The organism is Rhodococcus sp. IEGM1428 (assembly GCF_050321865.1).
Classification (GTDB): Bacteria; Actinomycetota; Actinomycetes; order Mycobacteriales; family Mycobacteriaceae; genus Rhodococcoides.
The window spans coordinates 1,383,372-1,440,720 of record NZ_JBNQFW010000001.1 but is presented as its reverse complement, the minus strand read 5'-3'; the positions used below and the strand labels follow the sequence as shown (position 1 = coordinate 1,440,720).

Genomic DNA, 57,349 nt, shown 5'->3' with positions numbered 1-57,349 from the left:
CGTGACCGCCCCGAACACACCGACCCTCGAACCCATTCTGCGCCTGGGACTCACGCTGGGACCGGCCATCGAGATCGGTTCGGTACCCGAAGGCGACCGAGTCGTCACCACCGTCCTCGGCGGGGCCGCCCCGGGCCCGGACATCGAGGGCACTCTGGCTGCTCGATCCACCGTCGTCAGCGTCACACGACCCGACGGATGCACCGAGTTCAGCAGTGATCTCGTCCTCGAATTGGCAACCGGCGGTTACCTTTCACTCGACTATCGCGGGGTTCAGTTCGGCCCGGCCGAGGTCATCGACGCTCTCGACGATCCCGACCGAGAAGTCGACCCTGCTACCTACTACTTCCGTGGCACGTTGCGAGTGTCGACGGCTGTTCCGACGTTCACCTATCTCAACCGTGCACTGGTGGTCACCTCCGGCTCACGATCGGCCGAGGCCGTGGTCCTCGACGCGTTCCTGGTGACCTGATACCTGCTCGTTCACCGGAGCAACTGGGCGACCTCGCGGTCGGTCAGCGTCGCATGCGGAGTACGACCCTTGCTGCGAACCAGTTCGATCGCTCGGTAGAGGGGCCGTTCGTCGAGTCCGGCGTCACGTGCCTCGGCCCGTAGCTGGTCCACCAGGACCGACGCGATGGCCGCCGCCGGGACGAGCTCGGTGGTCCACAGCGAATCGGCGAGGGTGCGTAGGGCGAGGATCGGCAGTTCACGACCCCCACCGTTGGTGTACAGCGCCAGTGGTAGGACTACGCGAGTGCGACCGTCGTAGAGCCGCAACGAGATCTGATCGATCCCGGCCGTGCGAATCGTCAGCTCGGCCGTCACCACCTCCGGCATCTGCAGCCGGCGAGTGCGCAACCCTCGCGCGCAGAGTTGCGGACCATCGAGCCACACCCGCCGACGCAGGCCCAGCCAGCCCGACAGTACTGCGGGGCCACCGATGATCACCCCGACGAGAACGGCAACCCACACCGGCACGAACAGCGCCAGGACGACGGCGAGAACGATCCCGATCGCCGCCGACCCGACAATGATTTTCCGCAGGCGCGGGGCCAGGAACTCCACCGAGACCAGGTCCAAGGCTATCGGCCCGGCAGCGGGCCGAGGGTCATCGGCCAAGGCGGACCCCGAGGGCGTCGACCACGTCGGCCAACGCGACAGTGTCCTGCTCCCCGTTCGAGAGGTCTTTCACCACAACCGATTCCGCCGACAGTTCTTGCTCGCCCAGCACCAGCGCGTATCGGGCACCCGATCGATCGGCTGCTTTCATCGCTCCTTTGATGCCGCGATTTCCGTACGCCATGTCCACTGCGATACCCCGTTCGCGTAGCTGAGCGGCGATATCGACGATCGCCAGTTTGGCTGCGGCACCCATCGGGATGCCGAACACCTGACACCGCGACGTGGCCCCCGCAGTCTTTCCCTCGGCGGCCAGGGCGAGGACGGTGCGGTCGACGCCGAGCCCGAATCCGATACCCGACAACGCTTGCCCGCCCAGCTGTTCCATCAGCCCGTCGTAGCGGCCGCCGCCGCCGATGCCCGATTGCGCCCCCAGCCCGTCGTGCACGAACTCGAACGTGGTCTTGGTGTAGTAGTCCAGGCCGCGCACCATCCGTGGGTTCACCAGATAAGGGACGTTCATCACGTCCAGATACGCCAGGACCTCGTCGAAGTGTTCTTTGGCCGAATCGGAGAGGTGATCGAGCATCAACGGCGCGTCCGCGGTCATCTCGCGCACCTCCGGCCGCTTGTCGTCGAGCACCCGCAGCGGGTTGATCTCGGCGCGCCGACGCGTGTCCTCGTCCAACGGAAGCGCAAAGAGGAACTGCTGCAACAACTCTCGATACTGAGGGCGGCAGGTGTCGTCACCGAGCGAGGTGATCTCCAGGCGGAAACCGGTGAGCCCGAGAGCGCGAAAACCGGCGTCGGCCACGGCTATGACCTCGGCGTCCAACGCCGGGTCGTCGATGCCGATCGCTTCGACACCCACCTGTTGCAGCTGCCGGTACCGCCCGGCCTGCGGGCGCTCGTAACGGAAGAACGGCCCGGAGTAGGCCAACTTCACCGGGAGCGCGCCCCGATCCAATCCGTGCTCGATCACCGCACGCATGACCCCCGCGGTGCCCTCGGGACGCAGCGTCACCGACCGATCTCCGCGATCGGCGAACGTGTACATCTCCTTGCTCACCACATCGGTCGACTCCCCGACCCCACGGGCGAACAGCCCGGTGTCCTCGAAAATCGGCAGTTCGATGTGTCCGTAGCCGGCGTTGCGGGCGGCGTCGAGCAGCCCCTCTCGCACGGCGACGAACTCGGCCGAGTTGGGGGGAAAGTAGTCGGGAATGCCCTTGGGCGCAGAAAAGGTGGTCGGCTTGCTCACGCTCACAGCTTCCCTTGCTCGGGGTCGCCGAGTCCAACGAGGAACGGATTGGACGCACGTTCCTGACCGATCGAACTCTGGCCGCCGTGTCCGGGCAATACCACGGTGTCGTCACCGAGCGGCAGCAATCGGGTCGCGATGGACCGCAGTAGCTGGTCGTGATCGCCGCCGGGTAGATCCGTCCTACCGATCGACCCCGCGAAGAGGGTGTCTCCGGTCAGCGCCAACGGGACCGCACCGTCCGGCCCGTCGGCCCGAGTGAGAAACACCACCGAACCCTGGGTGTGCCCGGGCGTGTGCACCACCGAGAACTCGATTCCGGCGAGATCCAGCTGCTCGCCGTCGGCGAGTTCGATCACCTCGGCCGGTTCGCGGAACTCGATGTCACCCAGCACGGCAGCCAACGCTGGACCCGTTCCCTTGATCGGGTCCGAGAGCATGTATCGATCTTCGGGTGCGATGTACGCAGCAATGCCGTACTTTTCGCAGATCGGCTCGACCGACCACGTGTGGTCGAGGTGGCCGTGCGTGAGCAGCACTGCGGTGGGAGTGAGCGAAGATCGCGTCAGAAAATCGATCAGCGGATCGGCGGCGTCCTGGCCGGGATCGACGACGACGCACTCGGACGCGTCGTCCTGGGCCAGGATGTAACAATTCGTCTGAAACATGCCTGCGGGGAATCCGGTGACGAGCAAACCAATCGCTCCTAAAGGCTGAGGCCGAAGTACCGAACAAGCTTAGTGGGGCCGTTCGGATCGGGTCCCCCCAGCATGCTCTCAGGCATTGATGGCACACTCGCGTTGGCCGATTTCGGCCTGTTACCACACGATCGGTCCGTGCAGCGAGCGGGCGAGGTCGATTTTCGGACAAGCGGGAGGAACACGAATTGCCCAGCAACGAGCAACGGCGCGAGGCTGCCAAACGAAAGCTCGAACGCCAACTCGTACGCCGTGCGGAGCGCGCACGGCGTCGTAAGCAATTGACGATTGCAGGTTCGATTCTCGGTGTCGTCGCAGTCGTGGCCGTCGTCTCGGTCGTGTACGTGGTGACCCGCGGTGACGACGATGCCAGTACCGCCCAGGAATCGACGACGTCCGCACCCGCCGACTCCCTCATCGCGGCGGGACGTTCCGAGCCCCTGCCCGAGACGGTGAACTGCTCCTATCCCGCTGCGGCACAGCCTGCGGCCAAGGAGAACACTCCCCCGCGCACCGACAACGTCCCCACCAGCGACGAGCCGCTGAGCTACAGCATGACCACGAACCAGGGCAATATCGGTTTGACTCTGAACAACCCCGAGTCGCCGTGCACGGTGAACAGTTTCGTCTCGCTCGCCAACCAGGGCTACTTCGACGGCACCACCTGTCATCGACTCACCACCGGTGCCGGTCTTCAGGTGCTGCAATGCGGCGATCCCACGGGCACCGGAAGCGGTGGACCGGGCTACCAGTTCGCCGACGAATTCCCCACCGACACGTTCGCCGAGGGCGACCCCGCTGCGCAGACACCGATCGCGTACCCGCGCGGCACGTTGGCGATGGCCAATGCCGGTCCGGGAACCAACGGCAGCCAGTTCTTCCTGGTCTACGGGGATTCGGAACTGCCGCCTGCCTACACCGCGTTCGGCACGATCGACGAGACCGGCCTCGCCACCCTCGACGCCATCGCGGCCAAGGGAGTGCAGGGCGGCGCATCCGACGGAGCACCCGCCGAGCCGGTCGACATCACGAACATGCTGAGCGACCTGTGAACCGCACCTCTGTCCTACTGACCGGGCTCTCGGCTACCGCTCTGGTGCTGGCCGGCTGCTCCAGTTCGGCCGAACCCGCTGCCCAGCCTGCTGCAGCAACCTCGTCGACGACGTCGTCCGCTCAGGCGGCAACGACAACACAGCGGCCGGCGTTGGACCTGTCTCGGTTCGGTGCGCTGCCAGCCGTGCCACAGCCGACGACCGACACTGTGTCCTGCGCCTATCCGGCGGAGACGCCGGCCGCGAAGGAGGTCAATCCACCTCCCGTCGACAATGTCGACGTGTACGGAACCGTCGACGTCGCACTGGCCACCAGCCAGGGGCCGATCGACATCACGCTGGACCGGACGCAGGCACCGTGCACGGTCAACAGCGTCGTCAGCCTCGTCCAGCAGGGATACTTCGACGGCTCTCCCTGCCACCGGTTGACCACGTCACCGGGCCTCGAGGTGCTCCAGTGCGGCGATCCGTCCGGATCCGGTCGAGGCGGACCCGGATACAGCTTCGCCAACGAGTACCCCACGACGACATACACCAGCGATCCCGCACAGGCCGAGAATCCGGTGGTCTACCCCCGCGGGACGCTCGCGATGGCCAATGCCGGTCCCGACACCAACGGCAGCCAGTTCTTCCTGGTGTACGCCGATTCTGTGCTGCCGCCGCAGTACACGGTGTTCGGCACCATCTCCGAGAGCGGACTGGCCACCCTCGACGCCATCGCGGCGGGAGGGGTGACCGGAGGCTCCGAGGACGGCGCGCCTGCGAACCCGGTGATCCTGGAATCGGCAACGGCGTAGATTGATTCGAAATACGAGAGGGTGAGCAGAAAATCTCTGCTCACCCTCTCGTCGTTGTCGGGACCGCTCAGGCGGCCGATGTCAGCCGGTAGACGTCGTAGACGCCCTCGACATTGCGGACCACGTTCAGCACGTGACCGAGATGCTTGGGATCACCCATCTCGAACGTGAATTTGCTGATCGCAACCCTGTCTCCCGACGTGGCGACGGATGCCGAGAGGATGTTGACCTTCTCGTCGGCCAGCGCCTTGGTCACATCGGAGAGCAGTCGGTGGCGGTCGAGTGCCTCGATCTGAATGGCCACCAGGAACACCGAGGACGCCGACGGTGCCCACTGAACCTCGATGAACCGCTCGGACTGCTCCTCGAGTGAGCGAGCGTTGGTGCAGTCGGTGCGATGCACGCTGACCGAACCGCCGCGGGTGACGAATCCGAGGATCTCGTCTCCTGGCACGGGAGTACAGCACTTCGCGAGTTTCGCGACGACGCCGTCCGCACCGGTGACCAACACCCCGGCATCGCCGACCTGGCGAGGACGGGTAGGAATTGTCGACGGAGTCGACCGCTCGGCGAGCTCTTCCTCGACATCGCCGACACCCCCGAGATGAGCGACCAAACGCTGCACCACGTGGCGAGCGGACACGTGATTCTCGCCGACCGCGGTGTAGAGCGCCGAGACATCGACGTACCGCAATTCGTGCGCGATGGCCGACATCGATTCGGCATTCATCAACCGCTGCAACGGTAGTCCGCCTCGGCGCACCTCCTTCGCGATGGCGTCCTTGCCGGCCTCGAGTGCTTCCTCGCGGCGCTCCTTGGCGAACCACTGACGAATCTTGGTCTTCGCTCGCGGCGATGCCACGAATCCCTGCCAGTCCCGGCTCGGTCCGGCGGTGGCGGCCTTGGAGGTGAACACCTCGACCACTTCACCGTTGTCCAGGGTGCGCTCGAGTGCGACAAGTCGACCATTGACGCGTGCGCCGATACAGCGATGGCCCACCTCGGTGTGTACCGCGTAGGCGAAGTCGACCGGACACGAACCGGCAGGCAGGGTGACAACGTCGCCCTTGGGCGTGAAGACGAAGATCTCCTTGACCGCGAGGTCGTAGCGCAGCGACTCGAGGAACTCTCCTGGATCGGCTGCTTCACGTTGCCAGTCGAGCAGTTGGCGCATCCACGCCATGTCGTCGACCTCGGCGTTGTCCTGAGAGTGCTTGCCCTTGGTCTCCTTGTACCGCCAGTGCGCAGCAATTCCGAACTCTGCCGTCCGGTGCATGTCCCGCGTGCGGATCTGCACCTCGAGAGGCTTGCCTTCGGGTCCGATCACCGTGGTGTGCAAAGACTGGTAGACGCCGTAGCGCGGCTGGGCGATGTAGTCCTTGAAGCGGCCCGCCATCGGCTGCCACAGCGAGTGCACGACCCCCACAGCGGCGTAGCAGTCACGGATCTCGTCGCACAGGATCCGTACACCCACGAGATCGTGGATGTCGTCGAAATCGCGGCCCTTGACGATCATCTTCTGGTAGATCGACCAATAGTGCTTCGGCCGTCCCTCGACCACGGCGCTGATTCTCGACGCGGCCAAGGTCGCGTTGATCTCGGCCCGCACCTTCTCGAGGTAGGTGTCGCGTGACGGTGCCCGATCGGCGACGAGACGAACGATCTCGTCGTACTTCTTGGGGTGCAGGATAGCGAACGCCAGGTCTTCGAGCTCCCACTTGACCGTGGCCATTCCCAGCCGATGCGCAAGCGGCGCAATGACTTCCAGCGTTTCCTTCGCCTTGCGGGCCTGCTTCTCCGGCGGCAGGAACCGCATGGTGCGCATGTTGTGCAGTCGGTCTGCTACCTTGATGACGAGCACCCGCGGATCTCGCGCCATCGCAATGATCATCTTGCGAATGGTCTCGCCTTCGGCCGCGGTTCCGAGAACCACCTTGTCGAGTTTGGTCACCCCGTCGACCAGATGGGAAACCTCCTCGCCGAATTCCTCGGTCAACTTGGCGAGCGAATACCCGGTGTCCTCGACCGTGTCGTGCAGCAACGCCGCGACCAGCGTCGTGGTGTCCATTCCCAGCTCGGCGAGGATGTTCGCCACGGCGAGCGGATGGGTGATGTACGGATCGCCGGACTTACGCATCTGCGATGCATGCAACTCGTCCGCGACGTCGTAGGCCCGCTGCAACAACGCGAGATCGGCCTTGGGGTAGAGCTCGCGGTGCAGGCTGACGAGAGGTTCGAGCACCGGCTTGACGGCGGCGCTGCGTCCGGCGGTGATGCGTCGCGCCAGACGGGCCCGCACCCGCCGTGACGCCGACGTCGGTACCGGTGCCGAATTGCGCGTTCCGGACGGAGCCTGCGCGTCGTTCGGCACAGAATCGGGGGAAGCAGAATCACGGGACACTGGGGGCTCGACTGCGGGACCGGTGTCACCGGAGCCGGTCTCGCCCTCGGTCACGACGTCGACTCCGGCCTGATCGGAAACGTCAGGCCTTTCGGGGACGGCGGGCCCATCCGGCAAGGGCTGATCGATGTAACGGGTCACTCTCATCACCTCCTGCCACGGGCTCCACGCTGTCGCCGGACGCATCCGGAGAACGCATTATGTAGAGACTTTAGTCCTCATACTCGAACCAGGCAGGCGAGCGGGTAGTCACTGCACCTCTCACGCCCTCCCAGGGCCGTGATCTCGAGAACGACGGCGGCACCGACTATCACCGCACCCTGATCGGCCAACAACCGTGCGGTCGCGTCGACGGTACCGCCCGTCGCCAGCACGTCGTCGATCACCAACACCCGCCGTCCAGCCAGCTCGATCGCCGTCGGGATCTGCAACTCGGCGGTCCCGTATTCGAGGTCGTAGGAGCGCGAATGCACCGGAGGTGGCAGCTTGCCCGCCTTGCGCACTGCCAGCACACCGCAGCCCAGCTGCAGGGCCACACCGGCACCCAGCAGAAAGCCACGCGCGTCGATTCCCGCAACCAGATCGACATCGTGGTGGCCCTGCGCCAACTCCGACACGACGCTGCGCAAGGCGCTGCCGTCTGCGAACACCGGCGTCAGATCGCCGAAACGCACTCCGGGAACGGGGAAGTCGTCGACCCACCGCGTCAGCCGAGCCACGGCAGCGACTGAGTCTGCCCGATCACCTGCGTCGTTCATCGAAGAAGAACCCACCGATCCATGTTCCATCCGGCACCAGCGGCCGTCGGGTTGGGCACCACATCCTGCATTCCGTCGCTGACGACGGTGGTGCGCGGCTCGTTGTACAGGGGAAGCGACGGCATGTCGTTCCACAGGATGTTCTCGCCCTCCGTGGCGAGAGCCAGCACTCGCTCGGGGTCATCGGTCACCGCCAGCTGATCGACGATGGAATCGATCCTGCCGTTGCTGTAGCCGCCGACGTTCAGTCCGATTCCCGTCCTCAGCGAATACCGCGCGACAGCTCCGCCTGCCGACCCCGATGGCCCGGGCAGCGAACCACTGCTGCCCAGCACCGCGTCGACGGCACCGCCGCGCAGGGCCGACGGCGTGAACTCCGGCGAGCTCGCATCGACGACGGTGATTCCGGCTGCAGCGCAGTCGGCAGCCATGCGGCCGACTTCCTGTGCGCGACGAGCATCCGGTCCCCGGTAGCCGACGCGAACGGTGAGGGCACTCTCGCCTGCCGCAGCAAGTTCCTTGCCCGCCTGATCCAGGTCCGAGCGCCGATACCGATCGCCGACGACGGTTGCGACCGCCGGATACTCGAGGGTGTCCAGTTGCACCAGCCGAGCGTCGACGATTCCCGAGCCGAGCCCGGCCGCTGGAGCGTCCGATCCCGGGTGCCCGAGCGTGTCGAACAGATCCGATCTCGGAATGCACGCGGCCACCGCTCGTCGCGCGCTCGCGTCGGCCAGCACCCCTTGTGTGGCGAAGGTCAACTGTTCGAGGCCTCGTGACGGTTCCTCGCTGGTCACGAATCCCTCGGTCGTGCCGAGATCGATGGCACCCGCACCGTGGTCGAGCACGTCGAGCGAGCCGTCCGCCACCTTGGCAGCCACGTCGGTGCCCTTGGGCCAGACGACGACCTGCTCGGTTTCGGGCGGAATTCCCCACCAGGCCTCGTTCGCGACGAGAACAAGACCTCCGTCGGCGGTGTACGACTCGACGCGGTACGGCCCGGCCGAGGGCAGCAACGAAGTGTCGATCGCGCCGGGCGTCAGTGTCCACCCGGTGTTCCAGAATTCGGCGATGCGGCCCACGACATCGTTGTCGTCAGCCAGGATGGGATCGACGACATTCGGCACTCCTGCCGCCCGGGCCGCAACGTGCGCGGGCAACAGATCGGTGGCACCGAACAGGGCACGCCAGTTCTGGTAACTGCGCCCTGGAGCGAACACGACCGTGGCCTCCTTGGCCCCGGGGACGCAGTCGATGCGTTGGATGTCCGAGTACCCGGCCGACGACGCCGCGTCGAACAAGGGACCGTCGGCGGCGAATCGGCCGCTGTTCGCAGCCCAGGCCAACACGAGGTCATCGCAGGCCATCGGTGCACCGTCGGAGTACTTCGCCGCTGGGGCAATGGAGTACTGCACGGTCAACGTGTCACCGGGAACCACTTCCGTGGTCCCGATATCGTTGTCCGACAACGCATCCCCCTCGGGCCCGAGGTAGCTGAAGCCCACCTGCACCCGGGTGAACGCCTGCCGAGCTCCCGACGCCGCGCCGTCGACCGTTCTCGCGTTGTACGTGTCGACGACGTTGTCGAACGAGTAGCCGATCGAGGGAACCTTGTCCTCGGGCGACGAACACGCGGTGATGGACACCGCAGCGACACCCGCCGCCACCAGTGCCGCGCTCCACCTGCGTTTCACGTGCACTCTCCGTCCCAGTCGAGGGTGGATATCTACCGTCGCTTCTTGTTTCGCTTTCCGGTGGGCCGGTTACCCGGCTGCGGAGTGGACGCCTTGGTGGTGGACACTCCGACGGCCACCGGTTCGGGAGCGAGACCGGCCGCGCGGGCAGCCGCATCGGCCCGCTTGGAGTGGACCTTGCGTGTGTGCGCAGCGACCGGGCCCCACTTCTCCTTGAGCGTCACCAGCAGCGGAGTAGCGAAGAAGATGGACGAGTAGGCACCGACGATCATGCCGACGAGCTGCACCAGCGCCAGGTCCTTGAGTGTGCCGACTCCGAGCAGCCAGACCGCGACGATCATGAGCGCGATCACCGGCAGAACACCGATGACGGTCGTGTTGATCGAGCGCATCAGGGTCTGGTTGACGGCGAGGTTGGCCTGCTCTGCGTACGTCTTGCGGTGCAGGTTCAAGATCCCGCGAGTGTTTTCCTCGACCTTGTCGAACACCACCACCGAGTCGTACAACGAGAAACCGAGGATCGTCAGCAGTCCGATGACCGTTGCAGGAGTCACCTCGAACCCGACGATCGAATACACGCCTGCAGTGACGACGAGGTCGAATCCCAGAGCAGCCAGAGCGGCGAACGCCATATCCCGTTCGTATCGGACAGCGATGTAGATGCTGACGATGACCAGGAACACCGCGAGCGCGATCAACGCCTTCTGGGTGATCTGGCCACCCCAGGTCTCACTGACGTCGGACACGCTGATCGCATTGGGAGTAGCGGTGCCGCTGTTGTCCTGCGGCTCGAAGGCCTGGAACAACGCCTGACGCAAGCTGTCCACTTCACCGGGGTCGAGAGCCTCGGAGCGAATCTGCACGGTTGCTGCCGCGCCCGAGCCGACCGTCTGCACCGACACCGGGGGCATACCCAGCGAGTCGTTGTACACGGTTTCGACCTGCTCGGTGGAGATGTTGTCGGCGGCCGGAAGGGCAATACGAGTCCCGCCCTCGAAATCGATGCCGAGCGTGAATCCGCGCACGAGGAAGCTCAGCAGGCACACCAACACGATGACACCGGTGAGGATGTAGTAGAAGCGGCGACGACCGACGATGTCGAAGGCACCGGTTCCGGTGTAGAGCCTGGACAGCCAGCTGTGCTTGGGCTGGGTGGACTGGTCGACACTCGAGTCGTCGAGGGGCGACGGGGTCGACGTGGTCGTATCCGACATGTCATGCCTCCTTCGACGGCGTGGTGCCGGTCTTGACGGCGAGCGCCTTGTTGGCTGCACGCTTTCGTTCGAGTGCGATCTGCTGGACGGCACCGAGACCGTTGACGGACGGCTTGGACCAGAATTTCGACTTCGACGCCAGGTACACCAGTGGCCAGGTCACCAGCACCACGACGATGATGTCGAGGATCGTCGTCAGACCGAGGGTGAAGGCGAAGCCGCGGACCTGCCCCACAGCGAGTACGTACAGCACCGCGGCCGCGATGAAGCTGACCGCGTTGCCGGACAGGATGGTTTTGCGTGCGCGTGCCCAACCGCGTGGCACTGCAGACCGGAAGCTGCGACCCTCACGAATTTCGTCCTTGATGCGCTCGAAGAACACCACGAAGGAGTCCGCGGTCATACCGATGCCGATGATGAGTCCCGCAATTCCTGCGAGGTCCAAGGTGAAGCTGATCCACCTGCCCAACAGAACGATGATTCCGTAGACGACGAGACCCGCCAGCGCCAACGACAGCGCCGTGAGCAGACCCAGGGCGCGGTAATAGAGCAGGCAGTAGACCAGCACGAGCGCCAGTCCGATGGCTCCGGCGATGAGGCCGGCTTCCAGCGAAGCCAATCCCAGTGTGGCCGAGACAGTTTCGGCCTCGGAGGATACGAAGGACAGCGGTAGAGAGCCGTACTTGAGGGTGTTGGCCAGCTCCGATGCACTCTGGGCGTTGAAGTTTCCAGTGATCGAGGTGGCGCTGCCCGCGGGGGTGGCACCCTGGATGACCGGCGCACTGATCACCTTCGAGTCCAGCACGAATGCGGCCTGCTTCTGCAGGTTGGCGGCGGTGAACTGAGCCCACGTGTTGGAACCGTCCGAGTCGAACGTCAGGCTCACCTGGAACTGGGCCTGTTGGCTGTCGAATCCGGAGGTCGCGTCGGCGATCTGCTGCCCGTCGATGATCGTCGGGCCGAGCAGGTAGACGGCCGTCCCGTCGGTCGAGCACGCAACGAGGGGAAGAGCCGGATCGTCGTTGCCTGCGAGGGGGTCGGCCGCGTTGCAGTCGAGGGACTGCATCGCCAACTGCTGAATCTGCTGATCCTCGCTCTGGCGCAGCGTCTTGGCGTCGGCGATCTCCTGAGCAGCACGATCTGCGTCCGACAGCGAAGCATCCGCGGCGGGATCGTCGGTCGCGGGTGCATCGGTCGCGGGCGCGTCGGTCGCAGGCGCAGGCGTCGGATCCACCGCAGACGGATCCTGCGCCGGGAAGACGCGACTCTGAGGAGCGGCAGGTGCGGCGGGATCTGCAGCAGGAGCGGCGGGATCTGTAGGAGCGGCCGGATCGACCGGCGCGGCCGGATCGACCGGCGTTTGCTGCGACCCTGCACCCTGGCCCGCCGACGGGGCAACCGATCCCACCACGGGTCGGATGAACAGTCGTGCAGTCTGGCCCAGAGTGCGCGCTTGAGAACTGTCGTCACCGGGCACCGTGATGACGAGGTTGTCACCGTCGACGACCACCTCGGAGCCCGTGACACCGAGACCGTTGACGCGAGTCTCGATGATCTGCTGTGCCTGCTTCAGGCTGTCCTGCGTCGGCGCATTGCCATCGGGGGTTCGCGCGGTGAGTGTCACGCGCGTGCCGCCCTGCAGGTCGATTCCCAGCTTCGGTGAGGGGTCTTTGTCTCCGGTGAAGAAGACCAGGGCATACACCGCTGCTATCAGCACCGCAAAAACGGCGAGATAGCGGGCGGGACGCACCGGTCCGCTGGTAGGTGCCACGGTGAGTGTTTCTCCTCTAAGGCGATGGAAAGTGTCGGTTCCTGCGGGGACTGTCGGCCCGATATGTCAGCGGTGAGCGCTGCGATTGTGCACCACATCGGTCACCGCAGACGAAACCGCTGCCGGATCGAAGTCTCCGACAGCGGTTCGGATCAACGGCTGCTCACTCTTTTTCGAGCCGCTTCGCCGTCTGTTCCACGGTCTCGTCGGGCCCGCAGACGTCGGTCTTGTGCAACGACGGCCCTGCGCTGGTGCTCGAGTCGAGGGACGCGATGTCGGCGTCGGTGGTGGTCTCGAACTCGGTGTCGTCGAATTCGGAGCCATCGGGCAGCACCTCGCGTACTACGGCGCGAGACCAGGTGGTGATGACGCCGTCCGCGATCTCGAGGTCGATCGTGTCGTCCTCGACCAGAACCACGCGGGCGTACAGGCCTGCTGTGGTGACGACCTCGTCGCCCACCTTCAGCGAGTCCTGCATCTCCGTGGTTTTGGCCAGCACCTTCTTCTGTCGACGCGCATTGAGAAACAGCGGTACCAGAAGGGCCACGATCAGCAGCGGAAACAGCAAATCCATCGGAAGGTCAGTCCTCGAAGTTCGGGTCGAAAATCGTCATTGTCTCGTGCGAGAACGCCGTGGGTGTGGGCCTCGCAGCTACCCAGTGTGCCATCACCGGGAACCGATCCGGTCCGTTCGTCTCGTGTTCTGCCCGATTCAGTCGAATAATCCCTGCGCAGCCTCCGAGGATCGGACCGAAATTCCCCCTACCGCGAGGTCCGGCGGCGGGGTCAGACCGAGATGTTGCCACGCGGTGGCAGTGGCAACGCGGCCTCGCGGTGTTCGGGCGATCATGCCTGCGCGCACCAGGAAGGGTTCACACACTTCCTCGACCGTCGAGGGTTCCTCACCGACGGCTACGGCCAGCGTCGATACGCCGACCGGTCCCCCGCCGAAGCTGCGGATGAGTGCGCTGAGGACGGCACGGTCGAGTCGGTCGAGGCCGAGCTTGTCGACGTCGTACACCACCAGAGCCGCTTTGGCCGTGTCCCGGGTGACGGTGCCGTCGCCCCGCACATCCGCGTAGTCGCGCACTCGCCGGAGCAATCGGTTCGCGATACGTGGAGTGCCACGCGAACGGCCGGCGATCTCGGCGCAGCCGTCTCGGTCGATCGGCACCCCGAGTATTCCGGCCGACCGCATGAGGATGCGCTCGAGCTCGCTCGGCTCGTAGAAATCCATGTGCGCCACGAATCCGAATCGGTCACGCAGCGGCCCGGTGAGAGCACCCGACCTGGTGGTCGCTCCGACCAGCGTGAACGGAGCCACCTCGAGCGGTATCGACGTCGCACCCGGCCCCTTACCGACGATGACGTCGACGCGGAAGTCCTCCATCGCCAGATACAGCATCTCCTCGGCCGGACGGGCGATGCGATGGATCTCGTCGATGAACAGCACGTCTCCCTCGACCAGGTTGCTGAGCATCGCTGCCAGGTCACCGGCGCGCTCGAGCGCCGGCCCGGACGTGAGCCGCAGCGACGTTCCCAACTCGGCGGCGATGATCATCGCCATACTGGTCTTACCGAGCCCCGGAGGCCCGGACATCAGGATGTGATCGGGAGTGCCGCCGCGCATCTTGGCACCGGACAGTACGAGCTGGAGCTGCTCACGTACCCGGGGCTGACCGATGAAATCGGTGAGGTTCTTCGGACGCAGGCTCGTCTCGACATCCAGGTCGTCGGACATGGCGTCCGCGCCCACCTGCGATTCGGCGAACTGGTCGTCCTCGTCCACGCCGGCCTACCTGGACTTTCCGAGGTACGCCAGGGCCGACCTCAGTGCAATCGACGTCGTGGCCTCCGGCTGCTGGGCGAGTACCGCGTCGGTGGACTCCTCGGCCTGCTTCGCCGGGAACCCGAGCCCGATCAGCGCCTCGACTATCTGATCGCGCACCGAATTTCCGGCACCGGATCCTGGCAGAACCGAATTACCAGCGCGGCCGACCACTGCGTCCACCTTGTCGCGCAATTCGACGACCATTCTCTCCGCGCCACGTTTGCCGATTCCGGGAACCCTCGTCAGTGCTCCGATGTCACTGTCCGCCAACGCCGTTCGCAGCGCATCCGGTTCGTGCACGGCGAGCGTGGCCATCGCGATTCGCGGTCCGACGCCCGACACGGTGAGGAGCAACTCGAACAGCTCGCGTGACTCCTCGTCCGGAAACCCGTACAGCGTCTGCGAGTCCTCGCGCACGATCATGGTTGTCAGGAGCGTCGATTCGCTCCCCCGGTGCAGCGTGGCCAGCGTCGCCGGAGTGGCGCTGATGCGGTATCCGACGCCGGCAGCCTCGAGCACGGCGTGATCGAGCGCGATGTCGATCACCGAGCCTCTGATCGATGCGATCATCGTGCGCCCGCCTCTTTCTTGGCCATCTTCTCGATTCGGCGGGCAACGACGGCGCGAGCTTTACGCTCCTCGGCCAGGCGCGCGTCGTACTTGCGCTTCTGTTCTGCCGCCATGGCTTCTGCTTTCGCCATCCGGGCGATCATCGGAGCTCTCCAGCAATGACAGATGCCGAGCGCAAGGGCGTCGGCGGCATCCGCCGGAGTCGGGGCGGTTTGCAGACCGAGAATGCGCATGACCATCGCAGTGACCTGGGCCTTGTCGGCCGAACCGTTGCCGGTGACCGCAGCCTTGACTTCACTGGGGGTATGGAAGCAGACATCGATCCCCCGCCGGGCCGCCGCCAGCGCGATCACTCCGCCGGCTTGCGCGGTTCCCATGGCGGTGCGGACGTTGTGCTGCGCGAACACCCGCTCGATGGCCACCACCGAGGGTTTGTGGGTATCGAGCCAATATTCTGCTGCCTCGGAGATGCGCAACAACCGCTGCGCAAGATCCATGTCAGCGGGCGTGCGCACCACATCCACGTCGAGAGCAACCACCGATCGACCCACACCACCCTCGATCAAACTGAGCCCACACCTGGTGAGACCGGGGTCGACACCCATCACCCGCACGCCACCACACCTTCCGCTTACGAACTGTTGTTCGATAGCGTAGCGGAGCGCACCGACGGATCAGGGATACGACACCCGGCCTGTTGGCTCGATCGAAATCGAGGCGGTCAGTCCTCTTCGTCGAGCTCGGCCATGACCTCGTCGGACAGGTCCACGTTGGACCAGACGTTCTGCACGTCGTCGCTGTCTTCCAGCGCGTCGATGAGCTTGAAGACCTTGCGCGCGCCGTCCGCATCCACCGGAACGTTGACCGAGGCCTGAAAGCTCGCCTCGGCCGAGTCGTAGTCGAATCCGGCCTCTTGCAGCGCGGTGCGCACTGCGATCAGGTCCGTCGGCTCGCTGACGATCTCGAACGTGTCGCCGTTGTCGTTGACTTCCTCGGCACCGGCTTCGAGAACGGCCATCAGGACGTCGTCCTCACTCTGACCGTTCTTCTCGAGAGTCACCACGCCCTTGCGCGAGAACAGGTACGAGACCGATCCCGGGTCTGCCATGTTTCCGCCGTTGCGCGTCATTGCCACGCGTACCTCGCCTGCGGCGCGGTTCCGGTTGTCGGTGAGGCACTCGATCAAAATCGCCACGCCGTTGGGGCCGTAGCCCTCGTACATGATGGTTTGCCAGTCGGCTCCACCGGTCTCTTCGCCTGCGCCTCGCTTACGGGCCCGCTCGATGTTGTCGATCGGAACCGAGGTCTTCTTCGCCTTCTGGATGGCATCGAAGAGAGTCGGGTTGCCCGTGGGGTCACCGCCACCCGTGCGGGCCGCCACCTCGATGTTCTTGATGAGTTTGGCGAAAGACTTGCCGCGTCGGGCGTCGATCACCGCCTTCTTGTGCTTGGTGGTGGCCCATTTTGAGTGGCCGCTCATGCGATAGAGCCCCTTCCTGCTCGAAATCAGTGTTGTCGACTTTACTCGCCCGGTACCGCGCTCGAGACCGACCTGCTTCGGCGGGTTCGAAACGGCGGCGCACCGTTTCTAACTGCGGCGCACCATGTCGACGAAGAGTCGGTGCACCCGATCGTCCCCGGTGACCTCGGGATGGAAGCTCGTCGCCAGCACCGAGTTCTGCCTCACGGCCACCACACGCCCAGCAGCCGGTCCATAGGGCACGGTGGCCAGGACTTCGACACGGTCGCCGACACGCTCGACCCAAGGCGCCCTGATGAACACCGCTCGTACGGGGCCGCCGTCGATGTCGATGACGTCGAGATCGGTCTCGAAGGAGTCGACCTGACGGCCGAAAGCATTGCGCCGCACGGTGATATCGAGGGAGTCCAGATGCCGCGCGTCGGGTCTGGTATCGAGAATCTCGGACGCCAGCAGGATCATGCCCGCGCAGGACCCGTATGCGGGCATGCCCTCGGCCAATCGGGCACGCAACGGGTCGAGAAGATCGAACACACCGAGCAGGTTGCTCATGGTCGTCGATTCCCCACCGGGGATGATCAGCCCGTCGATCTGTGCCAGTTCGGCCGGACGCCGCACCGTGATGCCGTGCGCACCACTCGACTCGAGTGCTGCCAGATGTTCACGAACATCGCCTTGCAGTGCCAGAACTCCGATGGTCGGAGAGGTCACTTCAGGCCGAACGGATCGACGTTGGATTTGCTGGTGTCTCGCTCGTACCGCATCAGCCCCTCCTGCACCACCGCGGCAACCATGCGTCCGGAGGTGTCGAAGATTCGGCCCTGAGTCAGCGCCCGCCCGAAATCGGCGGACGGTGACGTCTGGTCGTACAACAACCACTCGTCCGCACGGAACGGCCGGAGGAACCACAGGGCGTGGTCGAGGGAGGCGGTCTGAGTGACGGCGTCCGGGTGCGGCACCTTGGCCGAACCCAGCAGCGTCATGTCGCTCATGTAGGCCAGTGCGCAGACGTGGAAGACCTGATCGTCGGGCAACGTGTCGCGATAGCGGAACCAGACGCGTTGCTGCGCAGCGAAACTCGGATGCTTGACGGTCTGGCTATCGGGAATGAGACGGATGTCCCATTCCGACCACTCCTTGTAGTACGAGTTGTCGTACTCGGCGAGGGTGGTCGGATCGGGCAGAGTCTCCGGGCCGACGACCTCGGGCATGAGGTCCTGATGAGAAATACCGTCGTCGTCGCCGTGGAACGATGCGGACATCGTGAATATCGCTTTGCCATGCTGAATTCCGGTGACGCGGCGCGTACAGAACGACCGTCCGTCGCGGATTCGATCGACCATGAACACGGCCGGTTCGTTGGGGTTGCCCGGACGCAGGAAATAGCCGTGCAGCGAATGCACACGAAACTCGGGGGCCACTGTGCGCACCGCCGCGACGAGCGCCTGGCCCGCAACCTGGCCGCCGAACGTCCGGGGTAGACGACTCGGGAAAGTCCGTCCCCGATAGATGTCGTTCTCGATCCGTTCCAATTCGAGAATGTCCTCGATACTGGCCATGGCTGGTGCCCACCTTTCTCCAGTGAATCAGGCTAACAATGGATCGACCAGGCAAGATGGTCGGTGTGGGTCAACCTGTGCCGATCTTTCCCGATCTCCTCGTGGCATCGATCGTCGAATCCTGTCCGGCCGGCACCCGAACCATAGTCGTGGTCGACGGTGCCGATGCTGCGCAGCCGGTCGAGTTCGCCTCGCGCACAGCAGAACACGCCCGCTCCGGCGGGCGTTCGGCCACCGTGATCGATCTGCACGACTACATCCGACCAGCGTCGATCCGATTCGAATACTCACGCCACGACGAATTGAGCTATCGCACACTGTGGTTCGACTACGACGCCGTATCTCGGGAGGTCATCGCACCGCTGCGACCCGGTGGCCGAGGTCACTTTCTTCCTCGTCTGTGGGATGAGGCAACCGATCGATCGGCTCGTGCCCGCAGCGTCCCGGCCGCGCCCAACGAGATCGTGCTGATTGCCGGTCCCATGCTGCTCGGGCGAGGCCTCGACGTCGATCTGTCGGTGCACCTTCGTTTGTCCGAGACTGCACTGCGGCGCAAAACCGATCCGGCCGAAGAATGGACCTGCGAGCCCTTGGCGACGTATTACGACAGCCTGAATTGGTCGGACCGTTCCGCCGGCCGGCCGGATTTTTTGGTCCGATGGGACCACCCGGACCGCCCGGCCTTGGAACACCGGCCCTAGAGGCGAGTCACCAACCGCGCTCGGCGAGCCGGTGTCCCACGGGGAGGTCGTCGACATTGATGCCGACCATCGCCTCACCGAGGCCACGCGAGACCTTCGCGAGAACGTCGGGGTCGTCGAAGAACGTGGTGGCCTTGACGATTGCCTCGGCGCGCTCCTTCGGGTTGCCGGACTTGAAGATTCCCGACCCGACGAACACTCCCTCGGCGCCGAGTTGCATCATCATCGCCGCATCGGCAGGGGTAGCGATACCGCCGGCCGTGAACAGCGTGACGGGCAGCTTGCCCGCCCTGGCGATCTCGACGACGAGGTCGTACGGTGCCTGCAGTTCCTTCGCCGCCACGTACAGCTCGTCCTCGGGCAGCGAGGTGAGTCGGCGAATCTCGTCGCGGATCTTGCGCATGTGCGTCGTCGCATTCGAGACGTCACCGGTGCCGGCCTCACCCTTGGAGCGAATCATGGCCGCACCCTCGGTGATTCGGCGCAGGGCCTCACCCAGGTTGGTGGCACCGCAGACGAAAGGAACGGTGAAGTTCCACTTGTCGATGTGATTGGCGTAGTCGGCCGGGGTGAGCACCTCGGACTCGTCGATGTAGTCGACGCCCAGGCTCTGCAGGATCTGCGCCTCGACGAAGTGTCCGATGCGTGCCTTGGCCATCACCGGGATACTCACCGAAGAAATGATGCTGTCGATCATGTCGGGGTCGCTCATACGCGACACCCCACCCTGGGCGCGGATGTCGGCGGGAACGCGCTCGAGAGCCATCACGGCGACGGCACCGGCATCCTCGGCGATCTTGGCCTGATCGGCGGTGACCACGTCCATGATGACGCCGCCCTTGAGCATCTCGGCCATACCCCGCTTGACGCGCGCGGTGCCGACTCCGTTCTCGCCGGATCCACCGTCGACCGATGCGGCGGGCGTGTTCGAGGCGTGTGGGGTAGTCAAGCGAAACTCCTGTGTTCTTCGACGCTGTTGCGGCGCTGCGGGCTGATAGGTGCGATCGCGCGCGGCGCGATGTCGCGCCCAGAAGGATAGGCCTTCGCCCGTGCGATTCCCATAACCACTTGAAGATTGCTGGACTGCTCGAAAGGGTCCAGATGCCTACCGAATCGCGCGCACGTCCGGGTCGCCGCGTCGAGCGAGAGCCACGTTCACCTCGTCGAGCAGTTCCGCCAGGTCCTGAGGATAGACGTTCTCGCCGAGGGCGCTGAGCGCCCGGATGTCGGACTCGGTGCACCACTGATGCCCGGTCACGGTCCGTCGCTCGAAGTCGGTGAACCCGGCGCTCTCCGGCTCGAACTCCTGTGTGCGGTGCGCGAAGAACAGTTCCTCGGACCTGATCAGGGTTCCGTTGAACGGGAACGTGGCAACTCGCCGCCACAACGGACCGCGCAGATCGGCTGCGGCGACGCGCAAACCCGTTTCTTCGTGCACTTCTCGCACCGCTGCGTCGCGTAGCGATTCCCCCTTCTCCAATGCCCCACCGATCGTGAACCAGAAGAAGGTATCAGGCACTGTCGGGTCGTGGCCCCGCAACAGCAGTACGCGGCCACGCTCGTCGAGCAACACCACTCGCGCGGAGGTTCGCGGAGTGGCCCGATTCTCGCTGCCGAACGTCGCGGCGGCCGAGCGCTCGGCGATCTCGAAGTACGACGGCAGTGCGGCCGTTCCACCGAGATGCAACCACCGGACCGGTCGACGGATGCGCAACGCCAGAGTGTCGCGCACGGCATCGTTGTGGAACCGACGCGCAATCAGTACACGAGCCTCGGCGTCGGCCAATTCTGCAACCAGTTGCGGGGGAAGCTCATTCGGTTCTACGACCGCGAGCGCCATCGATACCGCGTTTTCGGCTTCTTCTCGCTGCGACCGGTCGGCTCGCTCGGCTCGGTCCGCCAGCGCGGCAAGTTCTCTGCTCGACGGCACCGAGTCGCGGGTGGCTGCAGACACTGCACGCGCGACGACGGCGCGGCGGGCGAGTGCGGCGTCGAGGGACTGCCACGCGAGGTCGGTGCGCACGTGCAAGCGATCGAGTCGATTCGCCGTCCCGTAGGCCCACAGACCGACGACGAGAATCAGGACTGCAATCGACCCGAGCACCAGAATTGTGACGGCAGAGAGGGTCATCAGGTCGACGCTCGTACTTTCTGTCCGCCGAGGGTGACGGTCTCGTAGACCCGCAGGATCTGCTCGGCGACGACTGGCCAGTCGTAGGCGGACACAGCCACCGACGCGGCGTCGACCAGTCGGTCTCGGACGGTGTCGTCGGACAGGATCGAGGTGACGGCTACGGCGAGGGCATCGGAATCGTCGATCGGAACCAACAGTCCACAGGTGCCGTCCTTGAGCACCCTGCGGAAGGCATCGAGTTCGCTTGCCACGACCGGTGTTCCGGCCGCCATGGCCTCGACGAGCACGATGCCGAAGCTTTCCCCGCCGAGATTCGGGGCGCAGTAGACATCGGCACTGCGCATCGCGGAGGCCTTCGTCGCGTCGTCCACCTGTCCCAGGAAGGTCAGGTGTGACGACAGTGCGCCTGCGTCCTTGCGCAGTTTGTCCTCGTCGCCGCGGCCGACGACGAGGATCTCGATGTCGGGATGTGATTCGACCAGTGCGGGCAGGGCACCGAGCAGAACGGCCATTCCCTTACGCGGTTCGTCGAATCGGCCGAGGAAGAGCACCGTGCGGCCGGCTCGGGGATAGCCTTCCAGCACAGCGGCATCGGCGAACGCAGGCACGTCGACGCCGTTGGGGATCTCGACGGCATCGGATCCGAGTGCCTCGACCTGCCAGCGTCGAGCAAGCTCCGACACGGCGATCCGGCCGCTGATCTTCTCGTGGTACGGACGCAGGACGCCCTGGAACGTGCTGAGCACCAAGGACTTCGTGGTGGAGGTGTGGAATGTCGCCACGATCGGACCGTCCGCAGCCTTGAGGGCCAGCATCGACAGACTCGGAGCGTTCGGTTCGTGGATGTGCAATACGTCGAAATCATTGTCCGAGATCCACTTTCGGATTCGGGAATACGTCACCGGTCCGAATCGAAGACGCGCGACCGATCCGTTGTAGGGAATGGCGAGCGCCTCCCCCGCCGACACCACGAACTCCGGCAGCTCGACATCGTCGGACGCCGGCGCCAGCACGCTCACCCGATGCCCGCGCTCGATGAACACCTCCGCCAACTGCTGGACGTGCGCCTGCACCCCGCCGGGTACGTCGAACGAGTACGGGCAGACCATACCGATCTTCACGCGCCCTCGATTCGGGCGCGTCGTTCGGCCGACCAGTCGCTCATCCACAGAGGTTGGAGCATGTGCCAATCGGCCGGGTGCGCCCGAATGCCGGCAGCGAAGTGATCTGCCAATGTCTGTGTGGCGACATCGATTCCGTGCGAGACATCCACCGCCGGAAAGATGTCGAAACCCCACCCGTCACCGTCGAAGTAACCGTGCACCGGCAGCAGCGTCGCCCCGGTGTCGATCGCCAGCTTCGCGGCCCCCGCGGGCATCCGGGTCGGTTCGCCGAAGAAGGTCACCGGCACTCCGTGCTTGGCGAGATCACGTTCACCGAGGAGGCAGACCACCTTGTTCTCGCGCAGCCGCTCGCTCAGCGCCTGCAGAGGCGGCTGCTCACCGCCGCTGAGCGGGAAGATCTCGAAGCCGAGGCTCTCCCGATAAGCAACGAACCGCTGGTACAGCGATTCGGGTTTCAGACGTTCGGCCACTGTCGACAGACCACCGTGCTTGCGCACCAGCCACATTCCGGCCATGTCCCAGTTGCCACTGTGCGGCAGCGCCAGCACTGCACCCTTGCCCGACGCGAGGGCAGCCTCGAGATGCTCCTGTCCGTTCACACACCGATCGATGACGGCGGCCTGGGCGGCCAGGTCCATCGACGGCAACCGGAACGCCTCGCGCCAGTAGCGGGCGTACGACCGGACGCTGTCGCGAATCAGATCGTCGGGCACGTCGCCGGGGGTGGTTCCGAGGACACGAGCAAGATTGCGGCGCAATTGGTCCGGGCCACCGTTTCGGGTGGACGCGATATCGGCACCGCGATCGAAGAGACCTCTCGCCACACCCTCCGGCAGCGATCGGACCAGTCGCCACCCGGCTGCGTAGCCGAGGTCGCTGGCTCGTTCGGAGACGTTCACGACGCGGCCACATCGCCATCGTCGGCGGCCTGAGCAGTCGGGGGCACGATGATGTCGCGAGCCCCTTCGGACCCGCGGACGGCCAGCACGCGTTGGAACACCGTCACGATGCTCAGGGCAGCGAGGATCCACATTGCCGGGTAGATCAGACTGTCCAGCCACGGAATGTCGAAGTGCCTACCGACGCCGGTGAATCCGGCTCCGACGAGAACGATCACGAGGCGATCGGGGCGTTCGATCCAACCACCGTCGGCCGAGAGTCCGCTGGCCTCGGCACGCGCCTTGGCGTACGAGATCACCTGCGAGGTGACCAGGCAGATCAGGGTGGCCACCAGCAGCGGCTTGTCCTGCTCGGAATACACCGCCCACCAGGCAAGGCCACCGAATATCGCGCCGTCCGCAACTCGATCGCACGTCGCATCCAGGACGGCCCCGTACTTGGTTCCGCCGCCTCTCGCCCGTGCCATGGCACCGTCGAGCATGTCGAAGAGCACGAACAGAGTGATGACGATCGAGCCCCACCACAGGTAGCCGGCCGGGTACATCGTCACCGCCGCCGTCACAGTGACGACGGTGCCGATGATCGTCACCGAGTCGGGGGTCAGTCCGGTGCTGTTGAGGGCGCGCCCGAGCGGGGCGGTCACCTTCGACACCGGCGCACGGCCGAAAATGCTCAGCACGGCGCGTGCTCCTCTCGCCTGTTGTTCATTCGTTCCAGGCCGACGCGAGCAGGGCCCGAGTGTCGCGGAGCAACTGCGGCATCACCTTGGCGCCGCCGATCACCGTGATGAAGTTCGCATCGCCGCCCCACCGCGGGACGATGTGCTGGTGCAGGTGCTCGGCCAACGATCCGCCTGCTGCGGCACCGAGATTGAGGCCCACGTTGAAGCCGTGCGGGCGCGACACCGTCTTGATGACGCGAATCATCTGTTGGGTGAACGCCATCAACTCGGCGCTCTCGGCGGGCGTGAGATCTTCGAGTGCCGCGACCCGGCGGTACGGAACGATCATCGTGTGCCCGGGGTTGTACGGGTACAGGTTGAGTACCGCGTAGACCGATTCGCCGCGCGCGACCACCAGCCCGTCCTCGTCGCTCATCTTCGGGATGTCGGAGAACGGCTCACTCGATTTGGCCGAGGCCTGCGGGGCCTCGGCTATGTAGGACATCCGATGTGGGGTCCACAGTCGCTGCAACCGATCGGGCTCACCGGCACCGGTGGCGACGATCGACTCGTCCTGATCGCGCATGTCAACTCACTCCTGCGTTACTGGTCTGCACGAGTTCGGCGGTCGGTGATGCGTTGTTGCGCTGGGAGATCCAGTCGGTGATCGTTGCTACTGCCTGCGCAACCGGTACACCGTTGACCTGAGTGCCGTCACGGAATCGGAAGCTGACGGCACCGGCCTCGACGTCGCGTTCGCCGGCGAGAAGCATGAAGGGGATCTTCTGTGCTGTCTGGTTGAAGATCTTCTTCTGCATCCGATCGTCACTGGCATCCACCTCGGCGCGCACCCCGAGCTTCTTGAGCTCCTTCACCACCGAGAAGAGGTGGTCCTGGTGCACCTCGGCAACGGGGATACCGACAACCTGAACCGGTGCCAGCCACGCCGGGAATGCGCCGGCGTAGTGCTCGGTCAGTACGCCGAAGAATCGCTCGATCGAACCGAACAGCGCGCGGTGGATCATCACCGGGCGTTCCTTGACTCCGCCCGAGGCGGTGTATTCGAGCTCGAACCGCTCGGGCAGGTTGAAGTCGAGCTGGATGGTCGACATCTGCCAGGTGCGCCCCAGAGCATCCTTGGCCTGCACCGAGATCTTCGGTCCGTAGAACGCCGCGCCGCCCGGATCGGGCACCAGATCCAGACCCGACGCCGCCGCGACCTCGGCGAGCGTGTTGGTCGCCTCTTCCCAGACCTCGTCGCTGCCGACGGACTTCTCCGGATTACGAGTGGAGAGCTCCAGGTAGAAATCGTCGAGGCCGTAGTCCTTGAGCAGACCGAGGACGAATTCCAGTGTGCTGGTGAGTTCGCCGCGCATCTGCTCGCGGGTGCAGAAGATGTGCGCGTCGTCCTGGGTCATGCCACGCACGCGAGTCAGGCCATGGATGACGCCGGACTTCTCGTACCGGTAAACCGAACCGAACTCGAAGAGGCGCAACGGCAATTCACGGTACGAGCGACCACGGGAGCGGAAAATGAGATTGTGCATCGGGCAGTTCATCGGCTTGAGGTAGTAGTCCTGGCCGGGCTTGCGTACGTCACCGTTCTCGTCGAGTTCGGCGTCGAGATGCATCGCCGGAAACATGCCGTCTCGGTACCAGTCGAGGTGGCCCGACACCTCGTAGAGATGGCCCTTCGTGATGTGAGGGGTGTTGACGAACTCGTAGCCCTCTTCGATGTGCCGCTGGCGGGAGTAGTTCTCGAGCTCGTTGCGGATCACACCGCCCTTCGGATGGAACACCGGAAGTCCGGAGCCGAGCTCGTCGGGAAAGCTGAACAGGTCCAGCTCGGACCCGAGCTTGCGGTGATCGCGGCGCTCGGCCTCGGCCAACAGTTCGAGATGAGCGTCGAGTGCTTCGGTCGACTCCCATGCGGTTCCGTAGATGCGCTGCAGATCCGCGTTGTCCTGGTTGCCGCGCCAGTAGGCTGCCGAGCTGCGGGTCAGCTTGAACGCAGGAACGTATTTCGTGGTGGGGATGTGGGGGCCGCGGCAGAGATCGCCCCAGATCCGCTCGCCGGTGCGTGGATTGAGGTTGTCGTAAGCGGTCAGCTCTCCCCCACCGACCTCCATGACCTCGGGATCGTCGATTCCGGACTTGTCGTCGATCAGTTCGAGCTTGTACGGCTCGTTCGCCAGCTCCTCGCGAGCCTGCTCCACCGATTCGTACACCCGACGCGAAAACCGCTGTCCGGCTTTGACGATCTGCTTCATCTTCTTCTCGAGGGCGGTCAGATCCTCGGGAGTGAACGGCTGCTGCACGTCGAAGTCGTAGTAGAAGCCGTCCTTGATGAACGGTCCGATGCCCAGTTTGGCGTCGGGGAAGAGCTCCTGAACGGCCTGCGCCAACACGTGTGCCGCCGAGTGCCTGATGACGCTTCGCCCGTCCTCGGTGTTCGCCGGCACGGGCTCTACCTCGATGTCGCCCTCCGGCGACCAGGACAGATCGCGCAGCTTGCCGCCGGGATCGCGCACGACGACGATGGCGTCGGGTCCCTTGTTCGGCAGGCCGGTGTCGCGGAGCGCCGTACCTGCCGTCGTTCCTGCCGGCACCATGATGCGGGCGGGTGGAACGGTGGCGACAACGGGCATGCTCACGGCGATGTACTCCTCGATCGGTTCTTCGGGCCAGGAAGGCCTCCGACAGCCTATCGGCATCGAGCCCCTCGTCGGCCCTCAGCGCGGCGCGTTGGTCAGATCGGACTTTCGAGCCACGTCCAGTCGAGTCCGAACCAGCCGCCCACCAGCGCGAACGTTCCGAGCAGCCACAAAGTTGCGAGCACGACGACCGTGGTGAACAGCACGCCGAGACCCTTGACGAACATCGACTGCTTCGAGAACCAGGCCATGAAGGCGTCGTATCTCTTACGGACGAATCGCAGTGCACTCTTGGCCCACGCGAATTCCGACGCCAGGATGCCCAGTCCCGCGAACACGATCAGCCAACCCGGCCCGGGATAAGGAATGGCAAGCACACCCACGATGAGCACGACTGTTCCGACGACTCCGACCGTGATGCGGTACGCGAGGTCGAGAGACTTGTTCTCTGCGATGCGCGCCCGAAAGCGCCGGTGCTTGACCTTCGCTGTGTCCATCGGACCTTGGTCTGCCACACCCTGGGGCTTCGACTGTTCGGTGCTCACCGGCTCAGGCTACCGGCCTCGAACGCAAGAAGGTCCACACCGACGGACGGTGTGGACCTTCTTCTGTGTGGTCCCGGCTGGGATCGAACCAGCGACCTTCCGCGTGTGAAGCGGACGCTCTCCCACTGAGCCACGGGACCGAACGAGGCAAAACATTAACACGAGGTGTCACGGCGAACCGAATCGCCTGCCCGATCGCCGAACACACAGTCACAGCGCCCGGGCAATGCCGTCACGCCACTGCTTTCACATCGTTCACAGGCGCTGAACGCGCGAATTCTGCAGCTGACCACGAGATTTGTGAGTTTCACTCCCGTTGGGTTAATGTTTTCCCCGCACCACGGAGACAACAACTGCCCAGCAGTGAGCGCCTCCGGGGTATGCGGATGTGGCGCAGTGGTAGCGCATCACCTTGCCAAGGTGAGGGTCGCGGGTTCGAATCCCGTCATCCGCTCGAGGGTCTCGACCCATGGTGGAGTGGCCGAGTGGTGAGGCAACGGCCTGCAAAGCCGTGCACACGGGTTCGATTCCCGTCTCCACCTCGCTAGTGCATCGATTGCAGAATCGATGCGAGGACATGCGCGATTAGCTCAGCGGGAGAGCGCTTCCCTGACACGGAAGAGGTCACTGGTTCAATCCCAGTATCGCGCACCAGAGTCAGACAGATCAGACCCCCTTTCGAGGGGGTCTTTTTTGTGTCTCACGAATCAATTGTGGTGATTCACGCCATAGAAGTGCACAGTGGAGATGACGCACACACTTCGATGGAAGGACACTCACGTGTCGGACGATGCTCAGAGCGAACCCACGGTCGACGACGCCACCATGGAGGAGGCGAAGAAATCCGTCGAAGGGCTCGACGATCGCTATCGACCCGGTGCCCGGCCCACCGTGGCGCTACCGGGAACGAACGGCACCGTCGCCGGCACTGCATTCGCCGACATGGTCGACGACAACGGTGAGCTCGTCGACGCCGACGATCAGGATGCGTCCGACAGCTCCGAAACCGGTAGCACGGACTCGAATCACGCCGACACCGACAAAAAGGTAACGTCCTCGAACGATGCCTGAACTCGATGGTCCCGACGCCCCCGCCGACATCGAACTCGGCGGGGGCGTCGCCTATCTGCACACCCCGTCCACACCGTCACGTGGCGGAATCGCTCTCACCCACGGCGCGGGCGGCAACTGCGAGTCGCTTCTGCTGCAGCGCATCGCTGCGGTGTGGGCCGCAGCCGGGTTCACGGTGCTGCGGTTCGACCTTCCGTTTCGAGTACGCAAACCCAAGGGCCCGCCGCACCCGTCTCGGTCGGCCGAGGATCGGCTGGGCATCGCCGCGGCGATCGACCGCCTCCGCGCCGAGACATCGGGCTTCATCGCATTCGGTGGGCATTCCTACGGTGGCAGACAGGGGTCGATGATCGCGGCCGAGCGCCCGGATCTCGTCGACGGACTGGTTCTGACCTCCTATCCCCTGCACCCACCGGGCAAGCCGGAAAAGGCTCGTACACAGCACCTTCCTGACCTACGAACGCCGACGGTGGTGGTGCACGGCACCAAGGACCCGTTCGGCACCACGGCCGAACTGAGCGCTGCGCTCGCTCTCGTCCCGGCCCCCACACTGCTCGTCGACATCGAGGGCGCGGGCCACGACCTCGCTCCGATCAAATACGACGCGGCGACGAAAACCCTTGCCGGTGCGGTCTCGTTGTTCTCCGATTCTTCGGTAGTCGTCCCGCCCTTCGACCCGTCACGCTGAAGTGGTCTACTAAGGCATGCCGACCTGGGGATGGTTCATCGTTGCTCTGGTCCTCGTCGATGCCGCGGTGCTTGCAGCATGGTTGTTGGCACGAAAGAAGCCCGGCTCGAGCCCGGAGACATCGCGCAGCATCGGGCTGATCGGCCTCGACGGCAACGCCCGTGCAGACATTCATCAGTTGTTGGCGGCGAACAAGAAGATCCAGGCCATCAAGATCTTTCGTGAACGGACAGGTGCCGGTCTCATCGAAGCGAAGAACGCGATCGAAAGCGTTCAACGCGGGGACCCCTTTCCGTCTTCGTCCACCATCGTCGACGCGGCTCAGTCCGGTCCGACACCCTGGGACGACCTCATCCCGCGGTTGCAGTCGCTGAAGTCGGAGGGCAAGGCGATCTCGGCCATCAAACTGCTGCGCGATCGAACCGGCTTGTCGTTGCGGGAGGCGAAGAACGCGGTGGATCTGCTGTGAGTGTGCGTGTGGCGACCGTTGCCGACATACCCGGCGTTGCCGAATTGGCCGCGCAGACCTTTCCACTCGCCTGTCCACCGGGAACTCGCACCGAGGACATCGAGCATTTCGTCTCGAACGTGTTGTCGGTCAGCAGTTTCGAGGGTTACGTTGCCGACCCGAACCGAACCGTTCTGGTCGACGAAACACCCGCCGGCGAGGTGGTCGGGTACGCGATGCTCGTATCGGGCGCTCCCGCGGACCCGGATATCCGAGCAGCCCTCTCGCACCATCCGACGCTGGAAGTCAGCAAGCTGTACGTACGTCCGGCCGAGCACGGCGGCGGAGTCGCGGCGCGGCTGATCTCGTTCGCATTGAATCATGCGCGCGAATCCGGTTGCGCAGGAGCATGGCTGGGCGTCAATCAACTCAACGTGCGTGCCCAGAAGTTCTACGCGAAGCACGGATTCGAGATCGTGGGCACCAAGACGTTCGTTGTCGGCGTGCAGACACACGACGACTACGTCATGCAGGTACCACTGTGACGACGATTCAGCCGACTGCGGCGAAACGGGACAGCGCGAGCAGACGCGAGGTCGCGCGCAGATACTTCTTGCGGTAACCGCCGGCCAGCATCTCCTCGGTGAAGATCTCGTCGAGCTTGCCGCCCGAGGCTGTCACCGGGATACCCGCGTCGTACAGGCGGTCGGCGAGTACCACCAGGCGCAGGGCGACGGCCTGATCCGATGCCGGGTGCACGTTCTTCCAGAACACCGCTGGGACGCCGTCGAGCAACTTGCCGTAGCGCGAAGGGTGCAGCGTGCTCAGATGCGCCAACAGCTCGTCGAAATCGTCCAGGGTTGCGCCGTCGACCGTCTCCGCGCGCTCGATGAGCTCGGATTCGGACGTCGGCTCGGGGGCCGGAGGGAGGTCGCGGTGCCGGTAGTCGGGGCCGTCGACGCGGATGGACTCGAAGATGGAACCGAGCTTCTTGATCTCCCGCATGAAGTCCTCGGCAGCGAAGCGGCCCTCACCGAGCTGGCCGGGCAGCGTGTTGGACGTCGCGACGATGGACACTCCACGCTGAGACAGCTCGGACAGCAGCCGCGAGACCAGCATCGTGTCGCCGGGATCGTCGAGCTCGAACTCGTCGATGCACAGCACGCTGTGGCCCGAGAGTTCTTCGAGCGCCTTGTTGAAGCCGAGTGCGCCGACCACGTGGGTCAGCTCGACGAACGTACCGAACGCCTTGGGCTCGGGAACGCTGTGGTAGATCGACGCCAGCAGGTGGGTCTTGCCGACGCCGAAGCCGCCGTCGAGGTATAGACCCGCACCGGTGGCCTGGGTCTTCTTGCCGAAAAGTCCGCGCTTGCCCTTGCCGCGAATCTTCTGCACTTTGTTCGCGAATTCCTCGGCCTTCGCGACCGCAGCAGCCTGGGTCGGTTCTTTGGGGTCGGGAATGTACGAGGAGAAGCTGACGTCGTCGAACATCGCCGGCGGGACCATCTGCGCGATCAGCTGATCGGAGGGGACCACGGGATTTCGGTCGACAAGGCGTGCGGGCATTTGACGAGCGTAACGACGTGGTCTGATCTCTCTCATGCAGCTTCTAGATATTGGGACCTACTTCACATCGGAGCAGGCCGCCGAGTCCGCGTCCACCGTCGGGTCGATTCTCGACGACGATGCCGTCCGCGACCTGTACGCCTACCCGGCAGACCTGGGCCGACCGTGGATCCGCACGAACTTCGTGGCCAGCATCGACGGATCTGTGACCGCGAACGGTAAGTCGGCGGGCCTGGGCACCCCAGCAGACGCCCGATTGTTCGGCATTCTGCGGGAGCTGTGCGACGCCGTTCTCGTCGGGGCCGGAACTGCTCGCGCCGAGAACTACGGCGGCGTCTCGCTGTCCGCCGAGGTGAAAGCCCGTCGAGTGGCGAACGGATTGGCCCCGATTCCCACGATCGTGGTGGTCACCGCTTCCGGTTCGATCGATGCGGATTCTCGGCTCGTCACCGACACCGAAGTGCGGCCGGTGGTGCTGACCTCGGCGGCGGCGGACAGCTCGAAGGTGGCCGCGCTGCGTTCCGCGGGCGCAACAGTGATCGAGGTGTCCGGTGAATCGGTGTCGACCGAAGACATCGTCGAGACGCTGAGCAACCACGGATTTCGCCGCATCCTGTGCGAGGGCGGGCCAGGACTGTTCGGGCAACTCGCCTCGGACGGGGCGGCGGACGATCTGTGCCTGACGATCTCTCCGATGCTCGTCGCCGGAGAGGCGGGTCGCATCGCCCACTCCGCCGGTGCCTCCGACACACCGATGCAGCGAGCGCACGTTCTCGCCGACGCGGACGGGACGCTGCTCACCCGCTGGGTACGTCGGCCGTGAGCACCGCGCGGTCCGGCATCGAACGAAAAGTCGATAGCCTCGCACGGTGACGCAGAAACGTACGTTGCTCGCCGCCGTCCTCGTCCTGGCCACGATGTGCGCGGCCTGCGGCGCCGGGCCGTCGATCCGGCCCGATGTCGCGGTGGAGCAACGATCCCCCGGTCAGCCCGGCGAGCCGTCCGCAGAGGCTCCGCCGGAACCGGCTGCTATCGCCGTGCCGACGACCGACCTCGACTGGGCCGACTGCACCGCCGCCACTCTCGGGACGTTCGGGCTCACCTCCACCACGCCCGGACTGACACTCGAGTGCGCGGAGTACGAGGCCGATGTCGATGCCAGCGGGCAGATGTTCGGCACGTTCGCCGTCGGCGCTCTGCGCGCCCGGCTCGATGGAACGCCGGCCGATGCGGGTCCGCTGGTGTTCACCTCCGGTTCCGATCGATCCTCGATCGCCACCCTGGCGACGATGGCAGCCGGTCCGCTCTCGACACTGCTGGAAGCTCACCCCATCGTCGCCGTGGATCGACGCGGAATCGGCCGCTCCACCGCTGTGGACTGCATCGACGCCCCTACCAAGACTGCAGTCGATGCCCTGGGACAGTTCACCAGATCCGACGCCGATACCGCCGACCGCGCAGTCGACGCAGGCCGAGACGCCACCATCGAATGCACCGACACCCTGCAGCCACAGGAACTCGCCTTCGGAACCACCTACGCCGCGGACGATCTCGACCGTCTGCGGCAGCTCTGGGGCGTGAACCAGATCGGAGTGATCGGATCGGGGAACGGTGCGCTCACCGCGTTGGCCTACGCGGCGAAGTTCCCCGACCACATCTCGCGTCTGATTCTCGATTCGCCGCCCGGGGTCAACACCGATCAGATCTCGCTGGCCGAGCAGCGCACCCAGGGCAAGGAAGCCGCCTTCGCCGCGTTCGCACAACGATGCGTCGCGCTGAACTGCTCACTCGGGGCCGATCCGACGGCTGCGGTGGAGCAGCTGCTCCGACGCGCCGCCGGTGGTGAGTTCGCGCCGCTGTCCACTCACGAAATTCTCGACGGCATCACCTTCGCGCTCGCATCGACTGCAGGGGACGCGTCGTCCCGGGCCACCACCCTGTCCACGACCCTGACCGCAGCGGCCGGCTCCGACACCGCAGCTCTGCTCGCCCTCGCCGAACGAGGTCGAAATGCTTACGGCACCGACGGGCAGTTCGTTTCCCGCTGCACGGACGGCCAGCAGTGGCCGTCTCCGCAGGGCGTGCGTGACCTGTCGTCGCAATGGACCGACCGCTACCCGGTCTACGGCACCGACGCCGCCCTGACAGCGTTGCTGTGCTCCTCCTGGCCGACAGCACCGTCGATCCCCCTGCCCACCTCGTTGGACGTTCCGGTACTGGTCCTGTCGAACGCGGGCGACCCGATCGTCGGCAACGGAGGCCTGTCCTCGGTCACCGGACTGGTCGGGGCAACCGGTGCAGCAGTGGCGTCGGCGGCGTGGCAGGGCAGCGGACACCCGAGCCTCGGCGGATCACAGTGTCTGCAGAGCGCTGCGGTGAATTACGCGCTCGATACTTCGCTTCCCACCGACGGCACCGTCTGTCCCGCCTGATTCCTCGACCGGACTCCGGCGACCGATACCTGCCGGTAGGTTCCGTCGGTCGGCCCGCTGAACTTGCGGGGTGTCCTTTCTCTGGTGTGGCACCGGCTCGGGTACCGTTCGCGGGTGTCACTTAGCTTTCTGGAGCCGCGTTCAGGGCGGACGACCGCCGAGGTAATCAAGTACGCCCTGTGGCCCATCGCCATCATGACCGTGATCCAGCGGGTGGTCATCAAGGCGGTCAACGGTGATATCACCAACGACTTCAATCCCGTGTACAGCGCAGCTCTGGCGTTCCTGAATCGACAGCCGGTGTACACGGCGAACTTCGACTCCGTCGACCCGCACTACCTGTATCAACCGAGTGCGACGATGCTGCTCTCCCCCATAGCCGTCATCGACCCAGAGCGATCTCGCTGGCTGTTCATCGTCGCCAGCACCATCGCAATTCTCGTGGCGCTGTACATCCTGCTGCGCATCTTCGGATTCCGGCTCGATTCCGTTGCCGCTCCCGCGCTGCTCCTCGCCGCATTCGTCAGCGAGACGGTGACGAACACGTTGGTGTTCACCAACTTCAACGGCTTCGTCCTCCTCGGCGAAGTAGCGTTCCTCGGGTTTCTACTCCAGCGCAAAGACCTGTCGGCGGGCGTTGCCATGGGTCTGACTCTTGCGATCAAGCCGATGCTCGCGCCGCTACTGCTGCTTCCGCTGATGACGCGTCAGTGGAAGGTCTTCATCACCTCGATCGCAATCCCAGTTGTCATGATGGCCATCGCCTGGCCGCTGTCGGTCGACCCGATGAACTTCATCGACCGGACGCTCCCGTACCTGTTGCAGACCCGCGACTACTTCAACAGTGCTGTTGTCGGCAACGGTCGCTACTACGGTGTTCCCGAACTGCTCACCCTCGGCATCCGCGCGGTGCTGGGAATCATGGTTCTGGTGTCGCTGTGGCTGCTGTACCGATACTGCCGCGAGGACCGTCTGTTCTTCTTCGCGACCACCTCGGGATTGATCCTCACCGCGCACTGGTTGCTGGGCTCACTGGGACAGATGTACTACTCGATGATGCTGTTCCCGCTGCTCATGACTGTGGTGCTGAAGAACTCGCTACTCCGCAACTGGCCCGCCTGGCTCGCGATCTACGGGTTCATGAACTACGACCGATGGCTGTCCGGGCGCTGGATCGAAACGGGCCGTGCCCTCGATTACCTCCGAACCACGTTCGGGTGGGCGCTGCTGATCGTCGTCATCTTCGGTGTTCTCGTCGGACGCTATTTCGCCGCCCGAAGCGAAGGACGACTGGACGACGGAATCGAACCGAACTACCTGCTGCCGAGCGCGCCACCAGCGAAAACGGCATAGCCCGACAAATCGTATTAGCGTGAGAGCATGAGTTCAGCAACCGACAACAACTCCGCTCCCGCCGTCCAGCTCACCGACGCACAGTGGCGCGAGAAGCTGACCCCCGAGGAGTACGCGGTGCTCCGCCAAGCAGGCACCGAACGCCCGGGCGTCGGCGAGTACACCGATACCACCACCGAAGGCATCTACGAATGCCGGGCCTGCGGAGCCGAATTGTTCCGCAGCACCGAGAAGTTCGAATCCCACTGCGGCTGGCCGTCGTTCTTCGACCCGGCCGACAGCGACGCCGTGCTCCTGAAAGAGGACACCACGCTGGGAATGCGCCGAGTCGAGGTCGTCTGCCGCAACTGCCACAGTCACCTCGGCCACGTGTTCGAGGGCGAGGGCTACCCCACGCCGACCGACCAGCGGTACTGCATCAACTCGATTTCGTTGACGCTCAAGCCTGCATCCTGATCGGCGCTGCTTCATCCATACTGTGAACATGCGCACTTTCACCTCACCAGAGCAGATCAAAGCGGCCGTCGGCGAAGACCTCGGCACCAGTGACTGGCTGCAGATCACCCAGGAACGGGTCAACACCTTCGCCGACGCCACCGGCGATCACCAGTGGATTCACGTGGATGTCGAGCGGGCGAAGAAGGAAAGCCCGTTCGGCGCGCCGATCGCACACGGATTCCTGAGCCTGTCCCTGGTATCGATGCTCAACTGGCAGATCTACACCATCGAGAACACCAAGCTCGGAATCAACTACGGCTCCAACAAGGTTCGCTTCATCAACCCGGTGAAGGTCGGCGCCCACGTGCGCCTGCAGACCACCCTCGTCTCCGTCGAAGAGGTATCCGGCGGAGCACTACAGATGGTGACAGCGGGAACGTTGCAGATCGAGGGCGAGGACAAGCCGGCGCTGGTCGCCGAGATCATCTCTCGGGTCGTGTTCTGACCTCTGATCGAACAGGTGGATCGAACGCTGTGATCGGCGGCAGCGCTTCGTCGTAGCGTTCGATCTCCACCAGCACATGCTGTCCAGTGCATCCACGCGACAGCGAGGACGCCCCGTCGTCCGCGGTGAGTACGTTCACGCTGCCGTGCTTGCACATCGAGCCGGGATCAGCCGAATCGAGCGGGTCGTACCAGGCACCCGTGGACAGCTGGACCACCGTTTCCAGCATCGCGTCGTCGACAACGACACCGGCCAGGCACGAGCCACGGTCGTTGAACACCCGCACGACATCGCCGTCCGACACTCCCCTGGCCGCGGCCGCGGACGGGTGCATTCGTATCGGCTCTCGGCCCTGAATCTTCGAGTGTCGGCTCACCGCACCGTGATCGAGCTGACTGTGCAGCCTGGTGCGTGGCTGATTGGCGATCAGGTGCAACGGGAACTGCTGGGCGCGTGGCCCGCCGAGCCACTCCTGCGGCTCGAACCACATCGGATGCCCTCGGCAGTCGTCGTAGTCGAAGCTCGCAACCGTTGCCGAGAAGATCTCGATCTTGCCGCTCGGGGTGCGCAGGGCGTTCCCGACCGGGTCGGTTCGAAAGTCGTGGAGGAACGTCAGATCGTCCTCGGTCTGCATCCGAAACGACCCCTCGCGCCGGAAGGCCTCGAACTCCGGAGTATCGACGCCCCCGGCGCGTAGATATCCGCGCCATTGCCCGTACAGATGCTCCAGCCATTGCTGCGAGCTACGTCCCTCGGTGAACTGCTCGCCCACACCGAGTTTCGTCGCCAGCTCGGCGAAGGTGTCGTAGTCGTCGCGCGAATCCGCGTAGCGGGCCGCGGCCGGCTCCATCGCGACGAGCAACGGATCGTTGCGCGTACAGCTCAGGTCCGACCGTTCCAGTGACGTCGTCGACGGGACGACGATGTCGGCGTGCTTGGCCATCGGTGTCCAGTAGGGATCGTGCACCACGACGGTGTCGGGTCTACCGAGGGCGCGACGAAGCCGTCCGAGATCCTGGTGGTGGTGGAACGGATTGCCGCCGGCCCAGTAGACGACCTTGATGTCCGGGTACGTCAATCGCTGACCGTCGTAATCGAATTCGCCACCGGGATCGAGCAACATGTCCGAGACCGCAGCCACCGGAATCAGATCGGGCACCGGATTGATTCCCTGCGGCAGGGTCGGTAACGGATACGGCACCGGGGCCAGACCGGGCTCGTTCATCGAGCCGTAGCCGTGTCCGAATCCCCCGCCGGGCACGCCGATCTGACCCAACATCGATGCCAGCGTGATGCCCATCCACGGGGCCTGCTCGCCGTGCTGTGTCCGTTGCAGTGACCACGTGACGGTGACCATCGTGCGTTTCGACGCCATCTCCCGCGCGAGCTCCGCGATGTCCGCGGCCTCGATGCCGCAGATCGTCGACGCCCACTGCGGGGTCTTGGGTGTGCCGTCCGAAACGCCGAGCAGGTACCGCTCGAACTCCGGATAGCCCTCGCAGTACGTGTCGAGAAAGGCTGTGTCGTGCAACTTTTCGTCGGCGAGCACGAATGCGAGAGCCAACATCATCGCCACGTCGGTTCCGGGTCGCGGCGCGATCCATCGAGCGTCGCCGTTCATGTCGTTGCGCAGCGGACTGACCGAGACGATCTGTCCGCCGCGAGCACGCAACGCGTCGAGCGAATCGACCATCGGATGGTCCGACGTACCGCCGTGATTGATACCGGTGTTCTTCACCGGAACGCCGCCGAAGGCCACGAGCAGTTCGGTGTGTGCGGCGATCACGTTCCAGGACGTGGAGCGCGAGAACATCTTCCAGTGCGCACCGAGTACGTGCGGCATGATGACACCGGTTGCACCCAGTGAGTAGCTGTGCACCGATCGGGTGTAACCGCCGATGCAGTTGAGGAATCGATGCACCTGACTCTGCGCGTGATGGAAGCGTCCGGCACTCGCCCACCCGTACGAGCCGCCGTAGATGGCGCTGTTGCCGTATGTGCCGACAACTCTGCGCAATTCGTTGGACAGCAGGTCGGTCAACTCGTCCCACGACACCTCGACGAACTCGTCGCTGCCACGGTCGTCGGTCGGCCCCGGGCCGCGCTCGAGCCAGCCTCTGCGTACCGCGGGTGAGGTAACGCGCGATCGATGTGTCACCGACCCGACGAGGTTGCCCAACACCGGGGAAGGATTGCTGTCCGAGATCTCGGGATGAACAGCGGTGACATCGCGTCCGTCCGACTCGGCACGAAACATGCCCCAGTGGCCCATGTGCTGGACGCCGGCCACTCCGGTCATCGAACTACCCCGGTCATCGAACTACCCCGGTCATCGAATTCCGAACGCGCTCAACGCTGCCAGCAGTGCATCCGGACGCTCGACCGTCGGTACGGGATCGACGAGCGCGAAGCTGCACCCGATCTCTCTCGCCGCACCGTCGGCCTCGGCGCTGTCGCCCACCATCAACGTCACCGAAGGGTCGACACCCAAGCTCGCGACTGCGTGCCGGAAGATCTCGGGCTGCGGTTTGACGTGACCTACCTCGAACGAGAGCACGAACTCGTCGACGTACCGATCGAGACCTCGATCGACGAACGCAGGACGGATGTCGAAGGCGATGTTGCTCAGCACACCGACCCGAATCGACTCGGCAGCAAGCTTTTTCAGGACCGACTCGGTGTCCGGGTACGGGGTCCACGAATCGGCATCGATCACCCGCCCGTAGACCGATTCTGCGTGCGCGGGATCGGTGACACCGGACTGCGCGAGCACGTGCAGATAGGCCTGCCGGTGCAGTGCCGGATCGAGGTCTCGGTTTCGCCAGGCATGACGCGTTGCATCGTCGAACTCGACCGTCTCGCCTACCGGCGCGGTCATACGCCGCATCAGTTCCGCGGCTCCGGCACCGTCGACCGGGGTTCCGTCTGCGTCATGGATGCCGTCGAACCAGGTGGGATCCTCCTCGAGCCTGAACAGCGTGCCCGAGAAGTCGAACAGAACGGCCTCGATCATCGATGTGCCCGTCGTGGTCACGGCAGTGATTCGACGAGTGCGTCCACCTCGACCCGCGGGCCGGTGAAGAACGGAGTCTCCTCACGCACGTGCCGTCGCGCCTCGGTGGCACGCAGATCCCGCATCAGATCGACGATGCGGTCCAGCTCGGGAGCCTCGAACGCCAGAATCCACTCGTAGTCGCCCAGTGCGAACGACGGCACGGTGTTCGCGCGCACGTCCTTGTAGTCACGCGCGGCCTTGCCGTGGTCGGCGAGCATCGTGCGGCGCTCGTCGTCGGGCAGCAGATACCAGTCGATCGACCGGACGAACGGGTAGACGCAGATGTACGCGCCCGGATCCTCACCCGCGATGAAGGCCGGCACGTGGCTCTTGTTGAACTCGGCCGGACGATGCAGAGCTGTGTTGCTCCAGACCGGCGTGCTTGCCTTGCCCAGCGCGGTGGTGCGCCGGAAATCGGAATAGGTGGCCTGGAGGTCCTCGATGCGCTCGGCATGCGTCCAGACCATGAAATCGGCGTCGGCGCGCATGCCTGCGATGTCGTACACACCCCGCACCGCGACGCCCTTGTCTTCGCGACCTTCGAAGAAGACTTTCGCTTCTTTGGCTGCTGCGGCCCGATCGTCGCCCAGAACACCGGGCGTGACCTTGTATACCGAGAACATCAGGTAGCGGAGAGTCGAGTTGAGCGCTGAGTAATCGAGGCGTGCCATGGCCCCTATCGTGCCACCTCGACCAGACGGGCGGCAGCGGTGGTGGCGGACGCAATACACGCGGGTACTCCGACGCCGCGCTGCCAGGCTCCGGTGACCTCGAGGCCGGGGAGGTCGGCAACACCGGACTCCACGGCGGCGACGCGATCGAGATGCCGGGGCGCGTATTGCGGTAGCCCGCCCGGCCAGCGCTGCACAGTTGCGGCCAGTGGTCGCACATCGATGCCGGCTACCGTCCGCAGATCGTTCAACGCTGTCTCGATCGACTCCTCGTCGGATCGGTCCGAGGCCGTGGAGTCGCCGAAGCGGCCGAGGGAGGCCCGCAGCAGTACCGCGTCACGTTCCCCCAGGTGTGGCCACTTCCGGCTCGACAACGTGAACGCCTTGACATCGAGCCCCGCGTCCGTGGCCACGAGAATGCCCGAGTTCTGGGGCAGCTGGGTCGCTTTCGGAAAGGCCAGCGCCACGACGACCGACGACGCCAGCTCGATACTGCGAGCCGCGCGCGACGCCTCGGGTGCCACTGCGGCGATCAGGTGACCGAGGACGGGCGCGGGTACCGCCAAGACCAGTCCGTCCACGACGCCCAAGCGATCGACGTACCAGCCGTTAGGCTCACGGCGTACCTCGCCGATGCCTGCGTCGACGATCGTTCGGGCACCTGTCGCGGCGATCAGAGCGTCGAGCAGCACCGCATAGCCGTCGCGCAGCCCGCCGAACACCGGTCCCGGCGACGGCGTGGGCAGTGCCGCCAGCACTGCCTCGGTCAGGCTCGCTGCCCCGCCGTCCAATGCAGCTGCCAACGTCGGAAGTGCCGCTCGGACGCCGATCGAGCTCGCCGAGCCGGAGTACACGCCGCCGAGCAAGGGATCAACCGAACGGCTCACGACCTGAGAGCCGAACCGGCTGCCCACGAGATCGGCCACGCTGACGTCCGAGCCCGCGGTCCACGTGAAGGGCCGTGTTGTTTCGGTCTCGATGAGGTGCAGTTCTTCCGGGTCCACCAGATCCCGCACGGAATCGGCAGAGGACGGGATACCCATCAAGGTGCCCAGCGGGAGCGCATGCGTTCGGCCGCCCGAGTAGACCAGCGGACGCGCCGACGACGGGTGCACCAGCTGATCCGACAGGCCGAGTTCGGCGAGCAGAGCCGGTACTTCCGGACGACGACCGATGAACGCTTCCGCGCCGACATCGAGCGACTCGGCACCGACCTCGGTGGTCCGCAGGGTGCCACCGAGGCGAGGGGATGCCTCGACGAGAGTGATCTCCGCATCGGGACCACAGGCCTGCCGGAGGCGATACGCCGAGACGAGGCCGGAGATCCCGCCGCCGACCACGGCGTAGCGCCGCAGCGTCACAACGAATGCACCAACGAGACCACCCGGGTCAGAATCTCGGGATCGGTGTCGGGCAACACGCCGTGTCCGAGATTGAACACATGCCCCCGCGCACCGGCCGCCACCGCGCGGTCGGCTTCGGCGGCAATACGTCGAACTTCGGTCTCGACGGCATCCCAGCCGGCGAACAGCACCGCCGGATCGAGATTTCCCTGCAGCACCTTGCCGCCGCCGACTCGGTGCACGGCGTCGTCGAGCGGAATCCGCCAGTCGACGCCGACCACATCGGCACCGGCCTCACCCATCGCACCGAGCAACTCGCCGGTGCCGACCCCGAAGTGAATCTTGGGAACACCGGCCGAGGACACGGCGTCGAACACTCGCGTCGAGTGCGGCAGCACGTACTCGCGGTAGTCGGCCAACGACAGTGCACCCGCCCACGAGTCGAACACCTGCACCGCGTCCACTCCGGCGGCCAACTGCGCCTGCAGGAATGTGATCGTCGTGGTCGCCAGCGCGTCGAGCAGGGCATGCCAGGTCGTCGGGTCCGAGCGCATCAGCGCCTTGGTCTTCTCGTGATTGCGGCTGGGGCCACCCTCGACCAGGTAGGACGCAAGGGTGAACGGCGCTCCTGCGAACCCGATGAGCGGCGTTCCCGCGAGTTCCCTGGTGAGGATCCGCACCGCATCGGCCACCGGCTCGACCTGATCGGCGGTCAACGTGGGCAGCGCCGCGACATCGGCCGCCGAACGCACCGGCTGAGCCACGACGGGACCGGTGCCGGCAACGATGTCGAGATCGATACCGGCAGCCTTGAGCGGAACCACGATGTCCGAGAACAGGATTGCCGCGTCGACATCGTGTCGACGGACAGGTTGCAGAGTGATCTCGGCCACCAGATCCGGCCGAAAGCACGAATCCAGCATGCCGATACCGGCGCGAATCTTTCTGTATTCGGGGAGCGACCTCCCGGCCTGACGCATGAACCACACCGGCCGACGCGAGGGCGTTTCACCGGCGATCGCGGCCAAGAACGGCGCGTCCGGGAGTTCTCGACGGGCGGGGGCTGTGGTGTGTGCTTCGACGTTCATCGCGTTCCATGCTGCCACGCGTCAGGAAAGCTTCTGCCACCAAGGGCGACACACCGACTTCGGTTCCATCACGGCTCGGCGCGCCTCCGCCGCCGGACAACGTGACGCGTCTAACGTCCGATCACGTGACCGAACCCGAATCCACCGCCGAACCTGCGCCTTTCCGCGCCGCCATCGACGCGATGCATCGGGCTCAGGTACACCCGGCGATCGAAATCGGTCCGATCCGGCCGCCGCAACGACTCGCGCCGTACAGCTACGCCATCGGGGCCGAGGTCAAGCACCCCGATTCCGAGCAGGTCGACGAACAGAGCGACGGCGACGCGTTCGGCCGCTTGATTCTGCTGTACGACCCCGACGGTGCAGAAGCCTGGAACGGCACGCTTCGACTGGTTGCCTATATTCAAGCGGACGTCGACGAATCGCTGGCCGACGATCCGCTGCTTCCCGAGGTCGGGTGGAGTTGGCTGGTCGACGCACTGGAGTCACGGTCGGAGCCGCTCAACGCACTCGGCGGCACCGTCACCTCGACCAGCTCGGTGCGTTACGGCGACATCGCCGGTCCCCCCAAGGCCCATCAGCTCGAACTTCGCGCGTCCTGGACCGCGACGTCCGAGGACCTCTCGACCCACGTCGAGGCCTTCTGCGAGGTTCTCGCGTACGCGGCAGGGCTGCCGCCCGCGGGCATCACGACCCTCGGTCAACGCAGTTCCAGCCGGACATAGTCTCCGGACCCACCGACCGTAGGGCTTAGAGTCACTGTCCATGTCAGCCGAGAGTTCCCCCGACGCCAAGTCGGACGACGCCACGTCGGACGAGCAGGTCAACGAGCCGGTCGCCGTTCCGTTGCTTGCCCCGGCTGACGGTGTGCCCGATGTCGTGGACACACCGGACGCCGTTCTCGCGGCCGCGAAGCTCCTCGCCGCAGGTCACGGGCCTCTCGCGGTCGATGCCGAACGCGCGTCGGGCTTTCGGTACTCCCAGCGCGCCTACCTGCTGCAGTTTCGTCGCCGCGGAGCGGGCACCGTTCTGCTCGATCCGATCCCGGTCACCGGCGACCTCGCGCCTCTCGCCGAGGTGATCAACCCGCTCGAATGGGTGCTGCACTCCGCCGATCAAGACCTCCCGGGGCTGGCCGAACTCGGCCTGGTCCCCGCCACGCTCTACGACACCGAGCTCGCCGGCCGTCTCGCCGGATTCGAACGCGTCGGCCTCGGTGCCATCGTCGAACGCACCCTCGGACTGGCGCTGCAGAAGGGTCACGGCGCTGCCGACTGGTCCACTCGTCCCCTGCCCGACACCTGGCTCAACTACGCCGCGCTCGACGTCGAAGTCCTTCTCGAGCTTCGCGACGAAATGGCCGCGGAGCTCGAACGACAAGGCAAAACAGACTGGGCGGCACAGGAATTCGCCCACATCCTCTCTCTCGGACCACCCAAACCCAAGACCGACAGGTGGCGTCGGACATCCGGGATTCACGCGATCAAGTCTCCCCGCACGCTCGCGGCCGTCCGCGAACTATGGACCACCCGAGACGAATTGGCGGCCAAACGCGATGTCGCGCCCAGCCGGGTCCTGCCCGACTCGGCGATCGTCGCCGCGGCGACGGCCGATCCGAAGACCTCGCGCGAGCTCGAGCAACTACCGGTCTTCGGCGGTCCTCGCCAGCGTCGATCTTCCCGCCTGTGGGCCTCGGCGCTCACGCGTGCGCGGGCCCTGCCGACCTCCGAGTTGCCATCCATGGCAGCGTCTTTCGACGGCCCGCCCCCGGTCAATCGATGGGCGCGTCGCGATCCCGACGCGGCGGCCAGGCTCGCCGACGTGCGAGCGGCGATGACCGAGCTCAGCGAGTCGGTGTCGGTTCCGGTCGAGAACCTCCTGATGCCGGATCTGCTCCGTCGATTGGTGTGGGATTGGCGCACTCCCGACGACGAAGGCCTCGATCCTGGAGAGCTGATCGACAGTCGGCTGACCGAGGGAGGGGCGCGGCCCTGGCAACGCTCGCTGGTGGTACCGGTTCTGGCAAAGGCACTCGACCCTTCCCAAGTTACCGACGGGTAATACCCGCTACAGTAGGTGGCGCGTCCGGGCACCCGGGCGAGTCGTCCGCATCTGTCGGGAGGATCGAAAAGCGTGTCTGTACCCGCGTCCACCAGCTCACAGAGGAATGTTGTCTTCGTCGACGGCATCCGTACCCCGTTCGGCAAAGCAGGCCCCAAGGGCATGTACGCCGACACTCGCGCAGACGACCTGGTCGTCAAGGCAATCCGCGAACTTCTTCGCAAGAACCCCAACCTCCCGCCCGAACGTATCGACGAGGTCGCCATCGCCGCGACCACGCAGACCGGTGACCAGGGGCTGACCATCGGCCGCACATCCGCCCTGCTCGCCGGACTCCCCCGCAGCGTCCCCGGCTTCGCCATCGACCGCATGTGCGCGGGCGCAATGACCTCGGTGACCACCACCGGATCCGGCATCGGCTTCGGCCAGTACGACGTCGTGATCGCCGGTGGCGTCGAGCACATGGGCCGCCACCCGATGGGTGAGGGCGTCGACCCCAACCCGCGCTTCCTCGCCGACAAGCTGGTCGATCCCAGCGCCCTGGTGATGGGCAACACCGCCGAGAACCTGCACGACCGGTTCCCGAGCATCACCAAGGACCGCACCGACGCCTACGCCGTCTCGAGCCAGAACAAGTACGACGCAGCGAAGAAGGCCGGCTACATCGCCGACACCCTCGTTCCCGTCGCCACCAAGTCCGCCGCAGGGTGGGGCCTGGCCACCGAGGACGAGCCGCCTCGTCCCGGCACCACCACCGCGGACCTCGCCAAGCTCAAGACGCCGTTCCGCCCTGCCGGCCGCGTCACCGCAGGCAACGCCGCGGGACTCAACGACGGTGCCACCGCCGCGATCCTCGCCGGCGAGGACACCGCGCACGAACTCGGCCTGAACATCGGCATGCGCATGGTCGGCTTCAGCTTCGCAGGCGTCGACCCGGCCGTCATGGGCATCGGACCGGTCCCCGCGACCGAAAAGCTGCTCGGCCGAACGGGATTGAGCATCGAAGACATCGGCCTGTTCGAGATCAACGAGGCCTTCGCCATCCAGGTACTCGCCTTCCTCGAGCACTACGGCATCGCCGACGACGATCCCCGTGTCAACCAGTGGGGAGGTGCCATCGCGTGTGGCCACCCCCTCGCGTCCTCGGGCGTCCGCCTGATGACGCAGCTGAGCCGCCAGTTCGCTCAGCAGCCCGACGTCCGCTACGGCCTGACGACCATGTGCATCGGTCTCGGCATGGGCGGCACCGTCATCTGGGAGAACCCCAACCACGCTGACTACTCGGGAGCAGCCAAATGAGTGACATCACCACCGCGTTCGAAGACGAGGTCGTCACGAACGCGTTCACCAAGATCGTCTCCGTACCGGGGCTCGACGGCTCCATCGCCCTCGTGACACTCGACAACGGCTTCGATCACACCAAGCCGTCGACCTTCGGTCCCGGCGGACTGGCCAAGTTCGACGCCGCACTGGACGAGGCCTTCGCAGCGAACCCGGTGGCCATCGCCGTCACCGGCAAGCCGTTCATCTTCGCAGTCGGTGCCGACCTCAACGGCGTGCCGAACATCAAGACCAAGGACGAGGCGCTGCAGATCGGGCAGCTAGGGCACAAGGTCTTCCGTCGCCTGCGCGAATCCACGATTCCGACGTTCGCCTTCATCAATGGTGCCGCACTCGGCGGTGGCCTCGAAGTGGGACTGCACTCGCACTACCGGACCGTCGCGGAGAACGCTGCCGCACTCGGTTTGCCCGAGGCCTTCCTCGGCCTGGTACCGGGATGGGGCGGAACCCAGTTGCTGCCCAACATCATCGGAGCCTCGAACGCCGTCACCGTCGTCATCGAGAACGCACTGAACCAGAACCGCGTCCTCAAGCCGCAGCAGGCACTCGACCTCGGCATCGCCGACGCCCTCTTCGGCGGAGCCGATTTCCTCGAGCAGTCCCTCGCGTGGGCCGCTCAGGTGATCAAGGGCGAGATCACCCCGGCTCGTCCCGAGATCGACCGCGGACAGGCGTGGGACGACGCCATCGCCCGCGCCAAGGGCATCGTGGCGGGCAAGACCAACAACTTCGCCCCCGGCCCCGTCGCCGCTGTCGAACTGCTCGAGCTCGCCAAGAACACCGACATCACCGACTCCGCCTCGCTCGACACGGCCTTCGCCGCCGAGGACGAGGCCCTGTCCACGTTGCTGGTCAAGGACGAGCTCCGCGCCGGGCTGTACGCCTTCGATCTGGTGCAGAAGCGCGCGAAGCGTCCCGCCGGTGCACCCGACAAGTCGTTGGCGCGCAAGATCTCCGGCGTCGGCATCGTCGGTGCAGGCTTGATGGCCAGCCAGCTGGCGTTGCTGTTCGTGCGCCAGCTGAAGGTGCCGGTGATCCTCACCGACATCGATCAGGAGCGTATCGACAAGGGTGTCGGCTACGTCCACGGGGAAATCGACAAGCTGCTCGGCAAGAAGCGCCTGTCCCCCGACGCCGCAAATCGATTGAAGGCGTTGGTTTCCGGCTCGATCGACAAGTCCGCGTTCGCGAACACCGACTTCGTCATCGAGGCCGTGTTCGAGAACCTCGACGTCAAGAAGAAGGTATTTGCCGAGGTCGAGGAATTCGTCTCTGCCGAAACGATTCTCGCGACCAACACCTCCTCGTTGTCGATCACGAAGATGGCGGCCGATCTGAAGCACCCCGAGCGGGTCGTCGGCTTCCACTTCTTCAACCCCGTGGCCGTTCTTCCGCTGCTCGAGGTCGTCAAGGGCGAGAAGACCGACGACGCCACTCTCGCAACGGCATTCGCGACGGCCAAGACACTGAAGAAGTCGGCCGTGTTGTCGGCCGATCTCCCCGGATTCGTCTTCAACCGTCTCGTCACCCGCGCGTCCAACGAGATCATCAGTGCCATCGACGAGGGCACCCCGTTCGACGTGGCAGACGGCGCAGTGGGCGAACTCGGCATGCCGATGAGCCCGCTGACCCTGCTGGCTCTCGTCGGCCCTGCGGTCGCACTGCACACAGCGGAAACTCTCGGCGAGGCATACCCGGAGCGGTTCAAGGACTCCCCCGGATTCCGTGCACTCGTCGAGGCGAAGAAGCCGGGCGTGTGGACCTACGGCCACGAGGGCCAGGTCGTCGATCCCGAGGTGGCTGCACTGTGGCCACAGGGAGATTCGCCGTCCACTGCCGAGCAGGTGCTCGAACGCACCCGCAACGCCTTCGCCGACGAGATCCGGATCATGCTCGACGAGGGCGTCGTAGCGGCTGCCGAGGACATCGACCTCTGCCTGCTCCTGGGCGGCGGCTTCGGATTCTGGAACGGCGGCATCACCCCGTACCTGGACCGTAGCGGCGCATCCGAGGCCGCAACCGGTCAGCGCTTCCTCGCCCCGGGTGTAGCCAGCGTCTAGAACCGCCCGCCGAGTTCGAGGTTGTGGACGAATTTCTCCGGATTTTCGTCCATGACCTCGAACTCGACAGGCCACCGACGCAGTCGAGTTCGTCTAGTTTCGAACCCGATGACCACGCAGACAGAACATGATGCAGCCGCCGACCGAGACCACCTGATTCGGGTCGGATATCGCATGTTGGGCTCGTACAGCGAGGCCGAGGACGCGGTCCAGGAAGCATTCGTTCGGTGGTACCGGCTCAGCGAACGCGAGCGCGCCGCGATCGACGTCCCCCTGGCGTGGATGACCCGTGTCGTCAGTCGCATCTGCCTCGATGTGCTGGGATCTGCGCGAGCACGTCGTGAGCACTATGTCGGTCAATGGCTGCCGGAACCCGTTCCCGGCCGCGACTCATCGCTGCCGACTCCCGACCCCGCCGACCGAGTCGCTCAGGACGATTCGGTGAGCCTGGCGTTGCTGATAGTGATGGACGCTCTCGGTCCGGCAGAACGGGTCGCGTTCGTGCTGCACGACGTGTTCGCGTTGCCGTTCGACCAGATCGCACTCACCCTGGACCGTTCCCCTGCCGCCTGCCGTCAACTTGCATCCACCGCGCGTAAACACGTTCGGAAGCGGCATGCCGGCGAGAGCGACCCGGTAGAGCACGACCGACTCGTTCGCGCGTTCGCCGCAGCGTCGGGTAGCGGGTCTATCGCAGCGCTCACCGCCGTTCTCGCCCCCGAGGTTTCGCTGGTCAGCGACGGCGGCGGAAAGATCAGCGCCGCACGCAATCCGGTTCTCGGCTCCGACCGTGTGGCGCGATTCATCCGCGGAATCACCGCGAAGTCCACCGAACTCGACGGGTCCATCGAACCGGTGAACGGAGCGTCCGGCATCGTCTTTCGGCGCGACGATACCGTTTTCGCCGTTGTCGGTTTCCGTATCGCGGGCGGCGTAGTGGCGAATGTATGGATCGTCCTCAATCCGGACAAGCTCAGACACTGGGATTGAACACGCAGACATTTCCGTGCGCTGTGTCGTCAGTAGATCATGAAGCCGAAACCCAAGAGCCTGATCGTGTGCGCATCGGGTCCGCACAGAAACACCCGGAGGATCGCCGAGACCATCGCCACTGCGCTCGACGCGGAGGTCACGACACCGGATCTGATAGACCCCGCTCTCATCACGGAGTACGACCTGGTCGGATTCGGATCGGGTATCTACATGGGCAAACATCACCACCAACTCCTCTCGTTCGTGGCGTGCTTGCCGAACGTGCACTGCCATAGGGCATTCGTATTCGCAACCAGCGGATTTGCCGATTCTCCGCTGAATCGATTCTCCCGCTCTCTCACAGTCCCGTTGAACAGCAAGGGCTTCGAGATTTCGGATAGCTTCTCGTGCCGAGCCAAAGACACCTTTTTTCCCTTCGCTCCCTTCGGTGGAATTCGAAAGGGCCATCCGGACGATGTCGATCTGCGGCGCGCTCGACTGTTCGCCGAGCAGTTGAGAACAACGCAGGAGAGCTGGACTTCGATCGGGGATATGCGATGAAGCTAGCCGTAGCGGGTGGAACAGGAACCGTCGGAGTGCATGTCGTCGAGGCCGCTCGTGAACGCGGACACGACGTGGTCGTGCTGTCGCGATCGGCGGGCATAGATCTCGTGAGCGGGTCAGGACTGTCCGACGCATTGTCCGGCATCGATGCGGTGATCGACGTCGCGTCGACACAGACGATCTCGGCAAAAGAATCGACGGCGTTCTTCGCCGCCGTCACCAGCAACCTACTGACGGCCGAGACCGAGGCCGGTGTCGATCATCACCTGGCGCTGTCCATCGTGGGAATCGACCGAGCCCCGCACGCGTACTACGCCGGAAAGGTGGAGCAGGAAAGGATTGTTCGCGCCGGAACCGTGCCGTGGACGATTCTTCGAGCCACCCAGTTCCACGAATTCGCCGGCCAGATTCGCGCACAGATGTCGTTCGGTCCGGTGAGCATCATCCCGAAGATGGTCTCGCAACCGATCGCCGCACGAGAAGTAGCCGAACGATTGATCGACCTGGCAGAGCAGTCCCCGGCCGGCCGAGTCGCAGACCTCGGTGGACCACGTGAAGAACGTATGGCAGAGATGGTGCGGCGCGACGCACGGGCCATCGGTTCCCGAGGCCTGGTGCTCGAGATTCCGATTCCCGGCGCGTACGGTCGCGCAATGCGAGACGGAACGCTGGTCACCACAACCGATTCGGATCACGGTCGACAGACCTTCGATGAATGGTTGGCCGCCCGGACGGGCTGAGTCGCCTTTGTCGAAGTCGAAGTTATGGACGACTTTCATCGATTTTCCGTCCACAACTTCGAGTTCGACAGGGCAATTTCGGACAATTCACCCTTCCGAACAAAGCAAACGGCGACGTGTCGAAAATCGAGTCCATTTCGCACCCATGTCGCAGTGCCGAGGACGATGATGGCGAACGACCACCATGGACGCTGGTTCACCTCGAAAGCTGGGTCACGCGATGACGCAATCAACCGATCGGTACACCGCCAAAGTTATCGGAGTCACCATTGCCGCTGCCGTCGGCGGCTTCCTGTTCGGGTTCGACTCGTCCGTGGTCAACGGCGCGGTCGATTCCATCCAGGAAAACTTCGCCCTCTCGTCGTTCGTCACCGGTTTCGCGGTAGCGATCGCGCTTCTCGGCTGTGCGGTCGGTGCCTGGTTCGCCGGCCGGCTCGCCGACAGCTGGGGCCGCAAGAAGGTGATGCTGCTCGGTTCTGCACTGTTCACCATCTCGTCCGTGGGCTCCGGGTTCGCCTTCAGCGTCCCGGATCTGATGCTCTGGCGAGTGCTCGGCGGACTGGGCATCGGCATCGCGTCGGTGATCGCACCCGCCTACATCTCGGAAATCGCACCGGCTCGCTACCGCGGTGGATTGGCGTCGCTGCAACAGTTGGCGATCACGATCGGCATCTTCGCCGCGCTCCTCTCGGACGCGGTGCTGCAGAATGCGGCAGGCGGACCGTCGAACGATCTGTGGTTCGGTCTCGAAGCCTGGCGATGGATGTTCCTCGTCGGCGTGGCACCCGCTCTCGTCTACGGCTTTCTCGCCACACTGATTCCGGAGTCACCGAGATACCTCGTCGGCAAACACCTCGACGAGGAGGCGGCTCGCATTCTCGGTGAGATCTCCGGAGAAGTGAACCCGAACGAGCGAGTCAAGGAAATCCGTCTGACCTTGCGCCGGGAGTCCACATCCTCGTTCGGCGATATTCGTGGCCCGAAATTCGGTTTGCAACCCATTGTCTGGGTGGGCATCACGATGGCGATCCTGCAACAGTTCGTCGGAATCAATGCCATCTTCTATTATTCGACGACACTGTGGAAGTCCGTCGGATTCAGCGAGAACCAGTCGTTCGTCACGTCGGTCATCACCTCCGTCATCAACGTCTCGATGACATTCGTCGCCATCTTGTTCGTCGATCGATTCGGACGTCGAAATCTGCTCATGATCGGCTCGATCGGAATGTTCGTCGGCCTGGTACTCGCGGCCGTCTCGTTCACTCAGGCAGTGGGTAGCGGCGACCAACTGGAGTTGCCGTCGCCCTGGGGTCCCGTCGCGCTGGTCGGTGCCAACCTGTTCGTCGTCTTCTTTGCCGCTACCTGGGGACCGATCATGTGGGTGATGCTCGGAGAAATGTTCCCCAACCGAATGCGTGCGGTCGCACTCGGCATCAGTACCGCGGCGAACTGGGTCGCGAATTTCGCCATCACCCTTGCATTCCCGCCACTGTCCGACACCATCGGACTGGGATTCATCTATTCGTTCTTCGCGTTCTTCGCAATCCTGTCGTTCTTCTTCGTCAAGTACAAGATCAGAGAGACCAAGGGTATGGAGCTCGAGGACATGGTGATCTGACATGCCGATGTTCGTCGTCGAGTACGCGTACTCACCCGAAACATCTTCCGGCCGTGACGATCACCGGACCGATCACCGCGCGTGGTTGCGTGAACTGGAGCGTCGCAAGATCCTCAGGTCGTCGAGCCCGCTCGCCGATCACAGCGGCGCAACGATGATCGTCGAAGGTGTGGACAAGGAAAGTGTGGAACGCATGTTCGCACATGACCCGTTCGCAACGGCCCATCTGATCGACCGAGTTCGGGTCAGCGAGTGGGCGACGGGCGCATAGCCCGTCGCCGACGATCAGAGGCTCTTGGCCCAGCCCGAGACCCGCTGCACGACGTCCTCGCACGTGAGGCCGAGTTCGTGGTGCAGCTGCTCACGCGACGCGTGATCCAGGAATCGTTGTGGCACACCGAGATCGCGACACGGTGTATCGACGCCTGCCGCGCGCAACGCGGCCGACAGAGTCGAGCCGATTCCGCCGTGCACACCGCTGTCCTCGATGGTCACCACCAAGCGGTAGTCCTCGGCCAACTTCAGCAAGGACTCGGGAATCGGGAGTACCCATCGCGGATCCACCACGGCCACCGAGATGCCGTCGTGTCGAAGTTTCTTCGCTGCGTCGAGGGCAAGTGAACCGAACACTCCGACCGCGACGATCAGCACATCGCCGGTTGCATCGGTCGGCTCGGCGAGCACGTCGACGATTCCGTCCAGTCGACGCACGGCCGATACGGTCTCGGTCACCGCTCCCTTCGGGAAGCGCAGCGCAGTAGGCCCGTCGGACGTCGCAATTGCCTCGGCCAACTCCTCCCGCAGAGTGTCGGCATCGCGAGGTGCCGCCACCTTCATCCCCGGGACGATGCCGAGCAGCGACATGTCCCACATGCCGTTGTGGCTGGCACCGTCCGCGCCGGTGACGCCCGCGCGATCCAGAACCACCGTGACCGGCAGCCCGAGCAACGCCACGTCCATCAGCAACTGATCGAACGCGCGGTTGAGGAAGGTCGAGTAGATGGCGACCACCGGATGCATGCCCCCGAGAGCCAAACCGGCCGCCGACGTCATTGCATGCTGCTCGGCGATACCGACATCGAAAAGCCGATCGGGAAAGCGAACCCCGAACGCCGCGAGACCAGTGGGCGCGGCCATCGCAGCGGTGATCGCGACGACGTCGTCGTTCTGTTCGCCCTGCTCGATCAATGCCGCCGAGAACACCGAGGTCCAGTCCGGTGCCGACTTCGACCGAGCGAGTCCGGTCGCCGGATCGATGACACCGGTGGCATGCATCTGGTCTGCGACGTCGTTCTCGGCGTGGACGTAGCCCATGCCCTTGCGCGTCACCGCGTGCACGATGACCGGTCCGCCGTAAGCCTTGGCCCGGCGCAGTGCCGATTCCATCGCATGCTGATCGTGGCCGTCGACCGGTCCCAGATATTTGATGCCGAGATCGGTGAACATCACCTGCGGACTGATGGCATCCTTCACGCCGGCCTTCATGCCGTGGAGCATCCGGTAGGCGGTGGGCCCGACGACGGGGATCTTGCGGACGATGCGGCGCCCGTTGTCCAGGATCTTCTCGTACTCGGGCTGGAGCCGCAGCGCCGCCAGATGATCGGCCAGGCCGCCGATGGTCGGGGCGTACGAGCGTCCGTTGTCGTTGACCACGATGATCAAGGATCGGTCGCGGCCGGCCGCAATGTTGTTGAGTGCTTCCCAGCACATGCCGCCGGTGAGCGCACCATCGCCGACGACGGCAACGACGTGCCGATCGGTCTCGCCCTTGAGCGCGAACGCCTTCGCCAAGCCGTCGGCATAGGACAGCGAGGCCGACGCGTGCGAGGACTCAACCCAATCGTGTTCGCTCTCGACCCGGGACGGATAGCCCGAGAGGCCGCCCTGTTTGCGCAGCGTGTCGAACAAGCCGGTACGACCGGTCAGCATCTTGTGCACGTAGGCCTGGTGGCCCGTGTCGAAGATGACGGGGTCACGTGGTGAATCGAAGATGCGGTGGATCGCCAGTGTCAGCTCCACCACGCCGAGGTTGGGACCGAGGTGGCCCCCGGTGGCCGATACCTTCTCGACGAGAAACGCACGGATCTCGCGAGCCAATTCGGCCAGCTCCGCGCTACCGAGGTCGCGCAAGTCCTCGGGCGTCTGAATTCGCGCTAGGACACCCAACGAGATCGCTCCCTCCGGCCGGAAAAACACTGGACAATTCAGTCTACGGAGTCGCTGTGCTCGCGCTGCTCCGCCCAGCGTGGTGTCGGTGACACTACCGTCGCCCATCGATGTGCCCTGGATCAGCCGCCCCTAACCTCGACGGTGGGCGAATCGGACACCACACATACAGTGACGCCCATGAGCAACGTCGTCGATGCCATCCTGTGCCGCGTTCACGAACTGTGCCGAGACGACACGACCGGGCAGGTGGCCGACTACATTCCAGAGCTTGCCGCTGTCACACCGGACGGCTTCGGAATAGCACTCACCACCACCGACGGTTACGTCTACGAGGTCGGCGACACCCGACTACCCTTCACGATCCAATCGATCTCCAAGCCCTTCACCTACGCGCTGGCTCTGGCCGATCGCGGACTCGATGCCGTCGCGAACAAGATCGATATCGAGCCGTCCGGTGAGCCGTTCAACGAGATCAGCCTCGACCCGGTCACCGAGCGGCCACGCAACCCGATGATCAACGCCGGTGCGATCACGTCGGCATCTCTCATCGCCGGCCGTACTCCGCAGGATCGATTCGAGCGAATACGGGCCTCCTACTCACGCTATGCAGGGAGGTCTCTGACCTTCAACGATGCCGTCTACCGTTCGGAGGCGCGCACCGGTAACCGGAACCGCGCCATCGGATACATGCTCCGTTCGTTCGACATCATCGAACAGGACCCGGACGCCGCCGTCGATCTGTACTTTCGTCAGTGCTCGATAGATGTCACCGCGGCGGACCTCGCGATGATGGCGGCAACCATGGCCAACAACGGTGTCAATCCGCGCACCAGAGAACGCGCGCTGGCACCTGCTCTGGTCGAACGAGTGTTGTCGGTGATGACCACGTGCGGGATGTACGACGGCGCAGGCGATTGGGTGGCACAGGTGGGAATGCCGGCCAAGAGCGGAGTCGGAGGCGGGATTCTCGCGGTACTGCCCGGCCAGATGGGGATCGCCGTCTACTCGCCGCGGCTCGATTCCCATGGAAACAGCGTGCGCGGGGTCGCCGCCTGCCGAGAACTGTCGAGCCGGCTCGAACTGCACTTCCTACACGTCACACGAGCGGCGAAGTCTTCCATCCGGCGTCGATACGTGCTCACCGAGGCGCCGTCGCGCAAAAGGCGCTCCGACGTCGAACAGGCGACCCTGGCCGCGGTGGGAGATCGCGCCCGAGTGTACGAATTGCACGGTGACCTGCTGTTCTCCGGTGCCGAGACCGCAGTCCGTGAGATCGGAAATCTGGATCGAGAGCTGGACGCACTCGTCATCGACGTCCGCGGCGTCGACGAGGTCAGTGCCATCGCTCGCAGCATGTTCGAGGATCTTCGCCGGGATCTGGCCGAACACGGCTGTGTGGTGTGCCTGGTGGACCCCCGGGCGATCATGGGACACACCACCTCGAGTCTCGACCCGGCCGATCCGGCGGGTCGTGTCTATTCGAGCCTGGGGTCGGCCATCCAGTGGGCCGAGAACCTTCTGCTCGATCGACATTGTGCAGGTCTGCGACAGCCCACCGAGATCACAGCAGCCGAGCACCCGTTGCTCGCAGGACTGTCGGCCGCCCAGTACGAGGCGGTGAGCCCCTATCTCGAGAAGCGGCATTACGCGCGCGGAGACATCATCGTGCATCACGGCGACGCGGCCGCAGGCCTGTTTCTCATGCTGCGCGGCGAGGTGACGTCGACGACCGTGTCGGCCGACGGCGGTACGCATCGGATCACGACTCTGTCGCCCGGGATGAGCTTCGGCGAGATGCCGCTGTTGATGGCAGTGCCGTTTCTGCTCGACATGGTGGCGGACACACCGGTCGACCTCGTGGTGGTGTCGGTACCGCACTTCGAGGCGCTGACTCGGGACGCACCCGAGGTCAAGCTTGCCCTCTTGGAGAATCTGGCGACCGGCGCCTACAGCCAGATGGCAGCGGTGATCAGAACGCTCGGGCGGTTCGACATCGGTATCTGACACCGACGGCCGAACCGCCCGAGGCGAACGTGGATCGGTCAGGCACCCAACGTCAGCATCGTGAGCACCTCGGTGGGCTGCGGCGACCCACCCGCGGGCTCGAGGGAGAACGCGAAGTTCGTCGATGTGCCGAGGCCGTCGACCACCGTGCCCGATTCCGACGTGAGCTGATCCTCGGTCACGACGCCGGCCGATCGAGGCGAACCGTCGACGAACCACATCTGATAGACGCGGCCGGGCGGCGGTTGCGGAACCCCGTCGAGATCGACGACGACCGCGTCCTGCGAGAGCGAATACGCCACGGTTGCCGATCCGCCACCGGGGAACTCCGCCGTCGCCTGACGTGCATCGGGTGCCGCTACGATCTGGTCCGCCTGCGACGGCTGGGGATCGTTGCCCATCGTCTGCGTGACGACCACCACGCCGCCGACGGCGACGATCACTGCGGCAGCGGCCGACATCATCGAGTAGCGCCAGGACTTCGAGCGCTCGCGCCGATGCCGGTGCAGCGGAGTCACATTCGGAGGTAGCTTCCGAACCGTTGGCTCCTGGTCGCTCGAGGCGACCCGATCGAGCACCGCCCGGCGCAGTCGGTCTGGGGCGGTAGTCGCGTCGACTGCTGCGGCCAACGCCAGGGTCTCGTGGATCTCGGTCACGAGGACGTCGAACTGAGCACGCGCGGTGTCGTCCACGCGTAACCGTTCGGTCTCTATGTCGCGTCGCTCGGATTCGGTCGTCGCGTGAAGGGCGTAGACCTCGGCGTCGTCGAGCAGGCGTTGCCGTGACGATTCGCTCATTGCGGGATCACCCCCAGGCATGTCTTCAATTTGATCAATCCGTCTCGTATGCGCGATTTGATGGTAGGAACGGCGACCCCGAGCCGCTCCGCAACTTCGCGATAGGTGTAACCGCTGTAGTAAGCCATTCGTACCGACTCGCTCTGCGTATCGGTCAAGGTTTCCAGACAGGCCACGACGGCCTCCGATTCGAGCCTCTGAGTCACCGTCTCGAGTACTTCGTCGTGCTCGGGCGTGTGGCTCACTGCGCCGTACGCCGCCTCACGGTCGGTACCCGACTGCTCGCTGCGAACACGATCGACCGCCCGGCGGTGAGCCAGCGTCATGATCCAGGCGAGCGGACTCCCCTGATTCGGGTCGTAATTCGGTGCCGCGCGCCAGATCTGGAGGAACACCTCCTGCGCGGTCTCCTCGCTGTATCCCGGGTCGCGAAGCACCCGCAGCACCATGCCGTAGACGCGAGCGGACGTGGCGTCGTACAGCTCTGCGAATGCGGTTCGATCGCCCTGTGCAACAGATGCCATGAGCCGCCGAAGACGGTCAGTCTCTTCGGCTCGCAAATTCTTCAACTGTGGACTGGGGACCGCGCAGACCGCGCTGTCGTCCGTGTAGCCCTCGGCAGCGTCGGACACCCGGTCACGGCCGGCATCCGACGATCCGGACAACGGCGCGTTCATCGAAAGGTCGTCCCAACAGACGGGTTCATGATCGAGTTCATCGAACACGACACTAGTGGTCATAGTGCTCTCATATCGAAACCTCCGCGTTTTCCCGCCGCGGTACATATTCGGAACAAACCGGCCGGAGGATGGTTCGGGTTCGTAAATTCGTTTGCACCGAGCTGGACCGCGATTCATCCTTGGTGGAGAATCGGACAATCGTGGGTAATCGGGCGATCGGCCCGCTGGAGGAATCGAGAGACATGGCGGCCATCGAGACACGCGGTCTGATCAAGCGATTCGGGGCGAACGTCGCTGTCGACGGCGTCGATCTGTCCATCCCGTCCGGTGGGGTCTACGGCGTCCTCGGACCAAACGGTGCAGGCAAGACCACGACCATCCGAATGCTGGCCACCCTGCTCCCGATCGACGGGGGTAGCGCACGCGTGTTGGGCCACGATGTGGCGAGCGAACCCGAGGCCGTTCGGCAGAGGGTCGCTCTGACAGGCCAATTCGCCTCGTTGGACGAGGACCTGACCGGTACGGAAAATCTGGTTCTGCTTGCACGATTGCTCGGCTACTCACGGCCCGCTGCCCGGTCGCGGTCCGAGCAGCTGCTGGCCGCGTTCGATATCGCCGACGCCGGGCCGAGGCAGGTCAAGACTTACTCCGGCGGAATGCGCCGACGTATCGACATCGCCGCCAGCATCATCGTCACTCCCGAGCTGATCTTTCTGGACGAACCCACCACCGGACTCGATCCGCGCAGCCGAAACCAT

General features: G+C 64.8%; 56 protein-coding genes and 4 tRNA genes (1 of these 60 running past the window's edge). 27 read left to right on the top strand and 33 right to left on the bottom strand.

From position 1 onward, the window contains the following. Position 1 precedes the first annotated feature (1 nt). A complete protein-coding gene (locus ACQR3T_RS06775) occupies positions 2-472 on the top strand; it encodes a DUF3237 domain-containing protein (RefSeq protein ID WP_428692832.1) in 471 nt (156 codons plus the stop codon). A gap of 11 nt (positions 473-483) precedes the next feature. On the opposite strand, the gene ACQR3T_RS06770 is transcribed toward ACQR3T_RS06775, so the two are convergent. From ACQR3T_RS06770 to ACQR3T_RS06760, 3 genes are read right to left on the bottom strand one after another with little or no spacing between them, the layout of a single operon-like run. Then, positions 484-1,122 carry a hypothetical protein gene (locus tag ACQR3T_RS06770; protein ID WP_428692831.1) on the bottom strand — a complete coding sequence of 213 codons (639 nt, stop codon included), beginning with the start codon at positions 1,120-1,122 and terminating at the stop codon, positions 484-486. Continuing rightward, a complete protein-coding gene (gene hisS, locus ACQR3T_RS06765; RefSeq protein WP_428692830.1) occupies positions 1,112-2,383 on the bottom strand; it encodes a histidine--tRNA ligase in 1,272 nt (423 codons plus the stop codon). The genes ACQR3T_RS06770 and hisS overlap by 11 nt, the downstream gene beginning before the upstream one ends. A gap of 2 nt (positions 2,384-2,385) precedes the next feature. Continuing rightward, positions 2,386-3,078 (bottom strand): MBL fold metallo-hydrolase, encoded by a 693-nt coding sequence (locus ACQR3T_RS06760; RefSeq protein ID WP_428692829.1) that lies wholly within the window; start codon positions 3,076-3,078, stop codon positions 2,386-2,388. Between the two features lie 191 nt (positions 3,079-3,269). On the opposite strand from ACQR3T_RS06760, the gene ACQR3T_RS06755 reads away from it, so the two are divergent. Together ACQR3T_RS06755 and ACQR3T_RS06750 are read left to right on the top strand one after the other, a co-directional pair. Continuing rightward, entirely contained in the window at positions 3,270-4,133 is an 864-nt protein-coding gene (locus tag ACQR3T_RS06755; protein ID WP_032377781.1) for a peptidylprolyl isomerase, read from the top strand. After that, positions 4,130-4,930, top strand: a complete 801-nt coding sequence (locus ACQR3T_RS06750) for a peptidylprolyl isomerase (protein WP_428692828.1) — start codon at positions 4,130-4,132, stop codon at positions 4,928-4,930. Before ACQR3T_RS06755 ends, ACQR3T_RS06750 begins: the two co-directional genes overlap by 4 nt. 67 nt (positions 4,931-4,997) lie before the next feature. Here the strand turns inward: ACQR3T_RS06750 and ACQR3T_RS06745 are convergent, their stop codons facing one another. From ACQR3T_RS06745 to ACQR3T_RS06690, 12 genes are all read right to left on the bottom strand, one after another. Further along, positions 4,998-7,301, bottom strand: coding sequence for a RelA/SpoT family protein (locus ACQR3T_RS06745; RefSeq protein ID WP_052065146.1), 2,304 nt, complete (start codon positions 7,299-7,301; stop codon positions 4,998-5,000). A gap of 248 nt (positions 7,302-7,549) precedes the next feature. Next, positions 7,550-8,089, bottom strand: a complete 540-nt coding sequence (locus tag ACQR3T_RS06740; protein WP_428692827.1) for an adenine phosphoribosyltransferase — start codon at positions 8,087-8,089, stop codon at positions 7,550-7,552. Continuing rightward, positions 8,086-9,789, bottom strand: coding sequence for an ABC transporter substrate-binding protein (locus ACQR3T_RS06735; protein WP_428692826.1), 1,704 nt, complete (start codon positions 9,787-9,789; stop codon positions 8,086-8,088). The genes ACQR3T_RS06740 and ACQR3T_RS06735 overlap by 4 nt, the downstream gene beginning before the upstream one ends. Positions 9,790-9,815: 26 nt before the next feature. Then, complete coding sequence (gene secF, locus ACQR3T_RS06730) at positions 9,816-10,997, bottom strand: protein translocase subunit SecF (RefSeq protein ID WP_037173860.1); 1,182 nt, start codon at positions 10,995-10,997, stop codon at positions 9,816-9,818. Position 10,998: 1 nt separating this feature from the next. Then, positions 10,999-12,768 (bottom strand): protein translocase subunit SecD, encoded by a 1,770-nt coding sequence (gene secD, locus ACQR3T_RS06725; RefSeq protein ID WP_052070401.1) that lies wholly within the window; start codon positions 12,766-12,768, stop codon positions 10,999-11,001. A gap of 163 nt (positions 12,769-12,931) precedes the next feature. Further along, complete coding sequence (gene yajC / locus ACQR3T_RS06720; protein WP_428692825.1) at positions 12,932-13,342, bottom strand: preprotein translocase subunit YajC; 411 nt, start codon at positions 13,340-13,342, stop codon at positions 12,932-12,934. A 138-nt stretch (positions 13,343-13,480) separates the two neighbouring features. Next, the gene (gene ruvB, locus ACQR3T_RS06715) at positions 13,481-14,509 is read right to left on the bottom strand and encodes a Holliday junction branch migration DNA helicase RuvB (RefSeq protein ID WP_052065147.1); all 1,029 of its coding nucleotides are present in this window, start codon (positions 14,507-14,509) and stop codon (positions 13,481-13,483) included. A 54-nt stretch (positions 14,510-14,563) separates the two neighbouring features. After that, the gene (gene ruvA, locus ACQR3T_RS06710) at positions 14,564-15,169 is read right to left on the bottom strand and encodes a Holliday junction branch migration protein RuvA (protein ID WP_428692824.1); all 606 of its coding nucleotides are present in this window, start codon (positions 15,167-15,169) and stop codon (positions 14,564-14,566) included. After that, positions 15,166-15,783 (bottom strand): crossover junction endodeoxyribonuclease RuvC, encoded by a 618-nt coding sequence (ruvC, locus tag ACQR3T_RS06705; protein WP_032377774.1) that lies wholly within the window; start codon positions 15,781-15,783, stop codon positions 15,166-15,168. The genes ruvA and ruvC overlap by 4 nt, the downstream gene beginning before the upstream one ends. Before the next feature lie 107 nt (positions 15,784-15,890). After that, on the bottom strand, positions 15,891-16,649 hold the full coding sequence (locus ACQR3T_RS06700) for a YebC/PmpR family DNA-binding transcriptional regulator (RefSeq protein ID WP_032377773.1): 759 nt from the start codon (positions 16,647-16,649) through the stop codon (positions 15,891-15,893). Between the two features lie 108 nt (positions 16,650-16,757). Continuing rightward, the gene (pdxT, locus tag ACQR3T_RS06695; protein WP_428692823.1) at positions 16,758-17,360 is read right to left on the bottom strand and encodes a pyridoxal 5'-phosphate synthase glutaminase subunit PdxT; all 603 of its coding nucleotides are present in this window, start codon (positions 17,358-17,360) and stop codon (positions 16,758-16,760) included. Next, positions 17,357-18,208 carry an acyl-CoA thioesterase gene (locus tag ACQR3T_RS06690; protein ID WP_428692822.1) on the bottom strand — a complete coding sequence of 284 codons (852 nt, stop codon included), beginning with the start codon at positions 18,206-18,208 and terminating at the stop codon, positions 17,357-17,359. The genes pdxT and ACQR3T_RS06690 overlap by 4 nt, the downstream gene beginning before the upstream one ends. Positions 18,209-18,246: 38 nt before the next feature. Between ACQR3T_RS06690 and ACQR3T_RS06685 the strand changes: the two genes are divergently transcribed. Continuing rightward, a complete protein-coding gene (locus ACQR3T_RS06685) occupies positions 18,247-18,909 on the top strand; it encodes a hypothetical protein (protein WP_230594576.1) in 663 nt (220 codons plus the stop codon). Between the two features lie 7 nt (positions 18,910-18,916). Here the strand turns inward: ACQR3T_RS06685 and pdxS are convergent, their stop codons facing one another. The 9 genes from pdxS to ACQR3T_RS06640 form a co-directional block, all read right to left on the bottom strand. Continuing rightward, a complete protein-coding gene (gene pdxS, locus ACQR3T_RS06680) occupies positions 18,917-19,858 on the bottom strand; it encodes a pyridoxal 5'-phosphate synthase lyase subunit PdxS (protein ID WP_032403325.1) in 942 nt (313 codons plus the stop codon). A gap of 156 nt (positions 19,859-20,014) precedes the next feature. Next, a complete protein-coding gene (locus tag ACQR3T_RS06675; protein WP_428692821.1) occupies positions 20,015-21,040 on the bottom strand; it encodes an NUDIX hydrolase in 1,026 nt (341 codons plus the stop codon). After that, positions 21,040-22,164, bottom strand: a complete 1,125-nt coding sequence (locus ACQR3T_RS06670) for a glycosyltransferase family 4 protein (RefSeq protein ID WP_037173869.1) — start codon at positions 22,162-22,164, stop codon at positions 21,040-21,042. Before ACQR3T_RS06670 ends, ACQR3T_RS06675 begins: the two co-directional genes overlap by 1 nt. After that, positions 22,161-23,066: a phosphatidylinositol mannoside acyltransferase gene (locus tag ACQR3T_RS06665; protein WP_428692820.1), complete on the bottom strand. Its 906-nt coding sequence runs from the start codon at positions 23,064-23,066 to the stop codon at positions 22,161-22,163. The genes ACQR3T_RS06670 and ACQR3T_RS06665 overlap by 4 nt, the downstream gene beginning before the upstream one ends. Then, complete coding sequence (pgsA, locus tag ACQR3T_RS06660; protein ID WP_032377766.1) at positions 23,063-23,746, bottom strand: phosphatidylinositol phosphate synthase; 684 nt, start codon at positions 23,744-23,746, stop codon at positions 23,063-23,065. Before pgsA ends, ACQR3T_RS06665 begins: the two co-directional genes overlap by 4 nt. Before the next feature lie 25 nt (positions 23,747-23,771). Beyond that, entirely contained in the window at positions 23,772-24,314 is a 543-nt protein-coding gene (locus ACQR3T_RS06655; protein WP_094615912.1) for an HIT family protein, read from the bottom strand. A gap of 1 nt (position 24,315) precedes the next feature. Then, on the bottom strand, positions 24,316-26,376 hold the full coding sequence (thrS, locus tag ACQR3T_RS06650; RefSeq protein WP_428693075.1) for a threonine--tRNA ligase: 2,061 nt from the start codon (positions 26,374-26,376) through the stop codon (positions 24,316-24,318). A 101-nt stretch (positions 26,377-26,477) separates the two neighbouring features. Continuing rightward, on the bottom strand, positions 26,478-26,879 hold the full coding sequence (locus ACQR3T_RS06645) for a TIGR02611 family protein (RefSeq protein ID WP_032378453.1): 402 nt from the start codon (positions 26,877-26,879) through the stop codon (positions 26,478-26,480). A 116-nt stretch (positions 26,880-26,995) separates the two neighbouring features. Continuing rightward, positions 26,996-27,067: transfer RNA gene (locus tag ACQR3T_RS06640), tRNA-Val, on the bottom strand. A gap of 242 nt (positions 27,068-27,309) precedes the next feature. On the opposite strand from ACQR3T_RS06640, the gene ACQR3T_RS06635 reads away from it, so the two are divergent. The 7 genes from ACQR3T_RS06635 to ACQR3T_RS06605 all read left to right on the top strand — a co-directional run bounded on the left by ACQR3T_RS06635 (position 27,310) and on the right by ACQR3T_RS06605 (position 29,679). Beyond that, positions 27,310-27,381 (top strand) — tRNA-Gly (locus ACQR3T_RS06635). A gap of 17 nt (positions 27,382-27,398) precedes the next feature. Beyond that, a tRNA-Cys gene (locus ACQR3T_RS06630) sits at positions 27,399-27,469 on the top strand. A 37-nt stretch (positions 27,470-27,506) separates the two neighbouring features. Further along, a tRNA-Val gene (locus ACQR3T_RS06625) sits at positions 27,507-27,581 on the top strand. A gap of 126 nt (positions 27,582-27,707) precedes the next feature. Beyond that, complete coding sequence (locus tag ACQR3T_RS06620) at positions 27,708-27,998, top strand: hypothetical protein (RefSeq protein WP_428692819.1); 291 nt, start codon at positions 27,708-27,710, stop codon at positions 27,996-27,998. Continuing rightward, the gene (locus ACQR3T_RS06615) at positions 27,991-28,686 is read left to right on the top strand and encodes an alpha/beta fold hydrolase (RefSeq protein ID WP_428692818.1); all 696 of its coding nucleotides are present in this window, start codon (positions 27,991-27,993) and stop codon (positions 28,684-28,686) included. The genes ACQR3T_RS06620 and ACQR3T_RS06615 overlap by 8 nt, the downstream gene beginning before the upstream one ends. A 16-nt stretch (positions 28,687-28,702) precedes the next feature. Then, positions 28,703-29,155, top strand: a complete 453-nt coding sequence (locus ACQR3T_RS06610; RefSeq protein ID WP_428692817.1) for a hypothetical protein — start codon at positions 28,703-28,705, stop codon at positions 29,153-29,155. After that, positions 29,152-29,679 carry an N-acetyltransferase family protein gene (locus tag ACQR3T_RS06605; protein WP_428692816.1) on the top strand — a complete coding sequence of 176 codons (528 nt, stop codon included), beginning with the start codon at positions 29,152-29,154 and terminating at the stop codon, positions 29,677-29,679. The genes ACQR3T_RS06610 and ACQR3T_RS06605 overlap by 4 nt, the downstream gene beginning before the upstream one ends. A gap of 7 nt (positions 29,680-29,686) precedes the next feature. Here ACQR3T_RS06605 and zapE read toward each other — a convergent pair whose 3' ends face one another. Then, positions 29,687-30,700, bottom strand: a complete 1,014-nt coding sequence (gene zapE / locus ACQR3T_RS06600; protein WP_428692815.1) for a cell division protein ZapE — start codon at positions 30,698-30,700, stop codon at positions 29,687-29,689. Between the two features lie 34 nt (positions 30,701-30,734). On the opposite strand from zapE, the gene ACQR3T_RS06595 reads away from it, so the two are divergent. From ACQR3T_RS06595 to ACQR3T_RS06575, 5 genes are all read left to right on the top strand, one after another. Continuing rightward, positions 30,735-31,523 carry a pyrimidine reductase family protein gene (locus tag ACQR3T_RS06595; protein ID WP_428692814.1) on the top strand — a complete coding sequence of 263 codons (789 nt, stop codon included), beginning with the start codon at positions 30,735-30,737 and terminating at the stop codon, positions 31,521-31,523. Between the two features lie 46 nt (positions 31,524-31,569). Next, on the top strand, positions 31,570-33,132 hold the full coding sequence (locus tag ACQR3T_RS06590) for an alpha/beta fold hydrolase (RefSeq protein ID WP_428692813.1): 1,563 nt from the start codon (positions 31,570-31,572) through the stop codon (positions 33,130-33,132). A gap of 114 nt (positions 33,133-33,246) precedes the next feature. Next, entirely contained in the window at positions 33,247-34,485 is a 1,239-nt protein-coding gene (locus ACQR3T_RS06585; protein WP_428692812.1) for a glycosyltransferase family 87 protein, read from the top strand. A 27-nt stretch (positions 34,486-34,512) separates the two neighbouring features. Next, a complete protein-coding gene (gene msrB, locus ACQR3T_RS06580) occupies positions 34,513-34,941 on the top strand; it encodes a peptide-methionine (R)-S-oxide reductase MsrB (RefSeq protein WP_037173886.1) in 429 nt (142 codons plus the stop codon). Positions 34,942-34,969: 28 nt separating this feature from the next. Continuing rightward, positions 34,970-35,428, top strand: coding sequence for a MaoC family dehydratase (locus tag ACQR3T_RS06575; protein WP_045195371.1), 459 nt, complete (start codon positions 34,970-34,972; stop codon positions 35,426-35,428). Here ACQR3T_RS06575 and ACQR3T_RS06570 read toward each other — a convergent pair. The 5 genes from ACQR3T_RS06570 to hemE are packed head-to-tail and all read right to left on the bottom strand — an operon-like array spanning position 35,406 to position 41,585. Next, positions 35,406-37,727 (bottom strand): molybdopterin-dependent oxidoreductase, encoded by a 2,322-nt coding sequence (locus tag ACQR3T_RS06570; RefSeq protein WP_428692811.1) that lies wholly within the window; start codon positions 37,725-37,727, stop codon positions 35,406-35,408. The two genes, ACQR3T_RS06575 and ACQR3T_RS06570, sit on opposite strands and share 23 nt — an antisense overlap. A 30-nt stretch (positions 37,728-37,757) precedes the next feature. Next, a complete protein-coding gene (locus tag ACQR3T_RS06565; RefSeq protein ID WP_428693074.1) occupies positions 37,758-38,441 on the bottom strand; it encodes an HAD family hydrolase in 684 nt (227 codons plus the stop codon). Positions 38,442-38,458: 17 nt separating this feature from the next. Further along, on the bottom strand, positions 38,459-39,154 hold the full coding sequence (gene hemQ, locus ACQR3T_RS06560; protein ID WP_032377758.1) for a hydrogen peroxide-dependent heme synthase: 696 nt from the start codon (positions 39,152-39,154) through the stop codon (positions 38,459-38,461). A 5-nt stretch (positions 39,155-39,159) separates the two neighbouring features. Further along, the gene (locus ACQR3T_RS06555; RefSeq protein WP_428692810.1) at positions 39,160-40,515 is read right to left on the bottom strand and encodes a protoporphyrinogen oxidase; all 1,356 of its coding nucleotides are present in this window, start codon (positions 40,513-40,515) and stop codon (positions 39,160-39,162) included. Next, entirely contained in the window at positions 40,512-41,585 is a 1,074-nt protein-coding gene (hemE, locus tag ACQR3T_RS06550; RefSeq protein WP_037174327.1) for a uroporphyrinogen decarboxylase, read from the bottom strand. Before hemE ends, ACQR3T_RS06555 begins: the two co-directional genes overlap by 4 nt. Before the next feature lie 125 nt (positions 41,586-41,710). Between hemE and ACQR3T_RS06545 the strand changes: the two genes are divergently transcribed. The 9 genes from ACQR3T_RS06545 to ACQR3T_RS06505 all read left to right on the top strand — a co-directional run bounded on the left by ACQR3T_RS06545 (position 41,711) and on the right by ACQR3T_RS06505 (position 51,212). After that, the gene (locus ACQR3T_RS06545) at positions 41,711-42,310 is read left to right on the top strand and encodes a DUF3000 domain-containing protein (protein WP_032377756.1); all 600 of its coding nucleotides are present in this window, start codon (positions 41,711-41,713) and stop codon (positions 42,308-42,310) included. Positions 42,311-42,350: 40 nt separating this feature from the next. Next, positions 42,351-43,646 carry an HRDC domain-containing protein gene (locus tag ACQR3T_RS06540; protein ID WP_037173889.1) on the top strand — a complete coding sequence of 432 codons (1,296 nt, stop codon included), beginning with the start codon at positions 42,351-42,353 and terminating at the stop codon, positions 43,644-43,646. Positions 43,647-43,718: 72 nt separating this feature from the next. Further along, positions 43,719-44,945 (top strand): thiolase family protein, encoded by a 1,227-nt coding sequence (locus ACQR3T_RS06535; protein ID WP_428692809.1) that lies wholly within the window; start codon positions 43,719-43,721, stop codon positions 44,943-44,945. After that, positions 44,942-47,047 (top strand): 3-hydroxyacyl-CoA dehydrogenase NAD-binding domain-containing protein, encoded by a 2,106-nt coding sequence (locus ACQR3T_RS06530; RefSeq protein ID WP_428692808.1) that lies wholly within the window; start codon positions 44,942-44,944, stop codon positions 47,045-47,047. Before ACQR3T_RS06535 ends, ACQR3T_RS06530 begins: the two co-directional genes overlap by 4 nt. A gap of 108 nt (positions 47,048-47,155) precedes the next feature. Then, positions 47,156-48,037, top strand: a complete 882-nt coding sequence (sigJ, locus tag ACQR3T_RS06525) for an RNA polymerase sigma factor SigJ (RefSeq protein WP_428692807.1) — start codon at positions 47,156-47,158, stop codon at positions 48,035-48,037. A gap of 39 nt (positions 48,038-48,076) precedes the next feature. Then, the gene (locus ACQR3T_RS06520; RefSeq protein WP_428692806.1) at positions 48,077-48,580 is read left to right on the top strand and encodes a flavodoxin family protein; all 504 of its coding nucleotides are present in this window, start codon (positions 48,077-48,079) and stop codon (positions 48,578-48,580) included. Then, a complete protein-coding gene (locus ACQR3T_RS06515) occupies positions 48,577-49,323 on the top strand; it encodes an SDR family oxidoreductase (protein WP_032377750.1) in 747 nt (248 codons plus the stop codon). Before ACQR3T_RS06520 ends, ACQR3T_RS06515 begins: the two co-directional genes overlap by 4 nt. 220 nt (positions 49,324-49,543) lie before the next feature. Next, a complete protein-coding gene (locus tag ACQR3T_RS06510; RefSeq protein WP_032377749.1) occupies positions 49,544-50,941 on the top strand; it encodes a sugar porter family MFS transporter in 1,398 nt (465 codons plus the stop codon). 1 nt (position 50,942) lies between these two features. Beyond that, complete coding sequence (locus tag ACQR3T_RS06505) at positions 50,943-51,212, top strand: YciI family protein (RefSeq protein WP_032377748.1); 270 nt, start codon at positions 50,943-50,945, stop codon at positions 51,210-51,212. Between the two features lie 14 nt (positions 51,213-51,226). Here the strand turns inward: ACQR3T_RS06505 and dxs are convergent, their stop codons facing one another. Further along, complete coding sequence (dxs, locus tag ACQR3T_RS06500) at positions 51,227-53,107, bottom strand: 1-deoxy-D-xylulose-5-phosphate synthase (protein ID WP_032378444.1); 1,881 nt, start codon at positions 53,105-53,107, stop codon at positions 51,227-51,229. A 180-nt stretch (positions 53,108-53,287) separates the two neighbouring features. Here dxs and glsA point away from each other — a divergent pair, with 180 nt between their 5' ends. After that, the gene (gene glsA, locus ACQR3T_RS06495; RefSeq protein ID WP_428692805.1) at positions 53,288-55,114 is read left to right on the top strand and encodes a glutaminase A; all 1,827 of its coding nucleotides are present in this window, start codon (positions 53,288-53,290) and stop codon (positions 55,112-55,114) included. Between the two features lie 38 nt (positions 55,115-55,152). Here glsA and ACQR3T_RS06490 read toward each other — a convergent pair whose 3' ends face one another. Both ACQR3T_RS06490 and ACQR3T_RS06485 read right to left on the bottom strand, forming a co-directional pair. Continuing rightward, positions 55,153-55,911 (bottom strand): anti-sigma factor, encoded by a 759-nt coding sequence (locus tag ACQR3T_RS06490; RefSeq protein ID WP_428692804.1) that lies wholly within the window; start codon positions 55,909-55,911, stop codon positions 55,153-55,155. Beyond that, on the bottom strand, positions 55,908-56,588 hold the full coding sequence (locus tag ACQR3T_RS06485; protein WP_371829173.1) for a sigma-70 family RNA polymerase sigma factor: 681 nt from the start codon (positions 56,586-56,588) through the stop codon (positions 55,908-55,910). The genes ACQR3T_RS06490 and ACQR3T_RS06485 overlap by 4 nt, the downstream gene beginning before the upstream one ends. A gap of 245 nt (positions 56,589-56,833) precedes the next feature. Here ACQR3T_RS06485 and ACQR3T_RS06480 point away from each other — a divergent pair, with 245 nt between their 5' ends. After that, on the top strand, positions 56,834-57,349 hold the 5' end (the start) of the coding sequence (locus ACQR3T_RS06480) for an ATP-binding cassette domain-containing protein (protein WP_428692803.1). Its footprint extends 573 nt past the window's final position; 516 of the gene's 1,089 nt are visible here — the first part of the coding sequence; its start codon is at positions 56,834-56,836; its stop codon lies beyond the right edge, outside the window.

Coding starts and splice junctions, on each gene's coding strand:
- ACQR3T_RS06700 (WP_032377773.1), bottom strand. CDS start 16,649: ATGAGCGGCCACTCAAAATGGGCCACCACCAAGCACAAGAAGGCGGTG.
- ACQR3T_RS06530 (WP_428692808.1), top strand. CDS start 44,942: ATGAGTGACATCACCACCGCGTTCGAAGACGAGGTCGTCACGAACGCG.
- ACQR3T_RS06510 (WP_032377749.1), top strand. CDS start 49,544: ATGACGCAATCAACCGATCGGTACACCGCCAAAGTTATCGGAGTCACC.
- glsA (WP_428692805.1), top strand. CDS start 53,288: ATGAGCAACGTCGTCGATGCCATCCTGTGCCGCGTTCACGAACTGTGC.
- ACQR3T_RS06675 (WP_428692821.1), bottom strand. CDS start 21,040: ATGACCCTCTCTGCCGTCACAATTCTGGTGCTCGGGTCGATTGCAGTC.
- msrB (WP_037173886.1), top strand. CDS start 34,513: ATGAGTTCAGCAACCGACAACAACTCCGCTCCCGCCGTCCAGCTCACC.
- ACQR3T_RS06615 (WP_428692818.1), top strand. CDS start 27,991: ATGCCTGAACTCGATGGTCCCGACGCCCCCGCCGACATCGAACTCGGC.
- sigJ (WP_428692807.1), top strand. CDS start 47,156: ATGACCACGCAGACAGAACATGATGCAGCCGCCGACCGAGACCACCTG.
- ACQR3T_RS06520 (WP_428692806.1), top strand. CDS start 48,077: ATGAAGCCGAAACCCAAGAGCCTGATCGTGTGCGCATCGGGTCCGCAC.
- ACQR3T_RS06540 (WP_037173889.1), top strand. CDS start 42,351: ATGTCAGCCGAGAGTTCCCCCGACGCCAAGTCGGACGACGCCACGTCG.
- secF (WP_037173860.1), bottom strand. CDS start 10,997: ATGTCGGATACGACCACGTCGACCCCGTCGCCCCTCGACGACTCGAGT.
- ACQR3T_RS06645 (WP_032378453.1), bottom strand. CDS start 26,879: ATGGACACAGCGAAGGTCAAGCACCGGCGCTTTCGGGCGCGCATCGCA.
- hemQ (WP_032377758.1), bottom strand. CDS start 39,154: ATGGCACGCCTCGATTACTCAGCGCTCAACTCGACTCTCCGCTACCTG.
- ACQR3T_RS06485 (WP_371829173.1), bottom strand. CDS start 56,588: ATGAACGCGCCGTTGTCCGGATCGTCGGATGCCGGCCGTGACCGGGTG.
- ACQR3T_RS06575 (WP_045195371.1), top strand. CDS start 34,970: ATGCGCACTTTCACCTCACCAGAGCAGATCAAAGCGGCCGTCGGCGAA.
- zapE (WP_428692815.1), bottom strand. CDS start 30,700: ATGCCCGCACGCCTTGTCGACCGAAATCCCGTGGTCCCCTCCGATCAG.
- ACQR3T_RS06570 (WP_428692811.1), bottom strand. CDS start 37,727: ATGACCGGAGTGGCCGGCGTCCAGCACATGGGCCACTGGGGCATGTTT.
- ACQR3T_RS06490 (WP_428692804.1), bottom strand. CDS start 55,911: ATGAGCGAATCGTCACGGCAACGCCTGCTCGACGACGCCGAGGTCTAC.
- yajC (WP_428692825.1), bottom strand. CDS start 13,342: ATGGATTTGCTGTTTCCGCTGCTGATCGTGGCCCTTCTGGTACCGCTG.
- ACQR3T_RS06610 (WP_428692817.1), top strand. CDS start 28,703: ATGCCGACCTGGGGATGGTTCATCGTTGCTCTGGTCCTCGTCGATGCC.
- ACQR3T_RS06515 (WP_032377750.1), top strand. CDS start 48,577: ATGAAGCTAGCCGTAGCGGGTGGAACAGGAACCGTCGGAGTGCATGTC.
- ACQR3T_RS06685 (WP_230594576.1), top strand. CDS start 18,247: ATGGATCGACCAGGCAAGATGGTCGGTGTGGGTCAACCTGTGCCGATC.
- hemE (WP_037174327.1), bottom strand. CDS start 41,585: ATGAACGTCGAAGCACACACCACAGCCCCCGCCCGTCGAGAACTCCCG.
- ACQR3T_RS06655 (WP_094615912.1), bottom strand. CDS start 24,314: ATGCGCGATCAGGACGAGTCGATCGTCGCCACCGGTGCCGGTGAGCCC.
- ruvB (WP_052065147.1), bottom strand. CDS start 14,509: ATGTCCGACGACCTGGATGTCGAGACGAGCCTGCGTCCGAAGAACCTC.
- ACQR3T_RS06505 (WP_032377748.1), top strand. CDS start 50,943: ATGCCGATGTTCGTCGTCGAGTACGCGTACTCACCCGAAACATCTTCC.
- ACQR3T_RS06690 (WP_428692822.1), bottom strand. CDS start 18,208: ATGGCCAGTATCGAGGACATTCTCGAATTGGAACGGATCGAGAACGAC.
- thrS (WP_428693075.1), bottom strand. CDS start 26,376: ATGCCCGTTGTCGCCACCGTTCCACCCGCCCGCATCATGGTGCCGGCA.
- ACQR3T_RS06740 (WP_428692827.1), bottom strand. CDS start 8,089: ATGAACGACGCAGGTGATCGGGCAGACTCAGTCGCTGCCGTGGCTCGG.
- ACQR3T_RS06595 (WP_428692814.1), top strand. CDS start 30,735: ATGCAGCTTCTAGATATTGGGACCTACTTCACATCGGAGCAGGCCGCC.
- ACQR3T_RS06565 (WP_428693074.1), bottom strand. CDS start 38,441: ATGATCGAGGCCGTTCTGTTCGACTTCTCGGGCACGCTGTTCAGGCTC.
- ruvA (WP_428692824.1), bottom strand. CDS start 15,169: ATGATCGCATCGATCAGAGGCTCGGTGATCGACATCGCGCTCGATCAC.